Source organism: Mycobacterium sp. E183 (assembly GCF_001667735.1).
Classification (GTDB): Bacteria; Actinomycetota; Actinomycetes; order Mycobacteriales; family Mycobacteriaceae; genus Mycobacterium.
This window is the reverse complement of the sequence record NZ_LZJN01000206.1, coordinates 1-55,111: the sequence shown is the minus strand read 5'-3', so window position 1 is coordinate 55,111 and position 55,111 is coordinate 1. Positions and strand designations below refer to the sequence as shown.

The 55,111-nt window shown below is 69.5% G+C and carries 59 protein-coding genes and 1 riboswitch (1 of these 60 cut by a window edge); of the genes, 21 read left to right on the top strand and 38 right to left on the bottom strand.

The genetic code is table 11. The annotated features are described in order from the left end of the window. The 3 genes from ppgK to A5691_RS25675 form a co-directional block, all read left to right on the top strand. Positions 1–667: the 3' portion of a polyphosphate--glucose phosphotransferase gene (gene ppgK / locus A5691_RS25685; protein ID WP_067780647.1), read on the top strand. The gene continues 143 nt to the left of window position 1, outside the view; 667 of the gene's 810 nt are visible here — the last part of the coding sequence; its start codon lies beyond the left edge, outside the window; its stop codon occupies positions 665–667. 176 nt (positions 668–843) lie between these two features. Next, positions 844–2,349, top strand: coding sequence for an RNA polymerase sigma factor (locus A5691_RS25680; RefSeq protein ID WP_082950497.1), 1,506 nt, complete (start codon positions 844–846; stop codon positions 2,347–2,349). 91 nt (positions 2,350–2,440) lie between these two features. Further along, positions 2,441–2,848 (top strand): RidA family protein, encoded by a 408-nt coding sequence (locus A5691_RS25675; protein WP_068017315.1) that lies wholly within the window; start codon positions 2,441–2,443, stop codon positions 2,846–2,848. Here the strand turns inward: A5691_RS25675 and A5691_RS25670 are convergent. Further along, positions 2,797–3,162, bottom strand: a complete 366-nt coding sequence (locus tag A5691_RS25670; RefSeq protein WP_068017318.1) for a DUF952 domain-containing protein — start codon at positions 3,160–3,162, stop codon at positions 2,797–2,799. The genes A5691_RS25675 and A5691_RS25670 overlap by 52 nt on opposite strands. A 136-nt stretch (positions 3,163–3,298) precedes the next feature. On the opposite strand from A5691_RS25670, the gene A5691_RS27680 reads away from it, so the two are divergent. Then, positions 3,299–3,484 (top strand): hypothetical protein, encoded by a 186-nt coding sequence (locus A5691_RS27680; protein ID WP_007171575.1) that lies wholly within the window; start codon positions 3,299–3,301, stop codon positions 3,482–3,484. A 65-nt stretch (positions 3,485–3,549) separates the two neighbouring features. Next, a complete protein-coding gene (locus tag A5691_RS25665) occupies positions 3,550–4,521 on the top strand; it encodes a YihY/virulence factor BrkB family protein (RefSeq protein WP_067749847.1) in 972 nt (323 codons plus the stop codon). A gap of 22 nt (positions 4,522–4,543) precedes the next feature. On the opposite strand, the gene A5691_RS25660 is transcribed toward A5691_RS25665, so the two are convergent. After that, complete coding sequence (locus A5691_RS25660) at positions 4,544–4,783, bottom strand: DUF3039 domain-containing protein (RefSeq protein ID WP_044485021.1); 240 nt, start codon at positions 4,781–4,783, stop codon at positions 4,544–4,546. Positions 4,784–4,828: 45 nt separating this feature from the next. On the opposite strand from A5691_RS25660, the gene A5691_RS25655 reads away from it, so the two are divergent. From A5691_RS25655 to ideR, 3 genes are all read left to right on the top strand, one after another. Further along, positions 4,829–5,254 (top strand): DUF3099 domain-containing protein, encoded by a 426-nt coding sequence (locus A5691_RS25655; protein ID WP_369807392.1) that lies wholly within the window; start codon positions 4,829–4,831, stop codon positions 5,252–5,254. Between the two features lie 151 nt (positions 5,255–5,405). Next, positions 5,406–6,365, top strand: coding sequence for a sigma-70 family RNA polymerase sigma factor SigB (gene sigB, locus A5691_RS25650; RefSeq protein WP_040623889.1), 960 nt, complete (start codon positions 5,406–5,408; stop codon positions 6,363–6,365). A gap of 126 nt (positions 6,366–6,491) precedes the next feature. Then, on the top strand, positions 6,492–7,181 hold the full coding sequence (gene ideR / locus A5691_RS25645; protein ID WP_067268966.1) for an iron-dependent transcriptional regulator IdeR: 690 nt from the start codon (positions 6,492–6,494) through the stop codon (positions 7,179–7,181). Between the two features lie 21 nt (positions 7,182–7,202). Here the strand turns inward: ideR and A5691_RS25640 are convergent, their stop codons facing one another. Further along, entirely contained in the window at positions 7,203–8,261 is a 1,059-nt protein-coding gene (locus A5691_RS25640) for a DUF4192 domain-containing protein (RefSeq protein ID WP_067780650.1), read from the bottom strand. 111 nt (positions 8,262–8,372) lie between these two features. Here A5691_RS25640 and sthA point away from each other — a divergent pair, with 111 nt between their 5' ends. Further along, positions 8,373–9,788: a Si-specific NAD(P)(+) transhydrogenase gene (sthA, locus tag A5691_RS25635; RefSeq protein ID WP_067749858.1), complete on the top strand. Its 1,416-nt coding sequence runs from the start codon at positions 8,373–8,375 to the stop codon at positions 9,786–9,788. Here the strand turns inward: sthA and A5691_RS25630 are convergent. Further along, positions 9,785–10,624, bottom strand: a complete 840-nt coding sequence (locus A5691_RS25630; protein WP_068017321.1) for a serine protease — start codon at positions 10,622–10,624, stop codon at positions 9,785–9,787. The genes sthA and A5691_RS25630 overlap by 4 nt on opposite strands. Positions 10,625–10,811: 187 nt before the next feature. On the opposite strand from A5691_RS25630, the gene A5691_RS25625 reads away from it, so the two are divergent. The 3 genes from A5691_RS25625 to A5691_RS25615 are packed head-to-tail and all read left to right on the top strand — an operon-like array spanning position 10,812 to position 13,589. After that, positions 10,812–11,783, top strand: coding sequence for a proteasome assembly chaperone family protein (locus A5691_RS25625; protein WP_067747394.1), 972 nt, complete (start codon positions 10,812–10,814; stop codon positions 11,781–11,783). 41 nt (positions 11,784–11,824) lie between these two features. Then, complete coding sequence (locus tag A5691_RS25620) at positions 11,825–12,856, top strand: alpha/beta fold hydrolase (RefSeq protein ID WP_067747377.1); 1,032 nt, start codon at positions 11,825–11,827, stop codon at positions 12,854–12,856. A 46-nt stretch (positions 12,857–12,902) separates the two neighbouring features. After that, positions 12,903–13,589, top strand: a complete 687-nt coding sequence (locus A5691_RS25615; RefSeq protein ID WP_067747352.1) for a PhzF family phenazine biosynthesis protein — start codon at positions 12,903–12,905, stop codon at positions 13,587–13,589. A 15-nt stretch (positions 13,590–13,604) separates the two neighbouring features. On the opposite strand, the gene A5691_RS25610 is transcribed toward A5691_RS25615, so the two are convergent. From A5691_RS25610 to A5691_RS25600, 3 genes are all read right to left on the bottom strand, one after another. Beyond that, positions 13,605–14,090, bottom strand: a complete 486-nt coding sequence (locus A5691_RS25610; RefSeq protein ID WP_067747350.1) for a peroxynitrite isomerase — start codon at positions 14,088–14,090, stop codon at positions 13,605–13,607. 31 nt (positions 14,091–14,121) lie between these two features. After that, on the bottom strand, positions 14,122–14,586 hold the full coding sequence (gene nrdR, locus A5691_RS25605; RefSeq protein ID WP_046184812.1) for a transcriptional regulator NrdR: 465 nt from the start codon (positions 14,584–14,586) through the stop codon (positions 14,122–14,124). A gap of 127 nt (positions 14,587–14,713) precedes the next feature. Continuing rightward, positions 14,714–15,208, bottom strand: a complete 495-nt coding sequence (locus A5691_RS25600) for a LysM peptidoglycan-binding domain-containing protein (protein ID WP_067747348.1) — start codon at positions 15,206–15,208, stop codon at positions 14,714–14,716. Between the two features lie 289 nt (positions 15,209–15,497). Here A5691_RS25600 and lexA point away from each other — a divergent pair, with 289 nt between their 5' ends. Next, positions 15,498–16,196 carry a transcriptional repressor LexA gene (lexA, locus tag A5691_RS25595; protein WP_067747345.1) on the top strand — a complete coding sequence of 233 codons (699 nt, stop codon included), beginning with the start codon at positions 15,498–15,500 and terminating at the stop codon, positions 16,194–16,196. Positions 16,197–16,206: 10 nt separating this feature from the next. Here the strand turns inward: lexA and A5691_RS25590 are convergent, their stop codons facing one another. The 8 genes from A5691_RS25590 to A5691_RS25555 form a co-directional block, all read right to left on the bottom strand. Continuing rightward, on the bottom strand, positions 16,207–18,483 hold the full coding sequence (locus A5691_RS25590) for an LGFP repeat-containing protein (RefSeq protein WP_068017322.1): 2,277 nt from the start codon (positions 18,481–18,483) through the stop codon (positions 16,207–16,209). A 547-nt stretch (positions 18,484–19,030) separates the two neighbouring features. Then, positions 19,031–20,191 (bottom strand): acyl-CoA dehydrogenase family protein, encoded by a 1,161-nt coding sequence (locus tag A5691_RS25585; RefSeq protein WP_067747341.1) that lies wholly within the window; start codon positions 20,189–20,191, stop codon positions 19,031–19,033. Positions 20,192–20,288: 97 nt separating this feature from the next. After that, entirely contained in the window at positions 20,289–21,710 is a 1,422-nt protein-coding gene (gene hflX, locus A5691_RS25580) for a GTPase HflX (protein ID WP_067747339.1), read from the bottom strand. Positions 21,711–21,756: 46 nt separating this feature from the next. Continuing rightward, positions 21,757–22,629: a diaminopimelate epimerase gene (gene dapF / locus A5691_RS25575; protein ID WP_067747392.1), complete on the bottom strand. Its 873-nt coding sequence runs from the start codon at positions 22,627–22,629 to the stop codon at positions 21,757–21,759. Between the two features lie 60 nt (positions 22,630–22,689). Then, positions 22,690–23,628 (bottom strand): tRNA (adenosine(37)-N6)-dimethylallyltransferase MiaA, encoded by a 939-nt coding sequence (gene miaA, locus A5691_RS25570; protein ID WP_068017324.1) that lies wholly within the window; start codon positions 23,626–23,628, stop codon positions 22,690–22,692. Position 23,629: 1 nt separating this feature from the next. Continuing rightward, positions 23,630–24,319, bottom strand: a complete 690-nt coding sequence (locus A5691_RS25565; RefSeq protein WP_067747331.1) for a hypothetical protein — start codon at positions 24,317–24,319, stop codon at positions 23,630–23,632. 33 nt (positions 24,320–24,352) lie between these two features. Then, positions 24,353–25,321, bottom strand: a complete 969-nt coding sequence (locus tag A5691_RS25560) for a DMT family transporter (protein ID WP_068017327.1) — start codon at positions 25,319–25,321, stop codon at positions 24,353–24,355. Between the two features lie 202 nt (positions 25,322–25,523). After that, positions 25,524–26,426: a DMT family transporter gene (locus A5691_RS25555; RefSeq protein WP_068017329.1), complete on the bottom strand. Its 903-nt coding sequence runs from the start codon at positions 26,424–26,426 to the stop codon at positions 25,524–25,526. A 234-nt stretch (positions 26,427–26,660) separates the two neighbouring features. Here A5691_RS25555 and A5691_RS25550 point away from each other — a divergent pair, with 234 nt between their 5' ends. Beyond that, positions 26,661–28,022, top strand: a complete 1,362-nt coding sequence (locus A5691_RS25550) for a DUF349 domain-containing protein (protein WP_067784572.1) — start codon at positions 26,661–26,663, stop codon at positions 28,020–28,022. Here the strand turns inward: A5691_RS25550 and A5691_RS25545 are convergent. The 4 genes from A5691_RS25545 to recA are packed head-to-tail and all read right to left on the bottom strand — an operon-like array spanning position 28,019 to position 31,745. Then, positions 28,019–28,633 carry a hypothetical protein gene (locus tag A5691_RS25545; protein WP_156669850.1) on the bottom strand — a complete coding sequence of 205 codons (615 nt, stop codon included), beginning with the start codon at positions 28,631–28,633 and terminating at the stop codon, positions 28,019–28,021. The two genes, A5691_RS25550 and A5691_RS25545, sit on opposite strands and share 4 nt — an antisense overlap. Continuing rightward, a complete protein-coding gene (miaB, locus tag A5691_RS25540) occupies positions 28,621–30,153 on the bottom strand; it encodes a tRNA (N6-isopentenyl adenosine(37)-C2)-methylthiotransferase MiaB (RefSeq protein ID WP_067784153.1) in 1,533 nt (510 codons plus the stop codon). The genes A5691_RS25545 and miaB overlap by 13 nt, the downstream gene beginning before the upstream one ends. Positions 30,154–30,205: 52 nt before the next feature. Continuing rightward, positions 30,206–30,727: a recombination regulator RecX gene (gene recX / locus A5691_RS25535; protein ID WP_068017333.1), complete on the bottom strand. Its 522-nt coding sequence runs from the start codon at positions 30,725–30,727 to the stop codon at positions 30,206–30,208. Further along, the gene (recA, locus tag A5691_RS25530) at positions 30,693–31,745 is read right to left on the bottom strand and encodes a recombinase RecA (RefSeq protein ID WP_067747318.1); all 1,053 of its coding nucleotides are present in this window, start codon (positions 31,743–31,745) and stop codon (positions 30,693–30,695) included. Before recA ends, recX begins: the two co-directional genes overlap by 35 nt. 167 nt (positions 31,746–31,912) lie before the next feature. After that, positions 31,913–32,038, top strand: a riboswitch (cobalamin riboswitch). 42 nt (positions 32,039–32,080) lie between these two features. Here recA and A5691_RS25525 point away from each other — a divergent pair. After that, a complete protein-coding gene (locus A5691_RS25525) occupies positions 32,081–32,788 on the top strand; it encodes a (2Fe-2S)-binding protein (RefSeq protein WP_082950496.1) in 708 nt (235 codons plus the stop codon). 108 nt (positions 32,789–32,896) lie between these two features. On the opposite strand, the gene A5691_RS25520 is transcribed toward A5691_RS25525, so the two are convergent. From A5691_RS25520 to A5691_RS25510, 3 genes are read right to left on the bottom strand one after another with little or no spacing between them, the layout of a single operon-like run. After that, positions 32,897–33,091, bottom strand: a complete 195-nt coding sequence (locus A5691_RS25520; RefSeq protein ID WP_067747316.1) for a DUF3046 domain-containing protein — start codon at positions 33,089–33,091, stop codon at positions 32,897–32,899. A gap of 43 nt (positions 33,092–33,134) precedes the next feature. Beyond that, positions 33,135–33,398 (bottom strand): hypothetical protein, encoded by a 264-nt coding sequence (locus A5691_RS25515; protein WP_067747313.1) that lies wholly within the window; start codon positions 33,396–33,398, stop codon positions 33,135–33,137. Positions 33,399–33,430: 32 nt separating this feature from the next. Continuing rightward, positions 33,431–34,597, bottom strand: coding sequence for a glycosyltransferase (locus A5691_RS25510; protein WP_068017336.1), 1,167 nt, complete (start codon positions 34,595–34,597; stop codon positions 33,431–33,433). A 53-nt stretch (positions 34,598–34,650) separates the two neighbouring features. Here A5691_RS25510 and A5691_RS25505 point away from each other — a divergent pair, with 53 nt between their 5' ends. Beyond that, positions 34,651–35,082, top strand: coding sequence for a limonene-1,2-epoxide hydrolase family protein (locus A5691_RS25505; protein WP_067747309.1), 432 nt, complete (start codon positions 34,651–34,653; stop codon positions 35,080–35,082). On the opposite strand, the gene A5691_RS25500 is transcribed toward A5691_RS25505, so the two are convergent. The 4 genes from A5691_RS25500 to pgsA all read right to left on the bottom strand — a co-directional run bounded on the left by A5691_RS25500 (position 35,079) and on the right by pgsA (position 37,921). Next, positions 35,079–35,882 (bottom strand): hypothetical protein, encoded by an 804-nt coding sequence (locus A5691_RS25500; RefSeq protein WP_156734819.1) that lies wholly within the window; start codon positions 35,880–35,882, stop codon positions 35,079–35,081. The two genes, A5691_RS25505 and A5691_RS25500, sit on opposite strands and share 4 nt — an antisense overlap. Positions 35,883–35,898: 16 nt before the next feature. Next, positions 35,899–36,729: a phage shock protein PspA gene (gene pspA, locus A5691_RS25495; RefSeq protein WP_067747303.1), complete on the bottom strand. Its 831-nt coding sequence runs from the start codon at positions 36,727–36,729 to the stop codon at positions 35,899–35,901. Positions 36,730–36,856: 127 nt separating this feature from the next. Beyond that, complete coding sequence (gene clgR, locus A5691_RS25490) at positions 36,857–37,207, bottom strand: transcriptional regulator ClgR (RefSeq protein WP_067747301.1); 351 nt, start codon at positions 37,205–37,207, stop codon at positions 36,857–36,859. A 114-nt stretch (positions 37,208–37,321) separates the two neighbouring features. Further along, positions 37,322–37,921, bottom strand: a complete 600-nt coding sequence (pgsA, locus tag A5691_RS25485; protein WP_067747298.1) for a CDP-diacylglycerol--glycerol-3-phosphate 3-phosphatidyltransferase — start codon at positions 37,919–37,921, stop codon at positions 37,322–37,324. Between the two features lie 38 nt (positions 37,922–37,959). Between pgsA and A5691_RS25480 the strand changes: the two genes are divergently transcribed. Beyond that, on the top strand, positions 37,960–38,487 hold the full coding sequence (locus A5691_RS25480) for an amino-acid N-acetyltransferase (protein WP_067747296.1): 528 nt from the start codon (positions 37,960–37,962) through the stop codon (positions 38,485–38,487). Between the two features lie 70 nt (positions 38,488–38,557). On the opposite strand, the gene A5691_RS25475 is transcribed toward A5691_RS25480, so the two are convergent. Beyond that, positions 38,558–41,035 (bottom strand): DNA translocase FtsK, encoded by a 2,478-nt coding sequence (locus A5691_RS25475; RefSeq protein WP_082950495.1) that lies wholly within the window; start codon positions 41,033–41,035, stop codon positions 38,558–38,560. 178 nt (positions 41,036–41,213) lie between these two features. Here A5691_RS25475 and A5691_RS25470 point away from each other — a divergent pair, with 178 nt between their 5' ends. The 3 genes from A5691_RS25470 to A5691_RS25460 are packed head-to-tail and all read left to right on the top strand — an operon-like array spanning position 41,214 to position 43,214. Beyond that, entirely contained in the window at positions 41,214–41,528 is a 315-nt protein-coding gene (locus A5691_RS25470) for a putative quinol monooxygenase (RefSeq protein ID WP_067781730.1), read from the top strand. Continuing rightward, complete coding sequence (locus tag A5691_RS25465; RefSeq protein ID WP_067269159.1) at positions 41,525–42,346, top strand: mycofactocin-coupled SDR family oxidoreductase; 822 nt, start codon at positions 41,525–41,527, stop codon at positions 42,344–42,346. Before A5691_RS25470 ends, A5691_RS25465 begins: the two co-directional genes overlap by 4 nt. Positions 42,347–42,350: 4 nt before the next feature. Further along, on the top strand, positions 42,351–43,214 hold the full coding sequence (locus tag A5691_RS25460) for an SAM-dependent methyltransferase (protein WP_067747291.1): 864 nt from the start codon (positions 42,351–42,353) through the stop codon (positions 43,212–43,214). Between the two features lie 87 nt (positions 43,215–43,301). Here A5691_RS25460 and A5691_RS25455 read toward each other — a convergent pair whose 3' ends face one another. The 9 genes from A5691_RS25455 to A5691_RS25415 all read right to left on the bottom strand — a co-directional run bounded on the left by A5691_RS25455 (position 43,302) and on the right by A5691_RS25415 (position 52,668). Continuing rightward, positions 43,302–44,978 (bottom strand): ribonuclease J, encoded by a 1,677-nt coding sequence (locus A5691_RS25455; protein ID WP_067747289.1) that lies wholly within the window; start codon positions 44,976–44,978, stop codon positions 43,302–43,304. Between the two features lie 19 nt (positions 44,979–44,997). Further along, the gene (gene dapA, locus A5691_RS25450; protein ID WP_067747286.1) at positions 44,998–45,900 is read right to left on the bottom strand and encodes a 4-hydroxy-tetrahydrodipicolinate synthase; all 903 of its coding nucleotides are present in this window, start codon (positions 45,898–45,900) and stop codon (positions 44,998–45,000) included. A 196-nt stretch (positions 45,901–46,096) separates the two neighbouring features. Then, on the bottom strand, positions 46,097–46,849 hold the full coding sequence (gene thyX, locus A5691_RS25445) for an FAD-dependent thymidylate synthase (protein WP_067747381.1): 753 nt from the start codon (positions 46,847–46,849) through the stop codon (positions 46,097–46,099). Between the two features lie 10 nt (positions 46,850–46,859). Beyond that, positions 46,860–47,921 (bottom strand): restriction endonuclease subunit S, encoded by a 1,062-nt coding sequence (locus A5691_RS25440; protein ID WP_067747284.1) that lies wholly within the window; start codon positions 47,919–47,921, stop codon positions 46,860–46,862. Next, complete coding sequence (locus A5691_RS25435) at positions 47,918–49,291, bottom strand: N-6 DNA methylase (RefSeq protein WP_067747282.1); 1,374 nt, start codon at positions 49,289–49,291, stop codon at positions 47,918–47,920. The genes A5691_RS25440 and A5691_RS25435 overlap by 4 nt, the downstream gene beginning before the upstream one ends. Next, positions 49,291–50,535 (bottom strand): winged helix-turn-helix domain-containing protein, encoded by a 1,245-nt coding sequence (locus A5691_RS25430; protein ID WP_197499043.1) that lies wholly within the window; start codon positions 50,533–50,535, stop codon positions 49,291–49,293. The genes A5691_RS25435 and A5691_RS25430 overlap by 1 nt, the downstream gene beginning before the upstream one ends. Positions 50,536–50,585: 50 nt before the next feature. Continuing rightward, positions 50,586–51,287, bottom strand: a complete 702-nt coding sequence (locus tag A5691_RS25425; RefSeq protein WP_067747280.1) for a cell division protein DivIVA — start codon at positions 51,285–51,287, stop codon at positions 50,586–50,588. A gap of 86 nt (positions 51,288–51,373) precedes the next feature. Continuing rightward, positions 51,374–51,871 carry a dihydrofolate reductase gene (locus A5691_RS25420; protein ID WP_067747278.1) on the bottom strand — a complete coding sequence of 166 codons (498 nt, stop codon included), beginning with the start codon at positions 51,869–51,871 and terminating at the stop codon, positions 51,374–51,376. Further along, entirely contained in the window at positions 51,868–52,668 is an 801-nt protein-coding gene (locus tag A5691_RS25415; RefSeq protein WP_067747276.1) for a thymidylate synthase, read from the bottom strand. The genes A5691_RS25420 and A5691_RS25415 overlap by 4 nt, the downstream gene beginning before the upstream one ends. A gap of 42 nt (positions 52,669–52,710) precedes the next feature. On the opposite strand from A5691_RS25415, the gene A5691_RS25410 reads away from it, so the two are divergent. Beyond that, positions 52,711–53,451, top strand: coding sequence for a dienelactone hydrolase family protein (locus A5691_RS25410; RefSeq protein ID WP_067747273.1), 741 nt, complete (start codon positions 52,711–52,713; stop codon positions 53,449–53,451). On the opposite strand, the gene A5691_RS25405 is transcribed toward A5691_RS25410, so the two are convergent. Next, positions 53,440–54,654, bottom strand: a complete 1,215-nt coding sequence (locus A5691_RS25405) for a glycosyltransferase (RefSeq protein WP_068017997.1) — start codon at positions 54,652–54,654, stop codon at positions 53,440–53,442. The two genes, A5691_RS25410 and A5691_RS25405, sit on opposite strands and share 12 nt — an antisense overlap. Before the next feature lie 198 nt (positions 54,655–54,852). Further along, on the bottom strand, positions 54,853–55,111 hold a 259-nt coding region (locus A5691_RS25400; RefSeq protein WP_197504903.1), incomplete at its 5' end, for an acyl-CoA dehydrogenase family protein.

Sequence of the window (55,111 nt, the reverse complement as noted above, 5' to 3'; positions counted from 1 at the left end):
CGATCGGGTCAAGCTGTTGACCCCGCAGCCGGCGACACCGTCGGCGGTCGCCAAGACCATCGGCGAGGTGGTCAACGCGTTCGGCTGGACCGGCCCGCTCGGGGTGACCTATCCCGGGGTCGTCACCCACGGCGTCGTCCAGACGGCGGCCAACGTCGACAAATCCTGGATCGGCACCAACGCGCGCGACATCATCAGCGCCGAGCTGGGCGGCCAGGACGTCACGGTGCTCAACGACGCCGACGCCGCCGGGCTGGCCGAGGAACACTACGGTGCGGGCAGAAACCAGTCCGGCCTGGTGGTGTTGCTGACGTTCGGCACCGGGATCGGCTCCGCGGTCATCCACAACGGCACGTTGATCCCGAACACCGAGTTCGGGCACCTCGAGGTGGGCGGCAAGGAGGCCGAGCAGCGGGCGGCGTCGTCGGTCAAAGAGAAGAACGACTGGACCTTCGAGAAGTGGGCCAAGCAGGTCACCCGCGTGCTGGTCGCCATCGAGAACGCGGTGTGGCCCGACCTGTTCATCGCCGGCGGCGGCATCAGCCGCAAGGCCGACAAGTGGCTACCGCTGCTCGAAAACCGCACCCCGGTGGTGGCTGCGGCCCTGCTCAACACCGCCGGAATAGTGGGCGCGGCGATGGCGTCGACCTCCGACGTGACGCACTGATTTTTGCCCGGCGGAGCCGTTCGACCGCTGACTGTCGTTACAATGGTCATCGGCGACCGCCCGAACGATAGCGTGCAAGTACCCACGCTGATCCAACGCCGACATCGACATAGCAGACACTTTCGGTTAACCATGCCCAATACCCACCGAAGGTGAGCCCAAACGAAGGGGTGTAAGTGGCAGCGACCAAGGCAAGCCCGGCAACCGACGCGCCGGTGAAACGGACCGCCACGAAACCCTCCCCCGCTAAGCGACCGGCGGCCAAGGCCGCTCACGGCGCCGCCCCCGCTAAGCGCGCCGCCAAGGCGGCCCCGGCGCGGCCCGCCAAGCCCGAGACCGAGGCCGGTGCCGACACCAAGAAGACCCGCGCGGCGAAGGCCCCGTCGGCCCGCGGGACGAAAGCGGCCAAGGGCGCCCCGGCGGACGCCGACGTCGACCTGGAGGCCGCCGAAGATCTCGACGACGCGGAGCTCGACGCGGAACCCGGTGAAGACCTCGAGATCGACGCCGCCGACCTGAGCCTGGACGACCTGGAAGACGACGTTGCGGCCGACGGCGAGGACGCCGACGTCGAGCCCGCCGACTCCGACGACAGCGAGGAAGAGGCCGCCGCCCCGGTCGCCGCGGCCGGCGATGCCGCCGCCGAAGAGGACGAGGAGATCGCCGAGCCGTCCGAAAAGGACAAGGCCTCCGGTGATTTCGTCTGGGACGAAGACGAGTCCGAGGCGCTGCGCCAGGCTCGCAAGGACGCCGAACTCACCGCCTCCGCGGACTCGGTTCGCGCCTACCTCAAGCAGATCGGCAAGGTGGCGCTGCTCAACGCCGAGGAAGAGGTCGAGCTGGCCAAGCGGATCGAGGCCGGCCTGTACGCCACGCAGCTGATGGCCGAGATGGCCGAGCGCGGCGACAAGCTGCCCGCCGCGCAGCGCCGCGACATGATGTGGATCTGCCGCGACGGCGATCGCGCGAAAAACCATCTGCTGGAAGCCAACCTGCGCCTCGTGGTGTCACTGGCCAAGCGCTACACCGGCCGCGGCATGGCGTTTTTGGACCTCATCCAGGAAGGCAACCTGGGCCTGATCCGCGCGGTCGAGAAATTCGACTACACCAAGGGTTACAAGTTCTCCACCTACGCCACGTGGTGGATCCGCCAGGCCATCACCCGCGCCATGGCCGACCAGGCCCGCACCATCCGCATCCCGGTGCACATGGTCGAGGTGATCAACAAGCTGGGCCGTATCCAGCGCGAGCTGCTGCAGGATCTGGGCCGCGAGCCCACACCCGAAGAGCTGGCCAAGGAAATGGACATCACGCCCGAAAAGGTGCTGGAGATCCAGCAATACGCCCGCGAGCCGATTTCGCTGGACCAGACCATCGGCGACGAGGGCGACAGCCAGCTCGGTGACTTCATCGAGGACAGTGAGGCCGTGGTGGCCGTCGACGCGGTGTCGTTCACGCTGCTGCAGGACCAGCTGCAGTCGGTGCTCGAGACCCTGTCCGAGCGCGAGGCCGGCGTGGTACGGCTGCGCTTCGGGCTCACCGACGGCCAGCCGCGCACCCTCGACGAGATCGGCCAGGTTTACGGCGTCACCCGCGAGCGCATCCGTCAGATCGAGTCCAAGACGATGTCAAAGCTGCGCCACCCCAGCCGTTCGCAGGTCCTGCGCGACTACCTGGACTGAGCGACTCGCCGAATTTATTGGCGCGCAAGGCCACTCGTCTTCGACCGGAAAATGCGTCGCCCCGCCGCGCCGGCCGTCGTACGGTGGCGGCATGAACCGCACACTGGTCTCCTCGGGCTCCGACTTCGAGGCGGCCGTCGGCTATTCGCGTGCCGTACGGGTCGGCCCGCACGTGTGGGTGGCCGGGACCACCGGCTCCGGCCCAGCCGGCGACATCGCGACCCAGACTCGAGAAGCGTTGCGCCGCATCGAGATTGCGCTCGCCCAAGTTGGCGCGGCGCTCACCGACGTGGTTCGCACCCGCGTGTACGTCACCGACGTGTCCCGCTGGGGCGAGGTCGCCGCGGTGCACGCCGAAGTGTTCGGTGACATTCGCCCGGCGGCCACCATGGTGCAGGTGTCGGCGTTGATCGCGCCCGAAATGCTGGTGGAGATCGAAGCCGACGCCTACGCGGAATCCCCGACCGGCGGGAAGGTGCCGTCGGGGCCCGGCCGGTAATCGGTGACCCGAATCACAGCGGCCGTGGGCAGCCGACCGTAGAGGTGCGGGAACAGCATCGACTCCGGATCCGTTGCCACGCCTGGCTCCCAGCGAACTTCGGAGTCCAGCCGCGCCGGGTCGATGTGCAGCAAAACCAAATCATCGCGGCCGCGGTAGAGCCGGTTGGCCGGCAGATGGACCTGGCCGGGCGCCGAGAGATGGATGAACCGGCCGCCGCCGGACGTGTCGGGGCGAATCTCACCGGCCGCGCGGGCGCGGGACCACTCGTCCCGTCCGCACAGATGTACCAGCAGGTCAGGAGCGAAAGCCACGGATTATCACTGTAGAGAGTTCCTCGAAACGAAACGTTTACAGGTCGTGAGAAACGACACACCCGATAACGATCGGGGAACAACGCAAAAACCCCATACGTCTGAGAGAGTGAATCAAAGCAAGAACGGAGAAGCCATGAATGCAACTCTGACCAGTCCCGAGCTCACCCGGGCGGACCGCTGCGACCGCTGCGGTGCCGCTGCTCGAGTCCGTGCCACGCTGCCTTCAGGAGCTGAGCTTCTCTTCTGCCAGCATCACGCCAACGAGCACGAGGCGAAGCTGACCGAACTGTCCGCCGTCCTGGAGGTCAGCGGAAGCTAGTTCCGCCGAACTCACCCTTCGCCAATGTGGGCGAGTGGGGCGGTCTTCGGTAATGCTGGACGGGTATGAGCGATCAAGTCGCAAAACCGTCCCGCCATCACATCTGGCGACTCACTCTGAGGACCCTCTCGAAAAGCTGGGATGACTCCATCTTTTCCGAGTCGGCCCAGGCGGGTTTCTGGTCGGCGCTGTCGCTACCGCCGCTGCTGCTGGGAATGCTGGGCAGCCTCGCCTACGTGGCGCCGCTGTTCGGGCCGGACACGCTGACCGCGATCGAGAAGAGCATCATCTCGGCGATCCGGAGCTTTTTCTCGCCCAGCGTCGTCAACGAGATCATCGAGCCGACCATCCGTGACGTCACCGCCAACGCCCGGGGTGAGGTGGTGTCGGTCGGTTTCCTGATCTCGATGTGGGCGGGATCGTCGGCCATCTCGGCCTACGTCGACGCGGTCGTGGAGGCGCACGACCAGACGCCACTGCGGCATCCGGTGCGACAGCGGCTCTTCGCCCTGTTCCTGTATGTGGTGATGCTGGTGTTCGTGGTGTGCGCGGCGCCGGTGCTGGTGGTGGGCCCCCGCAAGGTCAGCGAGCACATCCCGGACAGCCTGGAAAACGTCCTGCGCTACGGCTACTACCCGGCGCTGATCCTCGGCCTGCTGATCGGCGTGGTCATCCTGTACCGGGTCGCGCTGCCCGAGCCCCTGCCGACGCACCGGCTGATCTTCGGCGCCGTGCTCGCCACGGCGGTCTTCCTCATCGCCACGCTGGGCCTGCGGGTCTACCTGCGGTGGATCACCAGCACGGGCTACACCTACGGCGCGCTGGCCACCCCGATCGCGTTCCTGCTGTTCGCGTTCTTCGGCGGTTTCGCCGTGATGCTGGGCGCCGAGCTCAACGCCGCGATCCAAGAGGAATTCCCGGCGCCGAAGACGCACGCGCACCGGCTGCGCAAGTGGTTGCAATCGCGCATCACACCACTGAAGGCACCGGCGGCTCCCCCGCCGGAGCCGGCGGCCGCCGACAACGCGGCGCTGTGACGGGTGCTCGGCCGCGGCCGATCTAGTCCTTCTTCATCCGGTCGTAGATCTGCTTGCAATCCGGGCAAACCGGCGAGCCGGGCTTGGCCGCCTTGGTGACGGGGAACACTTCCCCGCACAACGCCACCACGTGGTTACCCATGACCGCGCTCTCGGCGATCTTGTCCTTCTTGACGTAGTGGAAGTATTTCGGCGTATCGCTGCCGGTCCCGTCGTCGACGCGTTCGTCGGTCTCGGTGCGCTCGATCGTCTGGGTCTGCATACCCGACATTGTGCCCCGTAACTCGCTTCTGCCGGAATCGCCGTCGTGTGGGACAGTGGAAGTATGACGCGCGGCTCCGAGTTGGGGTTCGACGATGATGGCAGGCCGATCCTCATCACCGCCGCCGCACCCTCCTACGAAGAACAGCACCGAGCCCGGGTGCGTAAGTACCTGACGCTGATGGGGTTCCGGATACCGGCGCTCATCCTGGCCGCCGTCGCGTACGGCGCCTGGCACAACGGTCTGATTTCGCTGGCGATCGTGGCGGTGTCGATTCCGCTGCCGTGGATGGCCGTACTGATCGCCAACGACCGGCCACCGCGCAGCGCCGACGAGCCGCGACGGTTCGACGACGCCCGGCGGCGCACCCCGCTGTTCCCGACGGCCGAGCGCCTGGCGCTCGAGTCGCGCCGCCACCCGCAACCGGGCTGGCCCCCCGGACCGGGCGGCGACATCGGCCACTCGCACTGAGAAAGGCGATTGCCCCGACTTCTCAGGACATTCTCAGGTCGGCGGCACATTTGTGCACGTCAAGACGTGTGAGATGACAAACCGCTGGGAACTCTCAGGGCTGATCTGTCGTTGTACTCGATGACAGCACAAAGCCGAATGGGAGGTCGCTATGGCGAACGCCAGCACGAGCAGATTTGACGGCGATCTGGACGCCCAGAGCCCCGCAGCCGACCTCGTGCGCGTTTATCTCAATGGCATCGGTAAGACGGCGCTGCTGAACGCGGCGGGCGAAGTTGAACTGGCCAAGCGCATCGAGGCTGGGCTCTACGCGGAGCACCTGCTGGAAACCCGTAAGCGCCTCGGGGAGAACCGCCGACGCGACCTCGAGGCCGTGGTGCGTGATGGCCAGGCCGCACGCCGGCACCTGCTGGAAGCGAACCTGCGGCTGGTGGTGTCGCTGGCGAAGCGCTACACGGGTCGCGGCATGCCGCTGCTGGACCTGATCCAGGAGGGCAACCTGGGCCTGATCCGCGCGATGGAAAAGTTCGACTACACAAAGGGATTCAAGTTCTCCACCTACGCCACGTGGTGGATTCGCCAGGCCATCACCCGCGGCATGGCCGACCAGAGCCGCACCATCCGCCTGCCCGTGCACCTGGTCGAGCAGGTCAACAAGCTGGCGCGGATCAAGCGGGAGATGCACCAGAACCTGGGCCGCGAGGCCACCGACGAGGAACTGGCCGCCGAGTCCGGCATCCCGGTCGAGAAGATCAACGACCTGCTCGAGCACAGCCGCGACCCGGTAAGCCTGGACATGCCGGTCGGCTCCGAAGAGGAGGCACCGCTGGGCGACTTCATCGAGGACGCCGAGGCGATGTCCGCCGAGAACGCGGTGATCGCCGAGCTGTTGCACACCGACATCCGCAGCGTGCTCGCCACTCTCGACGAGCGCGAGCACCAGGTGATCCGGCTGCGCTTCGGCCTGGACGACGGCCAGCCGCGCACCCTGGACCAGATCGGGAAGCTGTTCGGCCTGTCGCGCGAGCGGGTCCGCCAGATCGAGCGGGACGTAATGTCCAAACTCCGCCACGGCGAGCGCGCCGACCGGCTACGGTCGTACGCAAGCTAAGGCCCCCGAACTAGTAGCACGACGGTATGCCCGCCGCGGACGCGGCGGGCATACTGCTTGTCGGGGAAGGGTTACACCCATTCACGCAGCTGGCCAAGTAGACTCGGCGTCGATGGAAGGTGCTGAATGAACGACCTGGTTGACACCACCGAGATGTACTTGCGGACCATCTACGACCTCGAAGAAGAGGGCGTGACGCCGCTTCGCGCCCGGATCGCCGAGCGCCTCGACCAGAGTGGGCCGACCGTCAGCCAAACCGTTTCCCGCATGGAGCGCGATGGGCTCCTTCACGTCGCCGGCGACCGGCACCTCGAGCTCACCGACAAAGGCCGGGCGTTGGCCATCGCCGTCATGCGCAAGCACCGCCTCGCCGAGCGGTTGCTGGTCGACGTCATCGGTGTGCCCTGGGAGGAAGTGCACGCCGAGGCATGCCGGTGGGAACACGTGATGAGCGAGGACGTCGAACGGCGGCTGGTGAAGGTGCTCAACCACCCGACCACCTCCCCGTTCGGCAACCCGATCCCGGGGCTCCTGGACCTCGGTGTTGGCCCCGAGTCGGGCGCCGACGACGCCAACCTGGTCCGGTTGACCGAGCTGCCGCCCGGTTCGCCGGTGGCCGTGGTGGTCCGCCAGCTGACCGAGCACGTGCAGGGCGACATCGACCTGATCACCCGCCTGAAGGACGCCGGCGTCGTCCCCAACGCCCGGGTGACCGTCGAGACCGGACCCGCCGGGGTGACCATCGTCATCCCGGGCCACGAGAACGTCACCCTGCCGCACGAGATGGCGCACGCCGTCAAGGTCGAGAAGGTCTGACCGCCCGGCATGGTGGTCTGGCTAGCCCGCCCGGCGGCCGAACGGCCGTCGCGGCGGTAACCGCACACCCAGCTGCTTGGCCAGCCGGTAGCCGGTGAGCGCCAATTCCCGGATGTCCTCCGGCCGCAACCCCGACTGCAACGCGGTGTCCAGCATGCCCGCCATCCGATGCTCGGGCTCGCAGCGCAGCGCGGCCTCCAGCGACACCCCGGCCAGCGGCCCGTCGCCACGGGCGTAAGCGCTGAACGCGAGCAGTACCAGCGCCTCGACCCGCCAGGGCGGCGGCAGGGTGCGCGCCAGCAGCGCCCACAACGTTTCGGCCTCGCCGGCGTTCTCGCCGACCGCCAGGGCGTAGAGGATGTCGCGCACCTGCGCGTCGCTCAGCGCGCAGCTCAGCTTGGCCAGCTGGGTCGAGGACAGCGCCTGGCCGGCCGCGGCCCGGGCCGCGGACACCATGGCGTGTTTGACGTCGGCCCGGGCGCGTCGGGCCGGATCCGCGCGCTGGGCCGCCAGGCGCCGCGTCGCGTACCGGTCGATCACGCCGGTCAACGCGGAGCTGCGCGCCGCGTCCTGCACCGCGATGACGGCCTGCAGGTCGGCGCGGCGCGCGTAGAGCCGCCTGCCGTCGAGCACCGCCGCGGCCGCCAGCGGTGATGCGGATGGATCGTCGACCACGCCGCTCGAACCGCACCCGTCCACGCAGTGCCAGCGCCCGCCGAGCGCGACACGGTCGACCACATGGGCAGCCCACAGCTCGATACCGTTCTCAGACAACGAGTTTGCTAGTGCGTCGCACAGCTGCCGGTACTGCTCGTTGCAGCACGGGCAGTGCGCCCCCTGCTCGTTGACGATCACCGCGATCGCGGCGTCGGGACGGGCCGCGGCGGCGACCTCGGCCAGGTGCCCGACCCGACGGGTGAGCTCGTCTGAGAGGTCGACCCGCATCACCGCCCCCAGGTCGCCGCCGTCCAAAGACACCAATACCAATGAATTTTCGGGAACGAACCCGAGAACCGCCGGCAGCGCGGCGATGAGCGCGCCGGGTCGGTTGAGTTTGAAGTCAGGTCGATGCGTCGTCATGGGCACCACGCTGGCGGCCCGTGCCGTCAGCCGGTGCTCGCGGGGACGTGCGGAATCCCGCGCCTGTGAATGAACCCAGCACTGTGAGTGCTGCTGATCTACTGTTACCCCATGAGTTCGGCGCAAGAGTACGACATGGTGGTCATCGGTTCGGGGCCCGGCGGCCAGAAGGCCGCCATCGCGTCGGCCAAGCTCGGCAAGTCGGTCGCGGTCGTCGAACGTGGCCAGATGCTCGGCGGCGTGTGCGTCCAGACCGGCACCATCCCGTCAAAGACGTTGCGCGAGGCCGTCCTTTACCTCACCGGGATGAGCCAGCGCGAACTGTACGGCGCGAGCTACCGCGTCAAGGAGAAGATCACCCCGGCCGACCTGCTGGCCCGCACCCAGCACGTGATCGGCAAGGAGGTCGACGTGGTACGCAATCAGCTGATGCGCAACCGCATCGACCTGCTGCTGGGCCACGGCCGGTTCGTCGACCCGCACACCATCGAGGTCGAAGACCCGTCCCGTCGCGAAAAGTTAACCGTAAGCGGCAAATACATCGTCATCGCCACCGGCACCCGGCCGGCGCGGCCGTCCGGTGTCGAGTTCGACGAGGAGCGGGTGCTCGACTCCGACGGCATCCTTGACCTCAAATCGCTGCCCACCTCGATGGTGGTGGTCGGTGCCGGGGTGATCGGCATCGAATACGCCTCGATGTTCGCCGCGCTGGGCACCAAGGTCACCGTGGTGGAGAAGCGCAGCGACATGCTGGACTTCTGCGACCCCGAGGTCGTCGAGGCGCTGAAGTTCCACCTGCGCGACCTGGCGGTGACGTTCCGGTTCGGCGAGGAGGTGACCGCGGTCGACGTCGGCTCGGCGGGCACCGTCACGACCCTGGCCAGCGGCAAGCAGATCCCCGCGGAGACGGTGATGTATTCCGCCGGGCGCCAAGGCCAGACCGACCACCTCGACCTGCACAACGCCGAGCTCGAGGCCGACAACCGCGGCCGGATCTTCGTCGACGACTTCTTTCAGACCAAGGTGCCGCACATCTACGCCGTCGGCGACGTCATCGGCTTCCCCGCGCTGGCCGCGACCTCGATGGAACAGGGCCGGCTGGCCGCGTATCACGCCTTCGGGGAGCCGACCGACGGCATCACCGAACTGCAGCCGATCGGCATCTACTCCATTCCCGAGGTTTCCTACGTGGGGGCCACCGAGGTCGAACTGACCAAGAACGCGATCCCCTACGAGGTCGGGGTGGCCCGGTACCGGGAACTGGCCCGCGGCCAGATCGCCGGTGACTCCTACGGGATGCTCAAGCTGCTGGTGTCCACCGACGATCTCAAGCTCCTGGGCGTGCACATCTTCGGCACCAGCGCCACCGAGATGGTGCACATCGGGCAGGCCGTGATGGGCTGCGGCGGCACCGTCGAATACCTGGTGGACGCCGTGTTCAACTACCCCACGTTCTCCGAGGCCTACAAGGTGGCCGCGCTCGACGTGATGAACAAAGTGCGCGCGCTCAACCAGTTTCGCCACTAACAGCTGTCGTCGAGTTCTCCGGGAATCGGGTCGCCGGGGCCGCCGGCGTCCGCGCGGGCCAGCAACTGCGCGGTTCGCGCGTCGAACGGCGCCGAATACGAGACGTTCGCGGCGCAGCCACCACGCTCGAAACCACCGATCACCCCGGTGAGGATGGTGCCGCTGACCCAGGGTGCGCCGCTGGTGCCGTCCACCAACCCCTCGCACGGGAACGAGGGGAAGCCGCCCTCGGTCACCGACGTGCTGGCCTGACACCCGATGGGCGCGCCACCCACGCCGGCCGGGTAGCCCATCACGGTGACGTGGCTGCCGGGCGGCGGCGTGGTGCCCAGCGTCAGCGCCAGCCCGGCGCGGGCCTCCACCGAACCCCCGGCGTCGTTGCTCAGCCGCGCGATCGCATAGTCCGCGTTCGGATCCTTGCTCGCGCTCCAGCGGGGGTCCAGGTAGACGGCGTCGGCCTTCCACACATCGGCCGGGCCGGGTGGCGCGTCGCCGGCGAAGCCCGGCACGAAGGTGATCTTGGAGGCCCCGGCCAGGCAGTGCGCCGCGGTCATCATCAGGTTGCCGCCCGTCGAATGCACCACCGAGCCCGTGCACACGTGCAGCGGCCCCCCGTCGATGAAGATGGCGCCGACGCGCTTGTCCGGGTCCACCGGCCCCGCCACCGCCTTCTGCTGGGGCTGGCTCAGCCGCTGCGCCGGCGCGCTGCTGCGCACGGTCGGCGCCGGGGGGACCGACGAACGATCGTTCGGCGGCCGCTTGCACGACGTCACCGACGTCGCCACGGCGACCACCAAGCACAGCAACAGGGTCGGAACGCGCATCGGAATCATCATGCCTGACACCAGCGCACCGAGCAGATTCCGACGCGTCGGGGGCCACCCGACTCGGGGGCACCACCCACCGGCGTGTTCGCTGAAGGATTAAACGCGAACTTCACACCGCTGTTTGATTTTCGTGCCCCCCGATTCGGGGGACACTGGTAGGGCACCCTGGATGGACCCTCGAGAGGAGGCGATCCCGATGGCTAGTCAGGACCCGCAGGAGCAGCACTACCAGCCCGGACAGGCCGGAATGTACGAGCTAGAGCTGCCTGCGCCGCAGTTGTCGACGTCGGACGGCCGGGGCCCGGTGCTGGTGCACGCGCTGGAGGGTTTCTCGGACGCCGGTCACGCGATCCGGCTGGCCTCGTCGCATCTGAAGGCGGCGCTGGACACCGAGCTGGTCGCGTCCTTCGCCATCGACGAATTGCTGGATTACCGGTCGCGGCGGCCGCTGATGACGTTCAAGACCGATCACTTCACGAACTACGACGAGCCGGAACTGAGCTTGTACGCGTTGCGTGACACCATCGGCACCCCGTTTCTGCTGCTCGCCGGGATGGAACCCGATCTGAAGTGGGAGCGCTTCATCACCGCGGTGCGCCTGCTGGCCGAGCGCCTGAACGTGCGCCAGACCATCGGCCTGGGCACCGTCCCGATGGCGGTTCCCCACACCCGGCCGATCACGATGACCGCGCACTCGAACAACCCCGAGTTGATCGCCGAGTTCACCCCCTGGATCTCCGAGATCCAGGTTCCCGGCAGCGCGTCCAACCTGCTCGAATACCGGATGGCCCAGCACGGCCACGAGGTCGTCGGCTACACCGTGCACGTCCCGCACTACCTGACGCAGACCGACTACCCGGCCGCCGCCGAGGCGTTGCTCGAGCAAGTGGCCAAGATCGCGTCGCTCGAGCTACCGCTGACGGCGTTGACCGAAGCGGCGGCGGTGATCAGGACCAAGATCGACGAGCAGGTCGAGGCGAGCGCGGAGGTTGCTCAAGTGGTGACCGCGCTCGAGCGCCAGTACGATGCCTTCATCGACGCTCAGGAGAACAGGTCGTTACTAACGCGCGACGAGGACCTGCCTAGCGGCGACGAGCTTGGAGCCGAGTTCGAGCGATTCCTCGCCCAGGAGGCGGAGAAGAAGCGCGGCGACGACGACCAGGCCTGACCTTTCCACACGGCCCTGGGCCCGACCCGAAGGTTGGCGAGATGACCGAGCGGAAGCGCAAGAGCACTCTCCGCCCGGTGCGTGAGGTCGCGGCGCCCCGGCTGGAGTTCCGCACCATCCACGGCTACAAGCGGGCCTACCGGATCGCCGGTGACGGCCCGGCGATCCTGTTGGTCCACGGCATCGGGGACAACTCCACCACCTGGAACACCGTGCAGGCCAAGCTCGCTCAGCGGTTCACGGTCATCGCCCCGGACCTGCTCGGCCACGGGCGATCCGACAAACCGCGCGCCGACTACTCCGTCGCCGCCTACGCGAACGGGATGCGTGACCTGCTCAGCGTGCTCGACATCGAGCGGGTCACGGTCGTCGGACATTCACTGGGCGGCGGCGTGGCCATGCAATTCGCCTACCAGTTCCCGCATTTGGTGGACCGGCTCATCCTGGTCGCCGCCGGCGGCGTCACCAAGGACGTCAACGTCGCGCTCCGGCTCGCGTCGCTGCCGATGGGCAGCGAGGCCCTCGCCCTGCTGCGGCTCCCGCTCGTGCTGCCGGCCGTGCAGCTGGCGGGACGGATAGCCGGCCTGGCGATCGGATCGACCGGCCTGGGCCGCGACCTGCCCAATGTCCTGCGGATCCTCGACGACCTGCCGGAGCCCACGGCCTCGGCGGCCTTCAGTCGCACCCTGCGCGCGGTGGTGGACTGGCGCGGGCAGATCGTCACCATGCTCGATCGCTGCTACCTGACCGAAGCCATCCCGGTGCAGATCGTGTGGGGCACCAAGGATGTGGTGGTGCCCGTCCGGCACGCGTGGATGGCGCACGCCGCGATGCCGGGCTCCCGCCTCGAAATCTTCGAGGGCTCCGGCCACTTCCCCTTCCACGACGACCCGGCCCGCTTCATCGACGTCGTCGAACGCTTCATCGATTCCACCGCTCCCGCCGAATACGATCAGGCCGCCCTGCGGGGGCTACTGCGCAGCGGCGGCGGCGAGAAGGCCGTCAGCGGCCCCGCGCCGACCCGCGTCGCCGTGCTCAACGCGATGGGCTCCGACGAACGCAGCGCCACCTGAACCACCTTGGTCGATGCGGCCGCCTCCGGGGTCGTACAGTCGCTGCATGGGGATCGACGTCACGGTGTTGCGGGTGTTCACCGATGCGGACGGCAATTTCGGCAATCCGCTCGGGGTGGTGAACGCCGCCCACGTCGGGCCCGCCGACCGGCAACGGCTGGCGACTCAATTGGGCTACAGCGAAACGGTTTTCGTCGATCTTCCGGGCGCGGGTTCGACGACCGCGCATGCCACCATCTACACCCCCCGGGTCCAGCTCGCGTTCGCCGGGCACCCCACCGTCGGCGCGTCGTGGTGGCTGCGGGAGAGCGGCACGCCGATTCACACCCTGCAGGTGCCGGCCGGTCTCGTGCAGGTGAGCTATGCCGGAGACCTCACCGGCGTCAGCGCCCGCTCAGACTGGGCGCCCGAGGTGGCCCTGCACGAATTCGATTCGGCCGCCGCGCTTCTCGCCGCCGATCCGGGAGATTTTCCCGACGACACGGCGCACTACCTGTGGGCCTGGACCGACCGGGAGAGCGGCACCCTGCGCACCCGGGGGTTCTTCCCGAACCTCGGCGTGCCGGAGGACGAGGCGACCGGCTCGGCGGCGATGCGGATCACCGACTACCTCAGCCGCGACCTGCACATCACCCAGGGCCGGGGATCGATCGTCGAGACGACGTGGAACGCCGAGGGCTGGGTGGGAGTGGCCGGGCGCGTCGTCAATGACGGTGTGCGGCACATCGACTGACGGCCGAGCACGCGCTCAGCGCTGCCGGCGCAGCACCGCGGCGAGGTGGTGCTGCAAGGGCTGCCCGACCGCTCCCATCCGCACCGAATACGACAGTTCGTCGCCGTCGATGCGGAAGGAACGGCCAAGGGCGGTCACCTCTTTGGCGGTCGGGGTACGTCCGACGTCGGTGGTGGACAGCTCGATCTCGATCACGTCGCCGGAAACCGCGTACGTGCCCACCTCGATCTCGGTGATGCCGCTCGGGTGGGCCAGCACCAGTTCGACGTGACCGGGCCGCGGCACGCGCAGGTAGCCGGTCTCGGCGTGCAACGGCTTGCCGTCGGCCGACGCCTTCGTCTTTTGCGCGTACGCCAGAAACGGCTTGCCGACGTGGGAGAACACGACCTCTTCGAGATAGTCGAAGGGCTCGATGGTCGGGTACTCGCCCGCGCCCTGGCCGGCCCAGGTGCCCAGCAGCGGTGCCAGGGCCGCGAGATCGGGATGCAAGTCGGGGGGCATGAAATCGAGACTAGCCCGGCGACGAAGGCCGTCAGCTCGGTGTCGTGACCTGGCGGTGTTCGCGCAGGGCCTGGATCTCGCGTTCGAAATCGTCTGCGGATTCGAAGGACCGATACACCGACGCGAACCGCAGGTACGCCACCTCGTCGAGGTCGCGCAGCGGCCCGAGGATGGCCAGGCCGACCTCATGGCTGGCCACCTCCGGCGAGCCCGCGGCCCGCACCGTGTCCTCGACCTGCTGGGCCAGCAGGTTCAGCGCGTCGTCGTCCACCTGGCGGCCCTGGCAGGCCCGGCGGACACCGCTGATGACCTTCTCCCTGCTGAAGGGCTCGGTGACTCCGCTGCGTTTGACCACGGCCAGCACCGCGGTCTCCACCGTGGTGAAACGGCGCCCGCATTCGGGGCATGATCGGCGGCGCCGAATGGCCTGCCCCTCATCGGTTTCCCTCGAGTCGATCACCCGGGAATCGGGATGACGGCAGAACGGGCAATGCATGACCGCTCCTTCGCCGTGCCGTCAACCTGATACCGCAGCACTTCGAGCGTACCCGCGCGCTCACCTGCGCGGGTAATGGCTCAGCGAAGGGTTGGTGGGCGCCGCTCGGCAGTTAGCGGGGCGGTCGTCAGCCGATCGGGGCGATCAAGGTCTGGCCCGCGACCAGGTTCGGCGAGTTCATGTCGTTGAGTTCGCGGATGCGGTCGGCGACCTGGCGGGCGGGCGCGTCCGGCGCCACCCGGCGAGCCACGTCTTGCAGCGACTCCCCCGCCTCCACGCGCACGACGGCCAGGCGGTCCGGGACGTGCGCGGCCGAGCTGCCGGAGTCACCGTTGAGCACCTGACCGACGTTGCCGACCAAGCCCAGCCACAGCGTGATCGCGCCGGCGGCCAGGGCCAGCCAGATCGTGGTCGTCACCGTGACGGGGCGCTTGCGGTGCGGCGCGGCGGACACCGCGAGGCCGGTGCCGTAGTAGCGCGTGGGCGCGCCCGCCGGCCTCGAGGGGCCGGGGCGGCGGGACCGGGCCAGCCCGTCGCGGCCGTAACGAAGCCCCGGGACGGGTCCGTTGACCGGACGCCGAGGGCTGCTGGTACGCGGCGCCAGCGTGTGCATGGTTGTCATCTGCGTTCCTCCGGTCAACTTGATTCGCTCAGCTGTTCGACTGTATCGCTCGTGTGTTCGAAATACGAACATGTGAGCGAAGCGTGTCGCACGAGTCGAACGCTAGACCACGCCACCGACAAGTGAGTGGCCGCTAGAGCTGACATGCGATCGAAATACCCGATCTGCCGAAGAGTTACACCTTTGTGATTCACGACTTCGGCGCGGCTTTTCGCCGACGGGCGGATGGGCGACACGCTACTCGAACACATGTTTGATTCTTGGGCGCGCTGGGGTTACATTCAGTGCCATGAGCGACAGCAGCGACACCCCATCGGCCGGCACGGGCGGCCGGTTGCACGCCGTGGATTCATCGCTGACCGAACGTCAGCGCACCATCTTGAACGTCATTCGCGCGTCGGTCACCAGCCGCGGCTACCCGCCGAGCATCCGGGAGATCGGCGACGCCGTCGGCCTGACGTCGACGTCATCCGTGGCCCATCAGCTGCGCACCCTGGAGCGCAAGGGTTACCTGCGTCGGGATCCGAACCGTCCGCGGGCGGTCGACGTCCGCGGCGCCGACGACGACGTGGCGGCGCCGGCAACCGACGTCGCCGGCTCCGACGCCCTGCCGGAACCGACCTTCGTGCCGGTCCTCGGGCGCATCGCCGCCGGTGGACCGATCCTCGCCGAGGAGGCGGTCGAGGACGTATTCCCGCTGCCGCGCGAGCTGGTCGGCGAGGGCACGCTGTTCCTGCTCAAGGTCGTCGGCGATTCCATGATCGAGGCGGCGATCTGCGACGGCGACTGGGTGGTGGTGCGCCAGCAGAACGTCGCCGACAACGGCGACATCGTCGCGGCCATGCTCGACGGGGAAGCCACCGTGAAGACGTTCAAGCGCGCGGGCGGTCAGGTATGGCTGATGCCGCACAACCCGGCATTCGACCCGATTCCCGGCAACGAGGCGACCGTGCTGGGCAAGGTCGTCACGGTGATCCGCAAGGTCTAGCCCGGCGGGGTCAGTCCGCCTTGACGAAGCCGTTGGCCTGCGCGACTTCTTCGCTGGCCAGCCAGATTTCGGCGAGGGTGTCGTGGTAGAGCTCGCTGCCCGGTGTGTAGTACAGCCCGAAGCGGGCGCTTGCCTTGATCGGGTATCCGTCGGGCACCTGGTAGGGGTCGTCCAACGGTAGGTGGATGGTCGGGCGCCCGGGCGTGCCTGCCCCCGCGCCGCTGTCCTCGTCGTCGGCGGCCGCGTGCCGTCCGCCCCGCTGCCCGGATGCGACGACGGCCGCGGCGGCGGCCTCCGGCGCGGCGGTTTCCGGCGGGGTAGCTTCCGGCGGGGTGTCGTCCGCAGCGGCGGCGTCGGCACCAGTGGGCTCGGCGACATCCGCCGGAACGTGCGGCACGGCCACATCCGGATACTCGGGCTCGGGAGCCGCGGCTTCGGGGGCGGCGTCCTCGTATTCGGCGTCCGGCGGCGTGTGCGGCACCGCGACGTCGAGGTACTCGGCATCCACGTACCCCTCGTCCCCGCGAGCGGCCTCCGGGTGGGCGGGCTCGTGTGCGTCGTCGGCGTACTCGGCTTCGGCGTACTCGGCCTCGGCGTAATCCGCTTCGGGATAACCGGATTCGGCGTAATCCGCTTCGCCGTATTCGGGTTGGGCGTATTCGGGTTGGGCATAGCCGGATTCGGTTTCGGGATAGCCCGCCTCCGACAGGGCCGTCGGTGAGACCGCGGCGAAGGAGTCGGTGTCCACCGCGTCGGGGTCCTGCTCCTCGTCCCCGTAGCCGCCCTCGTCCGCACCGCGCCGCCGCCAGCTGACCCGCCCGGCGGCCTCGGCTTCGGGCGTCTCGGACTGCCCGTCGAAGTGTTCGGCGCCGACGTCGTCGGGCCCCCAGTGCTGGTCGCCCACCGGCTCGTAACCAAGGTCGAGGTCGGGGTGCGGCTCGTAGCCGGCACCGGCACGCGCGGCGCGCCGCCGGCGCCAACCGAGGGCCAACAGCCCGGCCAAGACGATCAGCACCAGCACCGGGATGCCGGCCAGCAGCCACCACCACTGCAACGCGAATTTCTTGGGGTGCGCGGGCGTCGCCGAGCTGCTCGGCTGATTCTGGCCCGACACCTGCAGGCCCGACAGCAACGGCGCGAGATTGGCCGGGTCGGTGCTGAACGTGTTCTTCGCCCGGTTCCACGAGATCTTGCCGCCGACGAACTGCTGGGAGACCACGTCGCCGTCCACCGACTGGTCGCCGACGGGCGCACCCAGCTTGCCCGTCGGCCCCCGGAGCTTGTCCCACGCCGCCTTCATGGCGCCGCGCACCACGAACGCGCCGTGCTCCGAACTCCAGAAGATCACCGGTTTGTCGGCACCGGAGAAGGTGACGACGCGGCTGGACGGGATCCCGCCGTCAGCTTCGTTGGCGGTGGGGAAACCGAGATCGCTACCGGCCGGGCCGCCCAGCGATTCGTACTTGGACAGGATGTTGGTCTCGACGGCGTTCGCGCCGGTCGCGGGGCTGAAATACACCTTGCCGTTGGCGAAGTCCTGGACGATCCCGTCGCCACCGATCGGATACTGCGCGCCCTTCTTGACCCCCAGCGGCCCGTTCGGACCACCGGCGGCGCGCCATGCCATGTTGATGGCCGCGGTGGGGTCGATCGCCACCTGCAAACCCTTCAACTGGTCGGCCAAACCCGCTGGCTCGGTGGTGAACTGCTTGGTCTGCCTGTTCCACGAGACCTGGCCGCCGCTGAATTTCTGGGCGGACACCTCGCCGTTGTAGGTTTCGTCGCCGACCGGGACGCCGAGCACGCCACCCGAGCTACCCAGCTTGTCCCACGCGGCGTTGATCGCGCCGCGCACCACGAACGCGCCGTGGTCGGGCGTCCAGAAGATCACCGGCTTGTCGCTGGCCGAGAAGGTGGCCACCCGGCTGTCCGGGCCGGCGAGGCCGGGCACCTCATTGATCGCGGGGAAGCCCAGATCGCTGCCGGCGGGGCCGCCCAGCATTTCGTATTTGTCCAGGATCGGCCCGTAGACGAACTTGGCGCCGGTCGCCGGCGTGAAGAACATCTTGCCGCCGTCGAAGTCCAGCTCGAAACCGTCTCCGGCGGGATACACGTCGCCCTTCCGCGGGCCCAGCGGTGAACCGTCGCCGCCGGCCTTTTCCCAGGCGGCCATCATGGCCGCCTCGGCGTCGCCGATGGGAGACGCCGCCGCGGAAGGCGCCAACAAGGCGGCGGCGGTCGCGAAGGCCGTCAAGGTGACCAGCGCACTCCCGACCAGCCTGCGCATGTGACCTCTCTGCCCGTTCACCAAGCCTCCCAGCCGACGGCTACGGCCCTATCTGCGGCTATGCCCGTGGCTGCACAGCCGGTGAGGGGGCCGCACTCCGACCGCGCGGAAACAGCCCCACACCGATCCGCATTATCGCCGGGCTCGCATAACTTTGCTCCTGCCAAGGAGAAATACGAAGTCAAATCACGCATATTACAAAAACGGATACCACGCCGATGTCGAAATGATGCCGAGCCACGCTCGAATCGCGACGAACCGCACCATCGCCCGCGTGACGTCGGGCTTATCGTGCCGACTCCCGAACCGGTCGCACACCTGCGCAATAGGGCGCGGGCCTGCGCGCGCCGGCCCGGCTCGTCGCCCCTGCCGCGCTTTTCGCGGCGCACCATTGCGCGGGCGTCCCCGAAACACATGCGCCGACGGTACGTGAAGCCATTAACTCGCCGGCGATCTACCCGAAAAAAACGGCGGCCAGGCGGGCATTGACCGCGTTTGCCGACCGCGGGCGAATTGACCGTTCCTTTGGCGATCGCCGTTGTCGGGTCTAGACGCCGAGGCTGCGGCCGATGATCTCCTTCATGATCTCGGTCGTGCCGCCGTAGATGGTCTGCACCCGCGCGTCCAGATAGGCACGGGCGACGGGGTATTCGCGCATGTAGCCGTACCCGCCGTGCAGTTGCAGACAACGGTCGATCAGGTGCACCTGCTTCTCGGTGGAGTACCACTTGGCCATGGCCGCCTGTTCGGCCGTCAGCTTCTTGTCCAGGTGCAGGCGGATGAACTCGTCGACCATCATGCGCACCACGGTGGCCTCGGTCGCCAGCTCGGCGAGCACGAAGCGGCTGTTCTGGAAGCTGCCGATCGGCTTGCCAAACGCCTTGCGCTCCTTGGTGTATTGCAGCGTGTCTTCGAGCACCTGCTCCATCGCGGCGGCCGCCATGATGGCGATCGAGATCCGCTCCTGCGGCAGGTTCTGCATCAGGTAGATGAACCCCATGCCCTCCTGCCCCAGCAGGTTTTCGGCGGGAACCTTGACATCGGTGAAGGACAGCTCGGCGGTGTCCTGGGCGGCCAGCCCGATCTTGTCCAGGTGCCGGCCGCGCTCGAAGCCCTCCATGCCGCGTTCGACAACGAGCAACGAAAAGCCTTGCGCGCCTTTGTCCGGATCGGTCTGCGCGACCACGATCACCAAGTCGGAGTTGATTCCGTTGGTGATGAACGTCTTTGCGCCGTTGAGCACGTAGTGGTCACCGTGGGCGACCGCGCGGGTCTTGATGCCCTGCAGGTCGCTGCCGGTTCCCGGCTCGGTCATCGCGATGGCGGTGATGAGCTCCCCGGTGCAGAACTTCGGCAGCCAGCGCTGCTTCTGCTCCTCGGTGGCCAAGGCCAGCAGGTAGGGCGCCACGATGTCGTTGTGCAGCCCGAAGCCGATGCCGCTGTAGCGACCGAAGGTGGTCTCCTCGGTGATGATCGTGTTGTACCGGAAGTCGGGGTTGCCTCCGCCGCCGTATTCCTCGGGGACGGCCATACCGAGGAAGCCCTGCTTGCCGGCCTCGAGCCACACGCCGCGGTCGACGATCTTCGCCTTCTCCCATTCGTCGTGGTGCGGCGCGACGTGGCGATCGAGGAAGGCGCGGTAGGACTCGCGGAACAGGTCGTGCTCCGGCTCGAAAAGCGTGCGCTGGTATTTGACGGCACTGCCCATGTGGATGACCTCCGGCGACTCGAAACTCTGTCGCCCAACATATACCAACCAGACGGTTGGTCGGCAGCCGGCGGGGTGGCCACGGCGCGCCGGCGGATCAGCCCGCCGAGAACTCCTGCAGGCGCCCGGCCAACGCCACCGGGACTCGGGCCTTGATCCGGGTGCCGTCGGGGCTGTGCTCCTCCTGCTGCACGCGCCCGTCGGCGTGCAGCCGGGCCACCAGGTCGCCGCGGTGGTACGGAATCACCACATCCACGGCCGTGTCGGCGGGGACGGCCAGCTCGCCCATCCGGCACCGCAGGGCCTCGATGCCTTCCCCGGTCCTGGCCGAGACGAACACGGCGCCGGGCAGGGCGTGACGGAGTCCGGCCAGCGTGAGGCCGCTCGCGGCGTCGACCTTGTTCACCACCAGCAGCTCGGGCGGCGGGTCGCCGTGATGGTCTGCGATGACGTCGGAGATCACCTCGCGCACCGCGTTGATCTGGGCCAGCGGGTTGGCGTCGGAGCCGTCGACCACGTGCACGAGCAGGTCGGCGTCGACGACCTCCTCCAGCGTGGAGCGGAACGCCTCGACGAGTTGGGTGGGCAGGTGCCGGACGAACCCGACGGTGTCGGTGAGCACCAGCGGGCGACCGTCGGTGAACTCGGCACGGCGGGTGGTGGGCTCCAGCGTGGCGAACAACGCGTCCTGCACCAGCACCCCGGCCCCGGTCAGCGCGTTGAGCAGGCTCGACTTGCCGGCGTTGGTGTAGCCGACGATCGCGACCGACGGGACGTCGCTCTGCCGGCGGCGGCTGCGCTGGGTGTCGCGGACCTGCTTCATGTCCTTGATCTCGCGGCGCAGCTTCGCCATGCGTTCACGGATGCGGCGGCGGTCGGTCTCGATCTTGGTCTCACCGGGACCGCGCAGGCCCACGCCTCCCCCGCTGCCGCCGGCGCGGCCACCGGCCTGCCGGGACATCGATTCACCCCAGCCGCGCAGCCGCGGCAGCATGTACTCCATCTGGGCCAGCGACACCTGCGCCTTGCCCTCCCGGCTGGTGGCGTGCTGGGCGAAGATGTCCAGGATCAGCGCGGTGCGGTCGATGACCTTCACCTTGACCGCCTTTTCCAGCGCGGTGAGCTGCGCCGGGGACAGCTCACCGTCGCAGATCACGGTGTCAGCGCCGGTCGCCAGCACCACCTCGCGCAGCTCCTGGGCCTTGCCAGAGCCGATGTAGGTGGACGGGTCGGGCTTGTCGCGGCGCTGGATGAGCCCCTCGAGCACCTGGGAACCGGCGGTCTCGGCCAGGGCGGCCAGCTCGGCCATGCTGGCCTCGCTGTCGGCGGCGGTGCCGTCGGTCCACACGCCGACGAGCACGACGCGCTCCAGGCGGAGCTGGCGGTACTCGACTTCGGATACGTCGGCGAGTTCGGTCGACAGCCCGGCGACGCGGCGCAGCGCCGACCGTTCTTCCAGGGCGAGTTCGCCGGTGCTTGGCTCCGGCACAGCGGGTTTGGAGAATTCAGGATGTGTCATAGGCAATACAGAATGATGCACGGCGGATCGGCGTCGTGCACCTGAATTAACGTCGCTGCGCGTCCCACCATTCCCCGCTGATCTCCCCCTGTGCCACGAGAACCGACGGTCCCCTCAGGTAGCTGGTGGCGTCGGTGATGGTGACGACGACGTCGCCGCCGGGCACCCGCACCTTCAGTGTGCCGGTGTCCGCACCGGCGGCGGCCAGCGCGGCCACCGTGGCCGCGACCGTGCCGGTGCCGCAGGAGCGGGTCTCGCCGACGCCTCGCTCGTGCACCCGCATCCGGACCGCGCCGTCGGCCGGCGCCGTGACGAGTTCGATGTTCACGCCCTCCGGGAACTGGGCGTGGTCGAAGCTCACCGGCGCCGCCACGTCCAGCCCGGCGAGTTCCTCGGCGGTCAGATCGGGATCCACGCATGCCAGGTGGGGATTGCCGACGTCGACCGCCAGGCCGGAAAACCGTCGGCCACCGACGAGGGCGCTGCCCGGGCCGAGGGTGTTGGCCTTGCCCATGTCGACGCTGATGTCGGCGTGCGTCGCGCCGGCGTGGTGCACGGTGATCGGCCGGGGGCCGGCCGGCGACCCGATCACGAATTCGTCGCGGGACTCCATGCCGCTGGCTCGCAGGTAATGCGCGAACACCCGGATGCCGTTGCCGCACATCTGGGCGATGGAGCCGTCGGCGTTGCGGTAGTCCATGTACCAGTCGGCCGACGCCACGCCGTCGGGCAGGCGGTCCAGCACGCCGGCCGCCAGAGCCGCCGCGGCGGTGGTGACCCGCAGCACCCCGTCGGCGCCCAGTCCCCGACGCCGGTCGCACAGGGCGGCCACCCGGGCGGGGGCGAGGTCGAGCGCGGCCTCCGCATCCGGGAGCACCACGAAATCGTTCTCGGTGCCGTGGCCCTTCGCGAACATCATGCGCGCCACTCCTCAGCTCCGGCTGCGCCGGCAGCATCGTCGTCGGCGCGAATCACCTGCTCAGGATACGTGGCCCCACGCTTGCAGCGCTTCGTCGACGAGCCGGGCGCCGTCCGCCCCCGCTTTTTCAGAGTCCAGCCAGTGAACCCGGTGGTCGCGGCGGAACCAGGAGCGTTGCCGGCGGACATAGCGTCGAGTGCCCACGTAGGTCTGTTCGCGCGCGTCCCGCAGCCGCTCGGTGCCGCCTCCGGCGTCGAGCGCCTCGATCACCTGCGCGTAGCCCAGGGCGCGCAACGCGGTGACCCCGTCGCGCAGGCCCTCACCGAGCAGCGCGCTGACCTCCTCAACGAGGCCCTGGTCGAACATGGCGTCGGTGCGGCGGGCCAGCCGCTCGTCCAACGTCGTTGTCTCGCAATCCAATCCGATGATCGCAGTGTTCCACCTCGGGGTGCCGATGCGTGGCGCGGACGCGGCGAAGGGCCGACCGGTCAGCTCGACGACTTCGAGCGCCCGCACGATGCGCCTGGCGTCGGTCGGCAGGATGGCCGCCGCGGCGGCGGGGTCGCGGCGGGCCAGCTCGGTGTGCAGCCCGCCGACACCGACCTCGGCCATCCGCTGCTCCCAGCGAGCCCGCACCGCGGGATCGGTCGCGGGGAACGACCAGTCGTCGAGCAGCGATTGGATGTAGAGCATGGAGCCGCCCACGATGATCGGAACGGCGCCGCGGGCCGCGATCGCCTCGACGTCCGCCGCGGCGGCGCGCTGATAACGGGCGACCGTCGAGGTCACTTTGACGTCCAGCACGTCGAGCTGGTGATGCGGGATGCCGCGGCGTTGCCCGACGGGCAGCTTGGCCGTGCCGATGTCCATGCCGCGATAGAGCTGCATCGCGTCGGCGTTCACGATCTCGGCGGCGTCGAGCCGTTCGGCGAGATCGAGCGCCAGCTGCGACTTGCCGGTTCCGGTGGGGCCGATGATCGCCAGCGGTCGGGCGGTCACTTCAGACCTGCCAGGCGCCGGCGAAGTAGCCCACGCCGTAGGGCGCCCCCCGGTATAGCTCCTTGGCCGACCGCGGTCCCGGCTCGGCCAGCCCGGCCAGCACCTGGAAGGCGACGCGGCCCAGGATCTGCCGGGGCAGCCGCGCCAGGGCGGCGACGTCGCCGGTCGCCAGCGCGTCGTCGAGGGCCAGCTGCGCGTCGGCGTTGGCCGGGTCGTATCCCCCGGGCGCGCTCGGGGTCAACGTGTTCGCGCCATCGGCCACGACCAGCACGCCGATCGGCTCGGCTGACCGGTCGACCTCGGCGCGCAACGCCCGGCCCTCGGCCAGGGCGGCCTCAGCGTCGTGGTCGGTGCGGTAGATGCGGGCCTCGGCGGTCGCGTCGGGGCGGGCCTGGCCGCGCACCCAGCCGGCCAGCAGCGCGGCCACCGGCAGGTCGGCGGGCGCCGCGGTGTCGGCGCGCGGGGAAAGCCCGACCCGGACGTCCACACCGAAACCCGCGAACGTGCCGGCCGCATCCCGCCCCCACGCTTCGTCGCGTGCCCCGGTGCCGATGACGATCCAGCGGGCGGGGAGAAGGGCTGCCGCCGCCAGCACAGCGGCCACCAGATCGGTCACCTCCGCGGCGGCCCCGCCGGCCAGCTCGGGCACGAGCAGCGGCGCCGAGGGAACGATGGCAATCCCGCTGAGCACGCCACCAAACTAATGGTTCGCCGACGCGCGCGCTCAGGCCTCGGCGGCCACGACCACGGGGCCGGTGTTAAAAGGGTCGGCCTCGCCGTCCGAGGACGACCACGCGTCCGGCGTGATGCTCCCGTCGTCCCGGCCGACCTCGGCGACCATGGTGGCCGCCTCCCCGCGGGCCAGGGCGACGGTCGCCACGATCACCACCGCGATCGCCCCTACCAGCACGAAGGCCTTGGGCCCGTCCGCGTTCAGCGTTTCGCCCAGCACGAAGATGCCGAGCAGGCCGGCCACCACGGGCTTCGCCACCGTCATCGTCGGCATGGAGGCCGTCAGCGCACCGGCGCGGAACGCCGACTGCTGGAAGATCATCCCGGTCAGCGCCAACAGCAGCCACGGGACGAACTCGGGCGCGGTCAGCACGGCCAGCGGGCCGTCCTCGCCGACCTCGACGATCCCTTTGGTGAGCACCGCGAACAACGCCAGCGCCGAACCCGCGACCACCGCGAGCAGGGCGGCCGCGAACGGGCTGCCCGACCAGATCCGCGCGGCCACCACGCACGCCACCAGCAACGGCACCATCACCGCGGCGACGATGGCCCACGTCTCGACCGACGCGCGCTGATGTCCGGAGGCCGGGTCACCGACGATGATGACCACCGCCAGGGCCCCGGCGAGCACCACCGCCCACACCCACTCCCAGCGGGTGACCCGGCGCTTCGTCAGCCGCGCGTAGATCGGCAACGCGAACAGCAACGCCGTCACCTGCAGCGCGGTCACCAACACCACCGAGCCCCAGGCCAGGGCCCCGGCCTGCAGGCTGTAGTTGATGATCGCCGCGAGGCCTCCCAGCCACCACCGGGTGTCCTTCAGCGACATGCGGAACAGCTCCAGGTGGCCGACCTGCTTGTCCGTGATCTCCTGCGCAGAGCGCTGACGGATCACGTCGCCGACCGCGGATGCCAGCGCCGCGCACAACGCAATCAACGCCGCGACGTCAACCTTCGACATGAGTGACCCCTCATCTCACGATTGCCCCGACCAGCTTTCCCTGGGGCTCGGGCAAATACACGCAATATTTGCGATCAGTTCAGCAACAACTGTATGACGTCGCACACGCTGCGGCGCGCTCAACGAATCACCCTTTGTTCTTACGGCATTAACCTAAGGATGCGCTGTGGGCAACGCGTCGATCCGGTTAACCGCGGCGTCGCTAAGCCGGTTGCGCTGCGGCGTTCGGCAACCCGGCCGCAATCCTGTCCTGCGTCGCGGAGGCGTCGCCGCGCGCGAGTTCGACGGTGGCCGCCGCCATCACCAGCGCCGCGGCCGCCAGCGCCAGCATTCCTCCGCGACCGGTGTCGAGCGTCTCGCCGAGGACGGCGACGCCCAGGGTCGCCGCCACGACCGGCTGGGACACCTCCAGCGTCGGCATCGAGGCGGTCAGGGCGCCGGCACGAAACGCCGACTGCTCCCAGGCGAATCCCGCCACCGCGATCAGCAGCCACGCGTAAAGCTCGGGTGTCCGGACCACCGCCCACCCGCCGTCGCCGAGCCGATGCACCACTCCCTTGGCCAGCACCGCGAAGACGGCCCAGAGGGAACCGGAGACGAAGGCGAGCAGCGCGGCGGCCAGGGCACCGCCCCAGACGCGCGCGGCCACCACGCACCCGAGGAGCAGCGGGGCCAGCACCCCCGCCACGATGGCCCACGTCCGCAGCGGCGCGGTCGAGTGGCCCGCCCGCGGGTTGCCGACCGTGACGATCACGGTCACCGCGGCGGTCAGCACCACGGCCCAGGCCCACTCCCGGGCCGTTACGGCGCGGTCGGCGAGCCGGGCGCTGATGGGCAACGCGAACAGCAGCGAGAGGACGAGCAACGCCTGCACCAGCAACACCGACCCCTGGTCAAGGGCGGCCGCCTGCAACACGATGCTGACCACGAGCAGCACGGCGCCCCACCGCCACCGCCTGTTGCCGAGCAGCTTGCGGACGAGTTGGAGCTGCCCGATCGACGGGTCGGCGATCCGGTGGGTCGCCCGCTGCTGCAGCACGTCGCCGATCGCGACGCAGAGCGCGGACGCCAGCGCGAGCAAAGCGGCGATGTCCGCCTTGTCCATGGTTTCTCCGTCCGAGTCGGGGTTACGGACAACTGTGATACCTGATGCGCCTGCGCCGATGCATCTCGAACGGCAAGATCTGAGGTGGCGGCGGACGCGCCGACAAGCTGCTTGAATACTGTTAAGCAGCTGTTGGGAAGGCCACGAGCGCCGCCCCGCAGGTGATGCAGACGGTGCCGCTACGCGCGGCAGGTGCGCGGAGTTCCGACCGCGCGAAGGGTAGGTGACGAGCGCATGACGGCTGACGAACCCCAGGGACCGGACCCGGCCGGGCCGGTGCCCCAACCGGTTTCACGCCCGGTGCCACGCCCGGGACCGCGTCCCGGGCCACGGCCGGCGAGCGCGGCGCCGCGGCCCGTCGTCCACCCGATTCCGGCGCCGCCACGCAGCAACCCGCATCAGTTCGGGCGCGTCGATGATGACGGCACGGTCTGGCTGATCACCGCGGCCGGCGAGCGCATCGTCGGCTCGTGGCAGGCCGGGGACCGCGAAGCCGCCTTCGCCCACTTCGGTCGCCGCTTCGACGACCTGAGCACCGAGGTCACGCTCATGGAGGAGCGGCTCGCGGCGGGAACCGGGGACGCCCGCAAGATCAAGGCCCACGCCTCGGAGCTGGCCGAAACGTTGCCGACGGCTGCCGTGCTCGGCGACGTCGACGCGCTCGCCGGCCGGTTGGCCAGCCTCATCGACCAGGTCGAGACCGCCGTCGCCGAGGAGCGCTCCCGGCGCGACGAGCATCGCGCCGCCCAGACCGCGCGCAAGGAGGCGCTGGCCGCCGAGGCCGAAGAGCTGGCCGCGAACTCGACGCAGTGGAAGGCCGCCGGTGACCGGCTGCGGGCCATCCTCGACGAGTGGAAGACCATCAGCGGCCTGGACCGGAAGGTCGACGACGCGCTGTGGAAGCGCTATTCGGCGGCCCGCGAGGCGTTCAACCGGCGGCGGGGGTCCCACTTCGCCGAGCTGGACCGCGAACGCATGGGCGTCCGGCAGGCCAAGGAGCGACTCTGCGAACGCGCGGAGGCGTTGTCCGATTCGACGGACTGGACCGCCACCAGCGCCGAATTCCGCAAGCTGCTCACCGAGTGGAAGGCGGCGGGGCGGGCCGCCCGGGACGTCGACGACGCGCTGTGGCGGAGGTTCAAGGCCGCCCAGGACGTGTTCTTCACGGCGCGCAACGCGGCGACGGCCGAGAAGGACGCCGAACTGCGGGCCAATGCCACGGCCAAGGAGGCGCTGCTGGCCGAGGCGGAGAAGATCGACACCGGCAACCACGACGCGGCCCGGGCGGCGCTGCGCTCGATCGCCGAGAAGTGGGACGCCATCGGCAAGGTGCCGCGGGAGCGGTCCGCCGAACTGGAGCGCCGGCTGCGTGCCGTCGAGAAGAGGGTGCGTGACGCGGGCGAGGCGGATTGGTCGGATCCCCAGGCGCAGGCCCGCGCCGAGCAGTTCCGCGTCCGCGCCGAGCAGTACGAGCAGCAGGCGGAGAAGGCCGCCGCGGCGGGCCGCACGAAAGAGGCCGAGGAGGCCAGGGCCAACGCCGAGCAGTGGCGGCAGTGGGCACAGGCGGCCGCCGAGGCGTTGACGCGTAAGCCCTAGGCGTCGGGATCCCGGGGCGCCCGGTCCGGGCTGTCGGGCTCGTCGTTGAGGCTCTCCAGCAGCGTCTTCGACTGCTGCTGCGCCGCGACCCGGCGCCGCTGCTCCTCGGCCGCGAGCTGCACGATCGTTCGCGACCATACGACCCGCGCCCACTGGTAGGTCAGCGTCAGGACGACGATCCACGCCGCGATCAACCCCACCCCGGGGCCCGGGTGCCCCGCGGCGACGGTCTGGCGCGACCAGATGGCCAACAACCCGGCCGCCCCGGCGAGCGCCGAACCCGCCAGCGCGATCCAGGCCAGCGCCCAGCGCCGCGTCACCAAAGCCAGCATGGAGAACCCGACGCCGAACACCAGCGCCAGCCAGGCGAACACCCGCGAGGGCAGCGCAACCGCCGCCGCGCCGGCGCCGTGGCTGCTGAACAACACGTCCCAGCCCCGCACCGCGCCGGTGTGCGGCAGGATGAACGATCCCAGGAGCACGAAAACCAGGATCGCCACGACGAAGCCGCGTGGGCCCGGGTCGAATCCACGCGCCACCCGGCGTTCGGCGGCCTCGATTTCGGTCCGTAGGGCGTCGAAGTCGGGGTGTTCTTCCATCATCGGGCACATCCAAGGGATTCTGTGGGGTCGGGGGGCGGTCCGACGGCGGGCATGCCGAGGCCGACGCCGCCCGGGCGCTCCCCGGCGGCGTGCGCGTCGCCCGCGCGGGTTCGGCGATGGCTGAGGATGCCGCTGTCGGCGATGAGGTGGTGCGGCGCGGCCTGGGTGAGGACCGCGGTGACGACGTCCCCGGGACGCACCCGGTCGGCCCCGGAGTTGTCCAAGCCGAAGTGCACCAGGCGGCCGTCGCGGGCGCGGCCGGTCATCCGCGCCGTGCGGGTGTCCTTGCGCCCCTCCCCGGCGGCGACCAGCAACTCCACCGTCTGGCCGATCAGCGCGCGATTGCCCTCCAGCGAGATCTGCTCCTGCAGCTCGACCAGCCGCTCGTAGCGTTCCTGCACAACGGCTTTCGGGAGTTGCCCGTCGAGTTCGGCGGCCGGGGTGCCGGGCCGCTTGGAGTACTGGAAGGTGAACGCGGCCGCGAACCGGGCCTGCCGCACCACGTCCAGCGTGGCGGCGAAGTCCTCTTCGGTCTCGCCGGGGAACCCGACGATCAGGTCGGTGGTGATGGCGGCGTGCGGCATGGCCGCGCGGACGCGGTCGATGATGCCGAGGTAGCGCTCGGCGCGGTACGAGCGCCGCATGGCGCGCAGCACCCGGTCGGAGCCGGACTGCAGCGGCATGTGCAGGGCGGGGCAGACATTCGGCGTCTGCGCCATGGCCTCGATGACGTCGTCGGTGAACTCGGCCGGATGCGGGGAGGTGAACCGCACGCGTTCCAGCCCGTCGATGTCGCCGCAGGCCCGCAGCAGCCGCGCGAAGGCGCCGCGATCGCGGGGCAGCGCCGGGTCGGCGAAGGACACCCCGTAGGCGTTGACGTTCTGACCCAGCAGCGTGACTTCGAGTACGCCGTCGTCCACCAGGGCTCTCACCTCGGCCAGGATGTCGGCCGGGCTGCGGTCGACCTCCTTGCCGCGCAGCGCGGGCACGATGCAGAAGGTGCAGCTGTTGTTGCATCCGACCGAGACGGAAACCCAAGCGGCGTAAGCCGATTCGCGTGCGCTTGGCAGCGAGGAGGGAAACTCCCGCAGCGACTCGGCGATTTCCACCTGGGCGGTCTTGTTGTGTCGGGCCCGTTCGAGCAGCGTGGGCAGCGACCCGATGTTGTGCGTGCCGAAGACGACGTCGACCCAGGGCGCCTTGCGCAGCAACGCGTCCCGGTCCTTCTGGGCCAGGCAGCCCCCGACCGCGATCTGCATCTCGGGGTTGCCGCGCTTGCGCGGAGCCAGGTGGCTGAGGTTGCCGTACAGCTTGTTGTCGGCGTTCTCGCGGACGGCGCAGGTGTTGAAGACCACGACGTCGGCGTCCCCAAAATCCGAGCCGTCGGGGGCGCGCCGGTAACCGGCCGTTTCCAGCAGGCCCGCCAGCCGCTCCGAGTCGTGGACGTTCATCTGGCAGCCGTAGGTGCGGACCTGATAGGTGCGCGCACCGGCGCCGTCGGGCGAGCCCGCGGCGTCCTGCACCACCATCGAAGTCACGGGGCCATGGTACGGCGACCCGGCGGTACCCGAGAAACCGCAGCTAGACCCGGCGGCGGTCCCGTTCGGCGGCCAGCTCGGCGAGGACGACCTCGCACGCCAGGTTCTGGCTGTAGCCCCGGCGCGCCAGCATTCCGACCAGCCGGCGGGTCACCCGCGCGTCGTCGCCGTCCAGCGTCTCGCGACGCAACTTGGCCCGCACCAACTCCTCGGCCCGGTCCCGTTCGGCGCCGGCGTCGATCCCGGACAGCGCCGAGGCGATCACGTCCTTGTCGACACCCTTGGTGTGCAATTCGGCGGCCAGGGCGCGCTTGCTCTTGCCGGCCTTCGCCCGGCGCGAGCGCACCCACTGTTCGGCGAAGTCGGCGTCATCGACCAAGCCGACGGTTGCGAGTCGGTCAAGCACGGCGGCGCTGATGTCCTCGGGGTAGCCGCGCTTCGCGAGTTGGCCGTGCAGCTCGGCGCGGGTGCGCGCCCTCACGGTGAGCAGGCGCAGGCACAGGGTCCGCGCCTGCTCCTCGCGAGAGGGCTCAGAAATCGACGGGGGCGGGCAGGACGCTGTCATCGGACAAGCCATCGGTCACAACCGCACCAATGCCAAGCTTTTCCTTGATCTTCTTCTCGATCTCGTTGGCCACGTCGGCGTTCTCCATCAAGAAGGTGCGGGCATTCTCCTTGCCCTGGCCGAGCTGCTCACCCTCGTAGGTGAACCAGGAACCCGACTTGCGGATGAAGCCCTGCTCCACCCCCATGTCGATCAGCGAGCCCTCCCGGCTGATCCCCCTGCCGTAGAGGATGTCGAACTCGGCCTGCTTGAACGGCGGCGACACTTTGTTCTTGACGACCTTGACCCGGGTGCGGTTGCCCACCGCGTTGGTACCGTCCTTGAGGGTCTCGATCCGGCGCACGTCCATGCGCACCGAGGCGTAGAACTTCAAAGCCTTTCCACCCGTGGTGGTTTCGGGGCTGCCGAACATCACCCCGATCTTCTCGCGCAACTGGTTGATGAAGATGGCGGTGGTGCCCGAATTGTTCAGCGCGCCAGTCATTTTCCGTAGCGCCTGGCTCATCAGCCGGGCCTGCAGCCCGACGTGGCTGTCACCCATCTCGCCCTCGAGTTCGGCGCGCGGCACCAGGGCCGCCACCGAGTCGATGACCAGGATGTCCAGCGCGCCGGAGCGGATCAGCATGTCGGCGATCTCGAGGGCCTGCTCCCCCGTGTCGGGCTGGCTGACCAACAGGGAATCGGTGTCGACGCCGAGCTTCTTGGCGTAGTCCGGATCCAGGGCGTGCTCGGCGTCGATGAACGCCGCGACGCCACCGGCGGCCTGGGCGTTGGCCACCGCGTGCAGGGCGACGGTGGTCTTACCCGAGGATTCCGGGCCGTAGATCTCCACGACCCGGCCGCGGGGCAGGCCGCCGATGCCCAGGGCCACGTCCAGTGCGATGGATCCGGTCGGGATGACCGAGATCGGCTGACGCATCTCGTCGCCGAGACGCATCACCGAGCCTTTGCCGTAGCTCTTTTCGATCTGGGCCATCGCCAGCTCGAGAGCCTTCTCGCGGTCGGGGGCTTGCGTCATGGTGCCTCTCCTATGGTTCGGTGTGTTCGGTGACCGATATCGGTCGGTTGGCCGTGACACTAGAGAAGGCCACCGACAAGTTGTCTCGCCGAACGTTCCCCACAGTAGCCGAACACCTGTTCGATTCAAGCGGACACGCCGAAGCCACGCGCGTGTGGCAACATTTGCTACCGAAACGCGCTGACGGGGCCCATGGAGCCTGAGGAAACCGGTGTGAATCCGGTGCGGTCCCGCCACTGTGACCGGGATGCCCTCCCGAGAGCCAGACACTCGCCGTCAGCGCTTCCTCACGACAACTGGGGCGGATTTCCCCGTGAAAGTCTGGTTGCGCATCGATGGACATCTCCGCTGAGCTGGCCGAAATAGCCTCGTATCAAGGGTTTTTCGCGTTCACCGTGGGCGGGACCGCGGCCGGGTGGCACCCGGTCCGGCGGTCCTACGCCGACGGGTTCGCCGACTTGGTCGAGGCCACCGCCCGGCGCTATCGCATGACGGATCTGCGGATCGGCGCCTCGCTGGTTCATCTCGGACACGCCACCCGCCTGTGGTCGCCCGTGCTCGCGTGCGCGCTGGCCCACGGCGTCGTCCCCGACCTGGACGACCTGCAACGCGCCGGCGACGGGGCGCAATTGCGGCTGCCCGCGCCGGCCGGGTTCCCCGCCCGCTCACCGGACACCCTGTACCGGGCGGTGGTGCGCGAGCACATGCAGCCGCTCGCCGCCGGCCTGCGGGTCAAGCTGGCGCCCGCGCTGCTGGCGGGCAACGTGGCGTCGGCGCTGGTCGGCGCCGCCCGGGCCCTCCTGGCGGCGCGACCGGACCTCGACCTGCAGATCGCCGAAACGACCCGTGCGCTGCTGAGCACCGGTGTGCTGGCCGGATCGGGCGTCGTCACCGGCCCGCGCCTGGCCTTCAGGCGCCGCAGTTGTTGCCTCTTCTATCGGCTGCCCGGTGGAACCGTGTGCGGCGACTGCGTCTTCGAGACGCAGCCGCCGGACCGGCCTCGGGCGCCGCGTCGTTTGCCCCCGACGCGCGGGGGTACCTGAGCACCACGCCCACCGAGACATCCCTGCGAGCCCTCGCGTTGATCTGTCGGTACACCTCGCGGGGCTACTGCGGCAGCACCAATACCGACCTACGAATGGGCTGCCCACTCACCACTGGTCGCGCGGCACGTCGAAGTCCACGCACAGGGCCCGCCACACGTCACGGGGCTCGACCCCGTCCTCGATCGCCTGGGCGGCGGTGCGGCCGCCGAAACCGGTCAGCACGTGGTCGGCCAGGACCGAAGAACCGTATGCCGCACCGAATCGCAGGACCACCCGCTCGTTGAATTCCGTTAGCCGCACGCCAGCAAGATACCCACCGGGTGCCGATCGGACACCGGCCGCGTCAGCGCCAGCTGGCCGGCAGGTCGTTGAGGTGATTGGGGCAATAGTCCTGAACGGCCTCGGACATGGTGGTCCGCGCGCGCTGCGCCGACATCCGGGAGCGCAACTGCATGAAGGCGTACTCGGCCGGCGCATAGCCCTGCTCGGCGGCCGCCGGATCGTCCATCAACTGGCACGCCTGCTGCTCGTCGCCGCTGTCGGCGCGGGCGACACCCGAGCTGAACATCAAGGCCAGAAGCAGGCCGCCGGCCGCGATCGATTTCATTGCCGTTGCCCTCCTTTGCGCGACCTTGGCCATCATCCCGTCAGAGCGAGCGCCTCGTGGCACACCCGCACCGGATCGGCCACGCCGGCGATGCTAGCGGCGGCGGTCCGGGCCGCCTGGCGGTATCGGGGCGACGACAGCACCTCGTTGACCGCGGCCACCAACGCCCCGGCGGTCAGCGGCCGCACCAGCAGCCCGCTGCCCTGCCGGACCACCCGGTTGGCGATCTCCCATTGGTCGCCGCCGCCGGGCACCACCACCAGCGGCACCCCCGCCAGCAGCGTCTTGGCCACCATGCCGTGCCCGCCGCCGCAGATGGCCAGGTCGGCGTGCGTCAACAACTCGGCCTGGCTGCCCAGCCCGACCACCGCCCACGGCGGCACCTGCAGATCCGTACCGCCCAGCCGGGAGACCACCAGCCGCGATCCGGCGGGCAGCGTCTCCCCGGGCCGCAGGTGAGCCAGCGCGACCTCGGCCATGCCCTCGGTCCCGGTCGACGCGGTCGACGGCGCCACCACCACCACGGGCCCCGAACCCGCCGGGATGTCCAGCACCCGATCGGTCGGTTCGAAGTGCAACGGGCCCACCACCACGGCCTCGGACGGCCAGTCCGGCCGCGGCACCTCGAGGGCGGGCAGGGTGGCGATCAGCCGCCGCAGCGGGCCGGGGTCGTGGGCCGGCAGCCCGATCTCGACCCGCACGGCCGCGCGTTGCCGCAGGCCCGCGCGCCACGACCGCGCGGTGAGCGCCCGCATCGTCGCATCGCGGAGCCGGCCGCGGATACCCGTGCCCGGCGCCAGCCCGCTGCCGATCGGCGGCAACCCCTTCGACGGCAAATACAGCGGGTGCGGGTCCAGCTCGATCCACGGGATGCCCAACAGCTCGGCGGCCATGCCGCCGCCGGCGGTGATGACGTCGGAGACCACCAGGTCGGGCGACAGCTCGCGCAGCGCCGGCACGTTCAGGACGGCCATCCGCGCCGCGCGCCGATGAATCCGCGCGCCGGCGTCGACGTCGTCGTCGGTGGCCGCCAGCCCGTCCAGCGGCGCGGCGCCGATGCCTGCGGCGCGGGCGGTGTCGAGCCACTCGGCGCCGGTGAACAGCGTGGGCTCGTCACCGGCCCGGGCGAAGCGTTGGCACAGCGCAATCGCGGGAAACGAGTGCCCGGGATCCGGCCCGGCGACCACGGCGACACGCATCGGCCTTACCCTGCCACAGCGCGCGGCCGCGACGCTCGCCTACGCTGGCGATCATGACCGAGCCGACCGGGACAGCCGTTGCGAACACCCGCACGGTCGAGACCTTCCTGAACGCCCTGCAGGACGCCGATTACGACGCCGCCGACGCGGCACTGGACGACGACCTCGTCTACGAAAATGTCGGGCTGCCGACGATTCGTGGCCGCGCCAGGGCCATGAAGCTGTTTCGCCAGATGGACGGCCGCGCCGCCTTCGAGGTGAAGATCCACCGGATCGCCGCGGACGGCGGCGCGGTGCTCACCGAGCGCACCGACGCCCTGATCTTCGGCCCGCTGCGGCTTCAGTTCTGGGTGTGCGGCGTGTTCGAGGTCCACGACGGACGAATCACGTTGTGGCGCGATTACTTTGACTTTTTCGACATGGTCAAGGCCACCCTTCGCGGCCTGGCGGCGATGGTGGTGCCGTCGTTGAAGGCGACGTTCTAGCTCGCTCCGCGCAGACCGCCGAGTTCGTCGAACGCCTGCGCCCAGCCGACCAGGCGGTCGGTGGCCCCGGTCAGCTCGGCGCGGTAGCGCTGCGAGGCCGCCAACTGGTCGCCGTTGGCGGAGGACACCAATTGCGCTGCGGCGGTGACCATTTCGTTGTATTGGCGAACGCCGGCGCTGAGCTGCGCGGTGAACGCGTTGATGGTAGGCACCAGATACGTTCGCGATGATTCGCTGGACTCGGCCGCCCGCTCCATCGACACCACCTCCGCGGCGGTGGCCGCCATGGCCGCCGAACTCTTGCTGGCCGCCGCGGACAGGTCGCGTATTTCGGCGGTCGGCAGCATCGATCCCCGCTCGATCACGTTCAGCAGCGACAGGAATCCGCGCTCGGAGGCGCCCAGCGCGTACATCGCGGGCCGCGCCGACGAGCCGGGCGGCGGCAGCCGTCGCACGTTCGCCGGGCGGGGTGTGGGCAGCGGCTCGGAACGCAGCCACCGGTAGCGCAGCAACAGCAGCGTCGCCGGGACGGCCATGATGACCGCGACAGCGCCGGTGATCTCCAAGAGCAGCGCGAACCAGCCCCACGCCGCGAGCAGCATCGTCACCACCGCCCAGAACACACAGCCGACGGCGAAGATCAGGCCCCACCGCAGCGCGCGGCGCCGCCGCCGCAACAGCCGAGCGCGGGGATCCGCTGCGGCGCTGAGCTTTTGGGCCACCAGGTCGGAGAGGTCGGCGGCGGTGGCCAATCCCCGCCCCAGCACCGTGCGCCAGAGCCCGCCCCGTGTCTCGCTCACCGCCCCGACACCCGGGCTACTGGCCAAAGGGCTTCTCGGTGGCCGCGCTCCCGGTCGTCTCCGCGGGCGCGGGCGCCGCCTGCGGGGTGGCCCCGGGGGCAGGCGTCCCACCGGTCGGCAACGCTTCGCCGCGCATCGAGGCGCGGATCTGCTCCAGCCGGGAGTGACCGGCCATCTGCACGCCGGCCTGCTCGACCTCGAGCATGCGGCCCTGCACGGAGCTCTGCGCGAGCTCGGCCGATCCGATCGCGTTGGCGTAGCGGCGTTCGATCTTGTCGCGCACCTCGTCGAGGCTGGGCACGTTGCCGGGCGCGGCGATCTCGCTCATCGAGCGCAGCGAGGCGCTGACCTGTTCCTGCATCTTCGCCTGCTCGAGCTGGCTGAGCAGCTTGGTGCGCTCGGCGATCTTCTGCTGCAGCACCATCGCGTTCTGCTCGACCGCCTTCTTGGCCTGGGCGGCCGCGCTCAGCGCCTGGTCGTGCAGGGTCTTGAGGTCCTCGACGCTTTGCTCAGCGGTCACCAGCTGGGCCGCGAACGCCTCGGCGGCGTTGTTGTACTCGGCGGCCTTGGCGGCGTCTCCGGCGGCGGTGGCCTGGTCGGCCAGCGTCAGGGCCTGGCGGACGTTGACCTGCAGCTTTTCGATGTCGGCGAGTTGCCGGTTCAGCCGCATCTCGAGTTGGCGCTGGTTGCCGATCACCTGGGCGGCCTGCTGGGTCAGCGCCTGGTGCGTGCGCTGCGCCTCCTCGATCGCCTGCTGGATCTGCACCTTGGGGTCGGCGTGCTCGTCGATCTTCGCGTTGAACAGCGCCATGAGGTACTTCCACGCTTTGACGAACGGATTGGCCATGAGTGAGCTCCACCTTCGCTTCGTATAGGCCGGATGGTCCCGGGATGGGCCGACGCTTGTCGCTCAATTTAGTGGGTCGGCGCCGATCGCCCTACCCCTAGCGGTCGATCGTTGCCGCCGGTGTGGCTCAGGCGATCGCCAGGGATGCCACCGGCGGGATGACGACCTTGGTGTCGGCGTCGATGCTGGGGCCGCGCAGCCCGTCGGCGGGCGCCCCGTGGGCCACGCGTTCGCGGGCCCGTTCCTGGCCGGCCATCCGCTCGCCGGCGTCGGTCAGCACCGACGACAGCGGGACCTGCAACGCCTCGCAGATCGCGTTGAGCAGCTCGCTGGACGGCTCCTTGCGGCCACGCTCCACCTCGGACAAATACCCAAGGCTCACTCGCGCCGAATCGGAGACCTCGCGCAGCGTCCGGCCCTGCGTCATGCGGGCCTCACGCAGCACGTCGCCGATGACCTCGCGCACTAATGGCGGCATTCCTGCCCTCCTTCGTCCAGTCAGCCCGCTCGGCGCGAATAGGCCGCGACTGCAGGCGCTCAAAAGGTGAAACGCGGGCGGCGGGGCGTTGGTTCCCGTTCGGCGACCGCAGAATCAGTCGGACGTCCGGCGCACTTCCCGCACGGTCGACACCACGTAGTCGATGCCGGTGACGATCGTGAGCACGATCGCCACCCCCATCACCACCGCCGCCGCCACCCGCAGCGGCCCCGACAGCGGCAGGATGAACAGGCCGATCGCCACCACCTGCACCACGGTCTTGACCTTGCCGCCCCAGCTGGCCGGGATGACCCCGCGGCGGATCACGGCGAGCCGCAGCACGGTCACGCCGAACTCGCGGGCCAGGATCACCACGGTGACCCACCAGGGCAGGTCACCCAGCATCGACAGGCCGATCAGCGCCGAGCCGACCAGCGTCTTGTCCGCGATCGGATCGACGAAGGCCCCGAATTCCGTTGCCATGCCGTAATTGCGGGCCAGCAGGCCATCCAACCGATCGGTGATGCAGGCGATCGCGAAGATCACGAAAGCCACGATCCGAAAGGCGAACTCGTGACCGTCCTTGGCGAACAGCGCGAGCAGGAAGATCGGGACCAACACCAGCCGCAGCAACGTCAGCGTGTTGGCGAGGTTTGCGATGTGGACGCGGCCCGGCGGTCCGGTCAACGGACCCGTTTGCGGCTGCCCCGACACCGCAACAGAATAACTGTTGACCAGCGCAGCCGTCCCCGATGCCGATACTGTTAGCCGTGACCGATAGTTCGCAGGACTGCCTGGTGCGACGCGCGCGAACCTCCGACGTCCCCGCCATCAAGCAGCTCGTCGACACCTACGCCGGCAGGATCCTGCTCGAGAAGAACCTGGTGACGCTGTACGAGGCCGTCCAGGAATTCTGGGTGGCCGAACGCGAGGGCGCCGTGGTCGGCTGCGGTGCGCTGCACGTGATGTGGTCCGACCTGGGCGAGATCCGCACCGTCGCGGTCGACCCGGCGATGACCGGCCACGGCATCGGCCACGCGATCGTCGACCGGCTGCTTGAGGTCGCGCGCGAGCTGCAGCTCAAGCGGCTGTTCGTGCTCACGTTCGAGACGGAGTTCTTCGGCAAGCACGGGTTCACCGAGATCGAGGGCACGCCGGTGACCGCGGAGGTGTTCGAGGAGATGTGCCGCTCCTACGACATCGGTGTCGCCGAGTTCCTCGACCTGAGTTACGTCAAGCCCAACATCCTGGGCAACTCCCGCATGCTGCTGGTGCTCTGACTCGCCGAGCGTGACATGAGGCGGGAAATCGGCCGAAATCTCGCCGTGGGTGCACGTTCGGCGCCGGGGGCTAGTCGTCGGGGTCGCCGCCGTCGGCGTCGGCGCCGCCCCGGATCAGCGCCAGCGTTCCGGCCAGCTCGTCGGGCTTGACCAGCACGTCGCGCGCCTTGGATCCCTCGCTGGGCCCGACGATGCCGCGCGTCTCCATCAGGTCCATCAGCCGGCCGGCCTTGGCGAAGCCGACCCGCAGCTTGCGCTGCAGCATCGAGGTGGAGCCGAACTGGCTGGACACCACGAGCTCGACCGCCTGCAAGAACACGTCCATGTCGTCGCCGATGTCCGGGTCGACGTCGGTGCGCTCGCCGGTGGGCTTGGCCGTCGTGACGCCCTCGGTGTATTCGGGCTCGGCCTGGTCCTTGCAGGCCGTGACGACGGCGTGGATCTCCTCGTCGGTGATGTAGGCGCCCTGCAGGCGCAGCGGCTTGCTCGCGCCCATCGGCAGGAACAGGCCGTCGCCCATGCCGATCAGCTTCTCGGCGCCGGCCTGGTCCAGGATCACCCGGCTGTCGGTGAGCGACGACGTCGCGAACGCGAGCCGCGACGGCACGTTGGTCTTGATCAGGCCGGTGACCACGTCGACCGACGGGCGCTGGGTGGCCAGCACCAGGTGGATGCCCGCCGCCCGGGCCTTCTGGGTGATCCGCACGATGGCGTCCTCGACGTCGCGGGGCGCGGTCATCATCAGGTCGGCCAGCTCGTCGACGATCGCGACGACGTACGGGTAGGGCCGGTATTCGCGCTGGCTGCCCAGCGGCGCGGTGATGGCCCCCGACCGCACCTTTGCGTTGAAGTCGTCGATGTGGCGCACCCGGGAAGCCTGCATGTCCTGGTAGCGCTGCTCCATCTCCTCGACCAGCCAGGCCAGGGCGGCCGCGGCCTTCTTCGGCTGCGTGATGATCGGGGTGATCAGGTGCGGAATCCCCTCGTACGGGGTCAGCTCCACCATCTTCGGGTCGATCAGGATCATCCTGACCTCCTCGGGCGTGGCCCGGGTCAGCAAGGAGACCAGCATGGAGTTGACGAAGCTCGACTTACCCGAACCGGTGGAGCCGGCGACCAGCAGGTGCGGCATCTTGGCCAGGTTGGCCGAGATGAAGTCGCCCTCGATGTCCTTGCCAAGCCCGATCACCAGCGGGTGGTGGTCGCGGCGGGTCGACGGCGCGGTGAGCACGTCGGCCAGCCGCACCATCTCCCGGTCGGTGTTGGGCACCTCGATGCCGACGGCGGATTTGCCGGGGATCGGGGCCAGCATGCGCACGCTCTCGGTGGCCACCGCGTAGGCGATGTTCTTCTGCAGCGCGGTGATCTTCTCCACCTTCACGCCCGGGCCCAGCTCGACCTCGTACCGGGTGACGGTCGGCCCGCGGGTGCAGCCGGTGACGGCCGCGTCGACCTTGAACTGGGTGAGCACCTCGCTGATGGCGTCGGCCATGACCGTGTTGGCGGCGCTGCGCTTCTTCGGCGGGTCCCCCGCCACCAGCAGGTTCAGCGAGGGCAGCGTGTAGGGGCCCTCGACGACCCGGTCGACGATCTCGGGCGGCTTCTTGGCGCGACGGCGGCTCTTCCCGATGGCCGGCTCCGGTGTGGTGGGGATGTCGTCCTCGTTGTCCCGCAGGGCCGGGGCCGGGTCGGCCGCCGGCCAGGCTTGCGGCTCGTCTTCGGGAAGCGAGCTCTCGTCGTAAAAGTCTTCGGCCACAGCGGAATCCGCGTAGTCGTCATAGTCGTCGTACTCGCCGTATTCGTCGTCGCCGAGCAACCGGGCGCCGAACATGGCGCGGACCGCGTCGGGCACCTCGCGGATCGTGGTTCCGGTCAGCAACAGCAGGCCGAACATGAAGCCGATGAACAACAGGGGCGCGGCGATCCAGGCCGTCAGCCCGTCCGACAGCGGGCCGCCGATGGCGAAGCCGATGAATCCCGCCGCGCGGCGGCGCGCCTCGGGGTCTTCAGGCGAACCGGACCACAGGTGCCGCAGGCCGAGCACCGACAGCGCGATCAGGGTGCCGCCGAGGATGAGCCTCGGGCGCGCGTCCGGGTTGGGCTGCGTGCGCATCAGCGTCACCGCCACCGCGGCGGTGACGACCGGGAGCGCCAGCACGCCCGCACCGATGAAGGTCCGCAACAGCGTGTCGACCCATGCACCGACCGGTCGGGCGGCGTTGAACCACGAGCTCGCGGCGACCACGACGGAAAGGCCGAGCAGCATCAGCGCGATCCCGTCGCGGCGGTGTCCCGGGTCGATGTCGCGGGCCCGCCCGATCGACCGGGCCGCGCCGCCCGTGCTGCGCGCGGCCATCAGCCAGGTGGCGCGCAGGGCGCGCCCGCCGGTCAGCCCGGCGGCCACCAGCAGCGACTGGTTGCGCCGTTTCGCGGGCCTGCTCGGCCGCTTGCGGGGTGCCGCCGGCCGCGCGCGACCCGACCCACTCCGCGAAGTGGCCTTTGACCTGCTCGTTCGAGCTTTGGAGCGGGCCGCGGTCTTATTAGCCATGTCGGCAAGGGTAGTCGCACCGACATCATCTACACCACCCGCCACACTGGTAACGGTTTGGCCATGTGACCCATCTGACGGGTGGTCCAAGGGGCCGCGTGAGTAGGGTGGACAACCGGTGACCCAGGTAACAGAGCCATGCACGTCACCCACCCCGTACGCCCCAGGAGGCCCCAGCATGCCCGTCGTCGTCGTTGCCACCATGACCGTCAAACCGGAATCGGTCGACACAGTCCGCGACATCCTCACGCAGGCGGTGGAGGAAGTGCACAACGAACCGGGTTGCCAGTTGTACTCACTGCACCAATCGGGCGAAACCTTCGTTTTCGTCGAGCAGTGGGCCGACGAAGAGGCGCTCAAGGCCCACAGCACCGCCCCGGCCATCGGCAAGATGTTCGGCGCCGCCGGCGAGCACCTGGCCGGGGCGCCGGACATCAAGATGCTGCAGCCCGTGCCCGCGGGTGACCCGGACAAGGGTCAGCTGCGGTCCTGATGACCCGGCCACTCGAGGGCAAGGTCGCCTTCATCACCGGCGCGGCGCGCGGCCAGGGTCGCGCGCACGCGGTGCGGCTGGCCTCCGACGGCGCGGACATCATCGCGGTCGACCTGTGCGACCAGATCGCCAGCGTCCCCTATCCGCTGGCCACCGAGGAAGACCTGGCGCAAACCGTCAAGCTGGTCGAGGACACGGGCTCGCGCATCGTGGCCGCTCGTGGCGACGTGCGCGACCGGGCGTCGCTGTCGGCCGCCCTGCAGGCCGGCCTGGACGAGTTCGGCCGGCTCGACATCGTCGTCGCCAACGCCGGCATCGCACCGATGCAATCGGGTGACGACGGCTGGCGCGACGTCATCGACGTCAACCTCACCGGCGTCTACAACACCATCAAGGCCGCCATCCCGACCATGGTCAAGCAGGGCACCGGGGGGTCGATCGTGCTGATCAGTTCCAGCGCCGGGCTGGCCGGGGTGGGCAGCCCGGACGCCGGTTCCGTCGGCTATGCGGCCGCCAAACACGGCGTGGTGGGGCTGATGCGGGTATACGCGAATCTGCTTGCAACACAGTATATTCGGGTCAACTCGATACACCCCTCGGGTGTCGAGACCCCGATGATCAACAACGAGTTCACCCGGGAATGGCTGGCCAAGATGGCCGCCGCGACCGACACGCCCGGAGCCATGGGCAACGCGATGCCGGTGGAGGTACTGGACGTCGAGGACGTCGCCAACGCGGTGGCGTGGCTGGTGAGCGACCAGGCGCGCTACATCACCGGCGTGACGTTGCCGGTCGACGCCGGCTTCTTGAACAAGTAGTCGAATGCCACGAAACTCCGCCGCGCAGACCGCCTTTGGGCCGATGGTGCTGGCGGCCGTCGAACAGAACGAACCGCCGGGCCGCCGCTTGGTGGACGACGACCTGGCGGAGCTGTTCCTGCCGGCGCCGCTGCGGTTGCTGGTGGCGGCGACACGCGCCCGGCCGGTGCGCCGCCTGATGATGCGCGGATCGGAGTGGTCGGGCCGCGGGCTGTGGGCGAACCTAGCCTGCCGCAAGCGATTTATCGGCGACAAGCTGGCCGAGGCGCTCGACGGCATCGACGCCGTCGTCATCCTCGGCGCCGGACTGGACACCCGCGCCTACCTGCTGACACGGCAGATTCGCATCCCCGTGTTCGAGGTCGACCTGCCCGTCAACGTCGCCCGGAAGGTGAAGACGGTCCGACGGGTGCTGGGCGGCCCGCCGATGTCGGTCCGGCAGGTGGCGTTGGACCTGGAGCGCGACGACCTGCTGACGGCCCTGGCCGAGCACGGCTATCGCACCGACTACCGGGCCTTTTTCATCTGCGAGGGCGTCACCCAATACCTGACCGAAGCCACCGTCCGGCGGACGCTGGAGGGGTTGCGCGCGGCCGCGCCCGGCAGTCGTCTGGTATTCACCTACGTCCGGCGCGATTTCATCGAAGGCAAGAATCGGTACGGCACTCGTACGCTCTATCGCAGCGTCCGGCAGTTGTGGCGCTTCGGTTTACAGCCCGAAGAGGTCGGCGCGTTCGTCGGGGATTACGGTTGGCGACTGCTGGAGCAGGCCGGCCCCGACGAACTCGTCCAGCGCTACGTGGAGCCGACCGGTCGCAAACTCAAGGCCTCGCAACTGGAATGGTCGGCCTACGCGGAGAAGCTTTAGCCCCCCGCCTCACCTCCCGCGCCGCGACACATAATCGTCCGCGACGACACGCCGCTAAGCGTCGCAGCGGTTGATGTTTCGCGGGGCTCAGACCTCGATGACCGTCGGCACGATCATCGGTTGCCGCCGGTAGGTCTCGCCCACCCACTTGCCGACGGTGCGGCGCACGGCCTGCGCGATGCGGCCCGGGTCGGTGATGTTGTCGGCGGCAAGCAGTTCCAGCTCCGCCTCGACCCGGCGCCCGGCGGGTTCCAGCGCCTTGGGGTCCTCGGAGAACCCGCGTGAATGCAGGTGCGGCGCGGCCACCGGACGCCCGGTGCCGCGCTGGACGACCACCGTCACCGCGACGAAACCCGACGACAGGATGAGCCGTTCGCCGAGCGTGATGTCGCCGACGTCGCCGCTGATCAGCCCGTCGACGAACATCTTGCCCACCGGCACCGCCCCGGCGATCGACGCCGTGCCGGCGACCAGGTCGACGCTGACGCCGTTCTCCGCCAACAGGATCGACTCCTCCGGCACCCCGGTGCTGGCCGCCAGCTTGGCGTTGGCCCGCAGCATCCGCCAGGTGCCGTGCACCGGCATGACGTTGCGCGGCCGCACGCCGTTGTAGAGGAACAGCAGCTCACCGGCGTACGCGTGACCCGAAACATGCACCCGGGCTTGGGCATTGGTGACGACGCGGGCCCCAATCTTGGCGAGCGCGTCGATCACGCCGTAGACCGCCTCCTCGTTGCCGGGGATCAGCGACGAGGCCAGCACGATCAAATCGCCCGCCGTCAGCGTGATGCTGCGATGCTCGCCGCGCGACATCCGCGACAGCGCCGACATGGGTTCGCCCTGGGTGCCGGTGGTGATCAGCACCACCCGCTCGGGCGGCATCATCTCGGCCGCGCCGATGTCGATCACGTCGGAATCGGCCACCCGCAGGAACCCGAGCTCGCGGGCGATGCCCATGTTGCGCACCATCGAGCGCCCGACGAAGGACACGCGGCGGCCCAACGCGACCGCGGCATCGATGATCTGCTGCACCCGGTCCACATTGGAGGCGAAGCACGCCACGATGACGCGGCCCTCGGCGCCGCGGATCAGGCGGTGCAGCGTCGGCCCCACCTCGCTCTCCGACGGCCCGACGCCCGGGATCTCGGAGTTGGTCGAGTCGCACAGGAACAGGTCCACTCCGGCGTCACCGAGCCGGGACATCCCGGGCAGATCGGTGGGCCGCCCGTCGAGGGGCAGCTGATCGAGCTTGATGTCGCCGGTGTGCAAGACGGTTCCCGCGCCGGTGTGCACGGCGATGGCCAGCGCGTCGGGGATGGAGTGGTTGACGGCGAAGTACTCGCACTCGAAGACGCCGTGCGTGCTGCGCTGCCCCTCGGTCACCTCGACGAACACCGGCTTGAGCCGGTGCTCACGGCATTTCGCCGCCACCAGCGCGAGGGTGAACTTCGACCCGACCACGGGGATATCGGGGCGCAGCTTCAACAGGAACGGGATGCCGCCGATGTGATCCTCGTGCGCGTGGGTCAGCACCAGCGCCTCGATGTCGTCGAGCCGATCTTCGATCAGGCGCAAGTCCGGCAGTATCAGGTCCACCCCGGGCTCGTCGTGGGTGGGGAACATCACCCCGCAGTCGATGATCAGCAGCCGACCCAGGTGCTCGAAAACCGTCATGTTGCGGCCGATTTCGCTGATGCCGCCCAGCGCGGTGACCCGCAACCCACCAGTGGTCAAGGGACCAGGGGGGGCGAGGTCTACATCCACTTACCGGCCACCCTCTGCCTCACCGCAGCACCGAGGCCGCGCGCATATCGGCGGCCAGGGCATCGATCTGCTCGGGTGTGGCCGGCATCTGCGGCAACCGGGGATCGCCGACCTCGATGCCCTGCAGGCGCAGACCCGCCTTGGACAGCGTCACGCCGCCCAGCCGGCCCATCGCGTCACACAACGGGGCGAGGGTGCTGTTGATCTTGCGGGCGGTGGCGATGTCGCCGGATGCGAACGCGGACAACATCTCTCGGAGCTGGCCCGCGGCCAGATGCGAGATCACGCTGATGAATCCGGTGGCGCCCATGGCCAGCCACGGCAGGTTCAGCGCGTCGTCGCCCGAGTAGTAGGCCAGTCCCGTCTCGGCCATGATCTGGCCGCCGCCGTGCAGATCGGCCTTGGCGTCCTTGACGCCGACGATGTTGGGGTGCAATGCCAACGCGCGGAGCGTGTCCGCCTCGATCGGCACCACCGACCGCGGCGGAATGTCGTAGAGCAGCACCGGCAGCTCGGTCGCGTCGGCGACGGCGGTGAAGTGCGCGATCAACCCGCTCTGCGGCGGCCTCGAGTAGTAGGGCGTGACCACCAGCAGCCCGTGGGCGCCCTCGGCCGCGCAGGCCTTGGCCAGCCGGACGCTGTGCGCGGTGTCATACGTGCCCGCGCCGGCGATGACCCGGGCGCGGTCGCCCACGGCGTCCAGCACGACGCGCAACAGCTCGCGCTTCTCGTCGTCGGTGGTGGTAGGCGACTCGCCGGTGGTTCCGGAGACCACCAGGCCGTCACATCCGGCGTCTACCAGGTGGTTCGCCAATTGGGCGGCGGCGGCGGTGTCCAGCGAACCGTCGGGAGCGAACGGTGTCGCCATCGCCGTCAGCACGGTTCCCAACCGGGCCGGGGCGTCGAATCCGACGGTGCTCACGGTCTTTAGGTTACCTGGCGGCGGCAAGCTCTTTAGCAACGGCGCGGGCCGGCGCTCCGGTCGGTCGCGGGCGCACGGGCAGCCTCACCAGCCCCACCCTCCCCCGCAGGTCCGGGTATCGCCGAAGTGCCCGCCTCCGAGCGACAACGGCACGGGAGCGGTGGCCGCGGCCCGAGGCCGCAGTGACGGCTGAGGCTCAGGCTTCGGTCGCCAGCGGGCTGGTGGCCACCTGGGTCCCGTCGGCCAGGGTCGAGATCTCGAAGTCGGCGAACACCGCGGGCGCGGCGTCCGCGAGCTGGCGCAGGCATTCGATCGCCAGCCGCCGGATTTCCACGTCGGCGTGCTCGCTGGCGCGCATGGCGATGAAGTGGCGCCAGGTCCGGTAGTTGCCGGTCACGACGATGCGGGTTTCGGTCGCGTTCGGCAGCACGGCCCGAGCGGCCTGCCGCGCCTGCTTGCGCCGCAGGATGGCGTTCGGCTGGTCGGCGAACTTGGCCTCCAGCCTGGCCAGCAGGTCGGCGTAGGTGGCCCGGCTGGCGTCGGCGGCCTCGGTCAGGATGCGCTGGAGTTCGGGGTCGTCTTCCATGCCCGGGGGCACCACGACTTGCGACTCACCCTCGGGGACGTAGCGCTGCGACAGCTGGGAGAAGGAGAAATGCCGGTGCCGGATCAGCTCGTGTGTGAGCGAGCGGGAGACGCCGGTGATGTAGAACGAGACGTTCGCGTGCTCGAGCACGGAGAAATGCCCGACGTCGATGATGTGCTTGATGTAGCCGGCGTTGGTCGCGGTCTTGGGGTTGGGCTTCGACCAGCTCTGATAGCAGGCCCGGCCGGCGAATTCGACCAGCGCCGGCCCCCCGTCGGCGTCGGTGGTCCACGGCACGTCCGGCGGCGCCAGGAACTCGGTCTTGGCGATCAGTTGCACGCGTAGCGGCGCGGTCTCGGCCACGGCGCTCACCTTAACGTGGTGACCGAATCGGGAGCTCACCCGATATCAGCAGCGGCAGCAGCGCGTCGCGGAACTCGGACAACCGCGCGCTTTCGGCGCGGCGCGCGTGGCACAGCGCGCCCAGGCCGGTGATCGCCTCCAATCGCGCGGCGGGCAGGTGCCGGACGTCGGGGACCCGCACCTCCAGCAGATCGCGCGGTTGGATCCGCTGATGGCTGCCCGACGTGCCGGCGACCCGGCGTTGCAACCATGCGGAGACCTCCGGTTGCCGCACGGCCGACCACAGGGTCGACGCGTCCACCCCCACCGGCAGCAGGACGACGAACTCGCTGCTGGCCAAGGCCATTTCCGACGGCAGGCGGGACACGTTCCAGATTCGCGGGATCCGCGGATTGAGCTTCGCGAACAACACGCACGGCCCGGGCAGCAGGAATTTGCCGCTCCTGACGGAGTCGGCGGTCACGACGCGGGGTTTCGCCCCGTCGTCGAACGCCGGAAGGCTGAAATGCGCGACCACGTCGTCGAAGTCGGCCACGTCGAGGAATGCCGTCGACCGGCTCGCCAGGCTGGACACTGGCACGCGCTCGCGGACCGACCCGGCCATGGCCACCATCAGGTTCTCGGCGGCCCCGATCACCCGGTGATTGGCCGAGATCTTGTCGTCAAGGGCGCCGAGCATTTCGGCGATCGCCCCGCGCTGCGGCGCCGCCACGCTGTGCACCGCGACGTCGCGCAGGATTCTCTTGCTCAGCAGCGGCTGTCCCGATCCGGCCCGGTGGTCGCCCAGGCGGCAGGTTTGCATCGCGTAGTACCAGTACCGCGTCTCGCGTGGGTCCTTCGCCCGGCACACCAGTGCGTTCTCGGTGACCCAGGCGTCGGAGTCGCAGTACCGCAGGCTGCCGCACTGCGACCCGACGCGCCCGAGGACGATCAGCGGGCCGGCCGCGTTGTGCTCGGCGGCATAACCGATGGTCCCGTTGGCGCCGTAGACGCGAACGCGTCCGCCCGGCGCCGACCGAGGCGCCCTGCTGCCGGTGCCGAAGTCCAGGTGGTCGCCCAGCGTGGTCTTCACCGCAGGCGCTCCAGTTGTTGGCGCACGACGCCGTCCAGCCGTGCCGATTCGTCCAGCGCCGCCAGCAGGTCACCCGTCAGCCCGGCGATCCTCTCCTCGACGGGCTCGCCGTCGTCCTCGGCCGCCGGCGCACCGACATAGCGACCGGGCGTGAGCGGATAGCCGGCGGCCGCGATGTCGTCGAGCGACACGGACGCGCAGAATCCCGGAACATCCTGATAGGTAACGCCTTTCGCGGCGGCGGATTCCGACCCACGCCACGCGTGATAGGTGTCGCCGATGCGGACGATCTCCTGGTCCGTCAACACCCTTTCGGCGCGCTCGACCAGGTGGCCGAAGCCGCGCGCGTCGATGAACAACACCTGACCGGACCGCTCGCCCTTGTCCGTGTCGAAGAACCACAGGCAAACCGGTATCGAGGTGCTGCGGAACAGTTGCGCGGGCAGGGCGACCATGCACGACACCAGGTCGGCATCGACGATCCGTGCGCGAATGGCGCCCTCTCCCAATGTGTTCGAGGACATCGAGCCATTGGCCATCACCACGCCGGCCTTGCCGCCGGGGGCCAGTTTGGACAGGATGTGCTGAATCCAGGCGTAGTTGGCGTTGCCGGCGGGTGGGACGCCGAACCGCCAGCGGGGGTCGCGCTCGTCGCGGGCCCAATCTTTTATGTTGAAGGGCGGATTGGCCATCACGTAGTCCATTTGCACGCCCGCGTGCAGATCGTCGACGAACGTGTCGGCCCACCGCGCGCCCAGCCCCGTGTTGTCGACGCCGTGCACGGCGAGGTTCATCTTCGCGATCCGCCAGGTCTGCTCGACGCTTTCCTGCCCGCAGATCCTCACTCGCGCGGGATCGCCGTCGTGTTCGGCGATGAACCGCTCGGTCTGCACGAACATGCCGCCCGAACCGCAGCACGGGTCATACACCCGCCCGCCCGACGGTTCCAGCGCCTCGACGAGCACCCGGACCACGCTGGGCGGGGTGAAGAATTCGCCGCCCCGCCGCCCCTCTGCGCGCGCGAAATTGGCCAGAAAGTACTCGTACACCTCGCCCATCAGGTCCCGCGCGCGGCCCGGCTCGCCGAATCGGGCGGCGTCGAGCAGGCGCAGCAGCTCCCCGAGCCGGCGCCGGTCGAGGTCCTCGTAAAACCGCGGCAGCGCCGCCGCCGCCATCGCGTCATCGACGAGCCGCCCGATGTTCGGCGATTCCGCGTTGGCCACCAACAACTTCCACTGGTCCGCCGCGGCGTGCTTGAGGTAGACCAGCCCGAGGATGACGTCCTTGTACTGGCCGGCCGACAGGGAGCCGCGCAGCTTGTTGGCCGCATTCCAAAGCGTGTCCTTGAGCTGTTTGTCCGTCGCCCGCATCAGCTGACCGCCCGCAGGTCGGCGGCCAGGTCCCCCCGGGTCGCGACGCTGAATCCGCTCAGGCTCAGCCACGAAGCCATCGACCGCAGTTCGCCGGCCAGCGCCTCGACCGCGCGGGACCGCGGCGCGTCGGGTTCGCCGAAGGCGCCCATGACGCGCAGCGTGTCGGCGGTCCGGTCGGCCTTGAGGTCGACCCGGGCGACCAGTTGCCCGTCCATCAGCAGCGGCCACACGTAGTAGCCGTACTGGCGCTGGGCGGCCGGCGTGTAGATCTCGATGCGGTAATGAAACCCGAACAGCCGCTCCACCCGAGGCCGAAAGAAGATCAGCGGGTCGAACGGACACAACAGCGCCGTGCCGCGGTCGGCGCGGGGCACCGCCCGGCCGGCGCGCAGGTAGGCCGGCGCGGGCCAGCCGTCGACCTCGACCCGCTCGATCTCCCCCGCGGCCAGCAGGTCGGCGACGGCCGGCTTGACCTGCTGGGCCGATAGCCGGAAGTAGTCGCGGATGTCGGCCTCGGTCCCCACGCCCAACGCGGTGGCGGCCCGCAACGTGAGTTCGCGGACGGCTTCCTCGTCGTCGACCTCCCGCGCCAGCACGGCCGCCGGCAGCACGCGTTCGACCAGGTCATAATGGCGGGCGAAGCCCACCCGCGTGGCCGTGGTGAGCACACCGGCGGCGAACAGCGCCTCGGCGACCCATTTGGTGTCGCTGCGGTTCCACCAGGTGCCCTTCTTGCGGCGCGGCTCGGCGGCGAGGTGCGCCTCGATCTGTCCGGCGGTGCTGGGGCCAAGTTCGGCGACGGCGGCGACGATGTCGTCGGCGAGTTGGGGGTTGGCCTTGACGATGTGGGTGCCCCAGCGACCGTGGCGGTATTGGCGCATTCGCCAGCGCAGCAGCGGCCAGTCGTCGACGGCCACCAGCGCGGCCTCGTGCGCCCAGTATTCGGCCAGCAGCCGCGCCGGGCGCGGGCCCCAGGCGGCGCGATCCAACACGTCGCGGTCGTAGGGCCCGAGCCGGCTGAACACCGGCGCGTAGTGGGCGCGCACCGCGACCGAGACCGAATCAAGTTGCAGGACTTGAATTCTGGATATCAACCGCTTCAGGTGAGCGCGAGTGATCGGACCGGCGGGCGGCGGCTCGGTAAAACCTTGGGCGGCAACGGCGATTCGCCGGGCTTGCGCGGCCGACAGCCTGCGGGTCGGGATCGACACGGCGCCGAGAATACCGGCCGGGTGCGACAACCCTCGGCGGCGACGCGGCGCCGCCCGTCCGTCCGCCCGTTCGAGGCGGGCTAACCCGTGCTGACTTTGCCGTCCAACGGCACGACGACGCTGGGCTCCGGGGCGTTCTTCTGCTCCTGGTAGGCCGACTCGAGCGCGGCCGGAACCGCTTCGAGGTCGCGGAACACGCCCATCAGCTGCTCGAGGACATGGATCCGTTGCCGGATCGCCTCGTCCGCCGCGCGCTGGGCCTGCTCACGATAGTGATCGGCCTCCCGTTGCGCGTCCCGCCACGACTTGTCGATCGCCGCTTCCGTTTCGGCGCGCATCTCGGCCAATTCGGCGTCGAGCTGCTTCTTGGCTTCTTCGTAATCGGTTTCCATGGCTTTTCGTTGCTCGGCCATCTCCGCCAACTCCTCTTCGTGCTTTCGCTGCGCGGCCTGGACCTCGGCCTCGGCCGCGGCGATCATCGCGTCCGCCTCGCTGCGCGCCTCGGCCTGCATCTCGGCGACCTCGTCGACCGCGCGGCGCAGCATCTGCGCCATGCGGCGCTGCACCGCGTGGGGGGAAGGCGAGGTGTCGGCGAGGACGGCGACCTCCTTGCGCAGCGCGGCCGTCTCGTCGCCGGCCGCCTTCAGCCGGCTCCTCAGGTTCTCGACATCGTCGAGCAACAACTGCTGCTTGGTGGTCAGCATCTCGATGTGGGCGTCGACCGCGGACGGATCGTAGCCCCTGAAAATGCGCGTGAACGCTCTCGTGGGTTCGGTTATCACTGCCAATTCCCCCTTCTGGCAACGTGTGGTGACCTGGTGAGACCGACCCCCGCGTCCGAGTGTGTCACGGTCGCGGAGACCGACACTCATGCCCGACGGTAGCTGTGCAGGCGGTACCGCAACCCCGTGCGGCTGACCTGCCACTCCCCCGTCTCACCCAGCCAGCTGTCGTCGAGCACCGGCGCCAGCGCGTCGTCGTCGTCGCGCCGCAGGTCGACTTCGACCTCGGTGACCTCGCACCGCGTGGCGCGCGGCAGCGCGAGCAGATACACCTGCTCGCCGCCGATCACCCAGGTCTGCGGCTCACCCTCGCATTCGGCGAGAGCCGCCTCGAGCGATCCGGCGATCTGCGCGCCGTCGGCAACGAAATCGCTCCTTCGCGAGAGTACGACATTTTTGCGGCCCGGCAGCGGCCGGACCTTGCTCGGCAAGGACTCCCATGTGCGCCGGCCCATCACGACCGTATGCCCCACGGTCAGCTCTTTGAACCGGATCAAGTCCTCAGGCACCCGCCAGGGGATGTCGCCGCCGCGACCGATGATGCCGGATGTCGACTGAGCCCAGATCAGCCCGAGTTCGGTCATACCGCGACCGGCGCTTTGATCGCCGGATGCGGGTCGTAATTCTTGACGACCACGTCCTCGTAGGTGTAGTCGAAGATCGAATCACGCTGCGCCAGTACCAGTTCCGGGTAGGGGCGGGGCTCGCGACTCAGCTGGGTGCGCACCTGCTCGACGTGGTTGTCGTAGATGTGGCAGTCGCCGCCCGTCCAGACGAACTCGCCGACCGCCAGGCCGGCCTGGGCGGCCATCATGTGGGTGAGCAGCGCGTAGCTGGCGATGTTGAACGGCACACCGAGAAACAGGTCGGCGCTGCGCTGATACAGCTGGCAACTGAGCCGACCGTCCGCCACGTAGAACTGGAAGAAGGCGTGGCACGGCGGCAGCGCCATCTGCGGGATCTCCCCGACGTTCCAGGCCGACACGATGATGCGCCGCGAGTTCGGGTCCGTGCGCAGCAACTGAAGCGCCGCGCTGATCTGGTCGACGTGCTCACCGGTCGGCGTGGGCCAGGATCGCCACTGCACGCCGTATATCGGCCCGAGATCGCCCGTCTCGCTTGCCCATTCGTCCCAGATGGTGACTCCGTGCTCGTGCAGCCAGGCGACGTTGGAGTCGCCGCGCAAGAACCACAGCAACTCGTAGATGACCGACTTGAGATGCACCTTCTTGGTGGTCAGCAGCGGGAAGCCGGCCGACAGGTCGTAGCGCAATTGCTGGCCGAACAGGCTGCGGGTCCCGGTGCCGGTGCGGTCGGATTTGGCCGTGCCCCGTTCGAGCACCAGGCGCAGCAGGTCCTCATAGGGCGTCGGGATCGGCACGCGGCCAGCTTAGCCGCGGCGGCCGGGAGTAAAACGGAGGCCATGCCGCAATTCACCGACTCCATCACCACCGCCGACGGCAGCTGCCCCGTCGGCCTGTTCACGCCAGCGGGTCCGGGTCCCTGGCCGGGCGTAATCATGTACTGCGATGCCGGCGGGGTGCGTGACACCTTCGACGAGATGGCCGCCAAGCTGGCCGGCTTCGGTTACGCCGTGCTGCTCCCCGACGTGTATTACCGCAGCGGCGACTGGGCCCCGTTCGACATGGGCACCGTGTTCGGCGACGAGCGGGAGCGCAGGCGGCTGTTCGGCATGATCGGCAGCCTCACCCCCGACAAGATCGCCGGCGACGCCGTCGCGTTCTTCGACTACCTGGCGGCCCGCCCGGAGGTGTCCGGGGAACGCTTCGGCGTGTGCGGCTACTGCATGGGCGGGCGGGCGTCGCTGATCGTCGCCGGCCGGGTACCCGAGCGCGTCGCCGCCGCGGCGTCGTTCCACGGCGGTGGCCTGGTGAGCGACGCCGCGGACAGCCCCCACCTGCTGGCCGACCGGATGAGCGCGACGGTGTACGTGGGCGGCGCCAAGGACGACGCCTCCTTCACACATGACGACGCCGAACAGCTGGACAAGGCGCTGACCGCAGCCGGCGTGCAGCACACCATCGAGTGGTATCCGGCCGGCCACGGGTTCGCGGTCCCGGACAACGCGCCGTACGACCCCGTCGCGGCCGAGCGGCACTGGCAGGCCATGACCGAGGTCTTCGGTTCCGCGCTACCGCGCTAACCCGTCGAGCAGCAACGACGCCGCCGCCATCGCCCCGTCGGTACGGATCTTGGTGGCCACGACGCCCGCCCGCGCACCGGTCTCCGGCGCCAGGACGGTCTTCAGGGCGGCCGTCAGCGACCGGGCGGTGGGGGCCGGGCCGCCGTGCGCGATGCCGATGCCCAGCTCCGCCACCCGGCCGGCCCAGTACGGCTGGTCGGCCCCCTGCGGCACCAACACCTGCGGCGCGCCGGCCAGCGCGGCGGTGGTCGTGGTGCCCGCACCGCCGTGGTGCACGACGGCCGCGACCCGGGCGAAGAGCGCCCGGTGGTTGAGCTCACCGACGGCCAGGCAATCGTCCCGGTCGTCTATCGGGGTCAGGCCGGACCAGCCGCGGTAGAGAATCGCCCGGTGGCCCAGGGCGCGGACGGCCTCGACGACCGCGCGGGAGAGGTCGCTCGCGGCGCGCATGGGCATGCTGCCGAAGCCGACGTACACCGGCGGCGGCCCGTCGTCCAGGAACGCCGCCACGTCCGCAGGCAACGGGCGTTCATCGCAGAGCAGCCACGCCCCCGTCTGGACCACGTCCAGCCCGCTGCCCTCCGGCCACGGGCCCAGGGTCGGATCCGCCGCCAGCCACGGCCGGTCGGTCAGGGCGTGGTCGCGGATGTCATCCACCGGCGGCAGGCCCAGCGACGCGCGGTGGTTGTTGAGCGTCGTCCCGAACAGCGTGTGCATGTGCTGCGCGTCCATCTGCCACAACACCCGGTTGTCGATCGCGCCCGGCGGGATCTGGCCTGCGTACGTCGGGGGCATGTGGTGCGGTGACGGCAGGATCGTCGGCTGGTAGCTCACGTAGACGTAAGGGATGCCCAGGCGCTCGGCCACCGACCGCGCTCCCGCCGCCACCGGTGGAAAGCCGGTTGCGACGAGGAGGTCACAGCCGTCGGCCGCGTCGGCAACCGTGTCGAATTGCGCGGCGACGAGCCCGTCCAGGTGCCGGCGTAGGTCGTCCTCCGACGGCGTGAGCCCGGCCGCCCTGGCGCGCCATGAATCGCCGAATGGACTCAGCTCCAAGCCGATTCCGGCCAGCAGGTCCGCGAATTCCTGGTCCGGCGGCGCGCATACCCGAACTTCCGCGCCGTTCGCTCGCAACTGAACCCCGAGTGCCGCCAACGGTTCGACCGCCCCGCGCGAATCGTGAGTTGACAGCAACACCCGCATTCCGATGTTTTCACCTCCGCACGGCGCGGCCGGCCACGTCGTCGGGCCACCGCGGACCGACACTGTCTCACAAAACGGCGGCCCGCCGTGCGCGCCCATCTTCCAACGAGAAGCGCGCCCTCCCACGAATACAGCGGCGGGAAAACGCATTACACGCTCCCCCGACGGGCCGCGGGGAAAAAATCAATCCGAGCCCAACTATTTCGGCGGCAGGTCCACCAACTCGCCCAGCCGGGCGCGGTGGCGGTAGGCGGTGCCGAAGATCAACTGATCGCTCTTGGCCCGCTTGAGGTAAAGGTGCGCGGGATACTCCCACGTCATGCCGATGCCGCCGTGCAGCTGGACGCATTCCTCGGCGGCGTGCACGGCGACGCCGCTGCAATACGCCTGGGCAAGCGCCGCGGCGACGGCGGCCCGCCACGCCGCCGACACGTGTGCCCGCGCCGACGAAGACGCC

Bases quoted from the DNA above. Each gene is read 5' to 3' on its own strand.
- A5691_RS25630 (WP_068017321.1), bottom strand. From the start codon at position 10,624: ATGATGATTCCGATGCGCGTTCCGACCCTGTTGCTGTGCTTGGTGGTC.
- A5691_RS25560 (WP_068017327.1), bottom strand. From the start codon at position 25,321: ATGTCGAAGGTTGACGTCGCGGCGTTGATTGCGTTGTGCGCGGCGCTG.
- A5691_RS25600 (WP_067747348.1), bottom strand. From the start codon at position 15,208: ATGACAACCATGCACACGCTGGCGCCGCGTACCAGCAGCCCTCGGCGT.
- recA (WP_067747318.1), bottom strand. From the start codon at position 31,745: ATGACGCAAGCCCCCGACCGCGAGAAGGCTCTCGAGCTGGCGATGGCC.
- A5691_RS25510 (WP_068017336.1), bottom strand. From the start codon at position 34,597: ATGCGTGTCGCCGTGGTCGCCGGGCCGGATCCCGGGCACTCGTTTCCC.
- A5691_RS25620 (WP_067747377.1), top strand. From the start codon at position 11,825: ATGACCGAGCGGAAGCGCAAGAGCACTCTCCGCCCGGTGCGTGAGGTC.
- A5691_RS25660 (WP_044485021.1), bottom strand. From the start codon at position 4,783: ATGCAGACCCAGACGATCGAGCGCACCGAGACCGACGAACGCGTCGAC.
- A5691_RS25665 (WP_067749847.1), top strand. From the start codon at position 3,550: ATGAGCGATCAAGTCGCAAAACCGTCCCGCCATCACATCTGGCGACTC.
- hflX (WP_067747339.1), bottom strand. From the start codon at position 21,710: ATGACACATCCTGAATTCTCCAAACCCGCTGTGCCGGAGCCAAGCACC.
- sigB (WP_040623889.1), top strand. From the start codon at position 5,406: ATGGCGAACGCCAGCACGAGCAGATTTGACGGCGATCTGGACGCCCAG.
- A5691_RS25470 (WP_067781730.1), top strand. From the start codon at position 41,214: ATGCCCGTCGTCGTCGTTGCCACCATGACCGTCAAACCGGAATCGGTC.
- miaB (WP_067784153.1), bottom strand. From the start codon at position 30,153: ATGGTGGTGCAGGACGCCGCGGGCTCGCCCGACGGCGCCGGTGCGCGC.
- A5691_RS25515 (WP_067747313.1), bottom strand. From the start codon at position 33,398: ATGAAATCGATCGCGGCCGGCGGCCTGCTTCTGGCCTTGATGTTCAGC.
- pspA (WP_067747303.1), bottom strand. From the start codon at position 36,729: ATGGCCAATCCGTTCGTCAAAGCGTGGAAGTACCTCATGGCGCTGTTC.
- clgR (WP_067747301.1), bottom strand. From the start codon at position 37,207: ATGCCGCCATTAGTGCGCGAGGTCATCGGCGACGTGCTGCGTGAGGCC.
- A5691_RS25610 (WP_067747350.1), bottom strand. From the start codon at position 14,090: ATGCCCCCCGACTTGCATCCCGATCTCGCGGCCCTGGCACCGCTGCTG.
- recX (WP_068017333.1), bottom strand. From the start codon at position 30,727: ATGACAGCGTCCTGCCCGCCCCCGTCGATTTCTGAGCCCTCTCGCGAG.
- A5691_RS25675 (WP_068017315.1), top strand. From the start codon at position 2,441: ATGAACCGCACACTGGTCTCCTCGGGCTCCGACTTCGAGGCGGCCGTC.
- A5691_RS25640 (WP_067780650.1), bottom strand. From the start codon at position 8,261: ATGACGACGCATCGACCTGACTTCAAACTCAACCGACCCGGCGCGCTC.
- A5691_RS25590 (WP_068017322.1), bottom strand. From the start codon at position 18,483: ATGCGCAGGCTGGTCGGGAGTGCGCTGGTCACCTTGACGGCCTTCGCG.
- A5691_RS25555 (WP_068017329.1), bottom strand. From the start codon at position 26,426: ATGGACAAGGCGGACATCGCCGCTTTGCTCGCGCTGGCGTCCGCGCTC.
- A5691_RS25550 (WP_067784572.1), top strand. From the start codon at position 26,661: ATGACGGCTGACGAACCCCAGGGACCGGACCCGGCCGGGCCGGTGCCC.
- A5691_RS25525 (WP_082950496.1), top strand. From the start codon at position 32,081: ATGGACATCTCCGCTGAGCTGGCCGAAATAGCCTCGTATCAAGGGTTT.
- A5691_RS25460 (WP_067747291.1), top strand. From the start codon at position 42,351: ATGCCACGAAACTCCGCCGCGCAGACCGCCTTTGGGCCGATGGTGCTG.
- A5691_RS25505 (WP_067747309.1), top strand. From the start codon at position 34,651: ATGACCGAGCCGACCGGGACAGCCGTTGCGAACACCCGCACGGTCGAG.
- nrdR (WP_046184812.1), bottom strand. From the start codon at position 14,586: ATGCATTGCCCGTTCTGCCGTCATCCCGATTCCCGGGTGATCGACTCG.
- A5691_RS25545 (WP_156669850.1), bottom strand. From the start codon at position 28,633: ATGTGCCCGATGATGGAAGAACACCCCGACTTCGACGCCCTACGGACC.
- A5691_RS25615 (WP_067747352.1), top strand. From the start codon at position 12,903: ATGGGGATCGACGTCACGGTGTTGCGGGTGTTCACCGATGCGGACGGC.
- dapF (WP_067747392.1), bottom strand. From the start codon at position 22,629: ATGATGTTCGCGAAGGGCCACGGCACCGAGAACGATTTCGTGGTGCTC.
- A5691_RS25475 (WP_082950495.1), bottom strand. From the start codon at position 41,035: ATGGCTAATAAGACCGCGGCCCGCTCCAAAGCTCGAACGAGCAGGTCA.
- A5691_RS25435 (WP_067747282.1), bottom strand. From the start codon at position 49,291: ATGCGGGCGACGGACAAACAGCTCAAGGACACGCTTTGGAATGCGGCC.
- A5691_RS25585 (WP_067747341.1), bottom strand. From the start codon at position 20,191: ATGGGCAGTGCCGTCAAATACCAGCGCACGCTTTTCGAGCCGGAGCAC.
- lexA (WP_067747345.1), top strand. From the start codon at position 15,498: ATGAGCGACAGCAGCGACACCCCATCGGCCGGCACGGGCGGCCGGTTG.
- sthA (WP_067749858.1), top strand. From the start codon at position 8,373: ATGAGTTCGGCGCAAGAGTACGACATGGTGGTCATCGGTTCGGGGCCC.
- ideR (WP_067268966.1), top strand. From the start codon at position 6,492: ATGAACGACCTGGTTGACACCACCGAGATGTACTTGCGGACCATCTAC.
- A5691_RS25410 (WP_067747273.1), top strand. From the start codon at position 52,711: ATGCCGCAATTCACCGACTCCATCACCACCGCCGACGGCAGCTGCCCC.
- A5691_RS25405 (WP_068017997.1), bottom strand. From the start codon at position 54,654: ATGCGGGTGTTGCTGTCAACTCACGATTCGCGCGGGGCGGTCGAACCG.
- A5691_RS25420 (WP_067747278.1), bottom strand. From the start codon at position 51,871: ATGACCGAACTCGGGCTGATCTGGGCTCAGTCGACATCCGGCATCATC.
- A5691_RS25625 (WP_067747394.1), top strand. From the start codon at position 10,812: ATGGCTAGTCAGGACCCGCAGGAGCAGCACTACCAGCCCGGACAGGCC.
- A5691_RS25480 (WP_067747296.1), top strand. From the start codon at position 37,960: ATGCCGATACTGTTAGCCGTGACCGATAGTTCGCAGGACTGCCTGGTG.
- A5691_RS27680 (WP_007171575.1), top strand. From the start codon at position 3,299: ATGAATGCAACTCTGACCAGTCCCGAGCTCACCCGGGCGGACCGCTGC.